General features: G+C 40.5%; 61 protein-coding genes, 1 tRNA gene and 1 other RNA gene (1 of these 63 running past the window's edge). 58 read left to right on the top strand and 5 right to left on the bottom strand.

Annotated features, from left to right (window positions below; genetic code table 11):
• On the bottom strand, positions 1-244 hold the start of the coding sequence (locus tag ACW0TQ_RS19895; RefSeq protein ID WP_042528603.1) for a glycoside hydrolase family 18 protein. The gene continues 1,049 nt to the left of window position 1, outside the view; 244 of the gene's 1,293 nt are visible here — the first part of the coding sequence; its start codon is at positions 242-244; its stop codon lies off the left edge, out of view.
• A 60-nt stretch (positions 245-304) separates the two neighbouring features.
• A complete protein-coding gene (locus tag ACW0TQ_RS19890) occupies positions 305-832 on the bottom strand; it encodes a cysteine hydrolase family protein (protein ID WP_042535603.1) in 528 nt (175 codons plus the stop codon).
• Between the two features lie 91 nt (positions 833-923).
• On the opposite strand from ACW0TQ_RS19890, the gene tadA reads away from it, so the two are divergent.
• From tadA to ACW0TQ_RS19875, 3 genes are all read left to right on the top strand, one after another.
• Positions 924-1,427 carry a tRNA adenosine(34) deaminase TadA gene (gene tadA, locus ACW0TQ_RS19885; protein WP_042528602.1) on the top strand — a complete coding sequence of 168 codons (504 nt, stop codon included), beginning with the start codon at positions 924-926 and terminating at the stop codon, positions 1,425-1,427.
• A gap of 64 nt (positions 1,428-1,491) precedes the next feature.
• Positions 1,492-1,757: signal recognition particle sRNA large type (gene ffs, locus ACW0TQ_RS19880), an RNA gene on the top strand.
• A 137-nt stretch (positions 1,758-1,894) separates the two neighbouring features.
• Positions 1,895-2,920, top strand: coding sequence for an NADH:flavin oxidoreductase/NADH oxidase (locus ACW0TQ_RS19875; RefSeq protein WP_042528601.1), 1,026 nt, complete (start codon positions 1,895-1,897; stop codon positions 2,918-2,920).
• Between the two features lie 243 nt (positions 2,921-3,163).
• Here the strand turns inward: ACW0TQ_RS19875 and ACW0TQ_RS19870 are convergent, their stop codons facing one another.
• Complete coding sequence (locus ACW0TQ_RS19870; protein WP_226894862.1) at positions 3,164-3,253, bottom strand: putative holin-like toxin; 90 nt, start codon at positions 3,251-3,253, stop codon at positions 3,164-3,166.
• A 257-nt stretch (positions 3,254-3,510) separates the two neighbouring features.
• Between ACW0TQ_RS19870 and dnaX the strand changes: the two genes are divergently transcribed.
• The 18 genes from dnaX (at position 3,511) to rsmI (ending at position 16,801) form a co-directional block, all read left to right on the top strand.
• Entirely contained in the window at positions 3,511-5,220 is a 1,710-nt protein-coding gene (gene dnaX / locus ACW0TQ_RS19865; RefSeq protein WP_042528600.1) for a DNA polymerase III subunit gamma/tau, read from the top strand.
• Between the two features lie 27 nt (positions 5,221-5,247).
• A complete protein-coding gene (locus ACW0TQ_RS19860) occupies positions 5,248-5,562 on the top strand; it encodes a YbaB/EbfC family nucleoid-associated protein (RefSeq protein ID WP_042528599.1) in 315 nt (104 codons plus the stop codon).
• A gap of 107 nt (positions 5,563-5,669) precedes the next feature.
• Positions 5,670-6,266, top strand: a complete 597-nt coding sequence (gene recR / locus ACW0TQ_RS19855) for a recombination mediator RecR (protein WP_042528598.1) — start codon at positions 5,670-5,672, stop codon at positions 6,264-6,266.
• Positions 6,267-6,347: 81 nt separating this feature from the next.
• Entirely contained in the window at positions 6,348-6,560 is a 213-nt protein-coding gene (locus tag ACW0TQ_RS19850) for a YaaL family protein (RefSeq protein WP_042528597.1), read from the top strand.
• 127 nt (positions 6,561-6,687) lie between these two features.
• On the top strand, positions 6,688-6,990 hold the full coding sequence (locus ACW0TQ_RS19845) for a DUF1648 domain-containing protein (protein ID WP_341172351.1): 303 nt from the start codon (positions 6,688-6,690) through the stop codon (positions 6,988-6,990).
• A 307-nt stretch (positions 6,991-7,297) separates the two neighbouring features.
• Positions 7,298-8,470: an IS200/IS605 family element RNA-guided endonuclease TnpB gene (gene tnpB, locus ACW0TQ_RS19840; protein ID WP_455725944.1), complete on the top strand. Its 1,173-nt coding sequence runs from the start codon at positions 7,298-7,300 to the stop codon at positions 8,468-8,470.
• A 228-nt stretch (positions 8,471-8,698) separates the two neighbouring features.
• The gene (locus ACW0TQ_RS19835) at positions 8,699-8,962 is read left to right on the top strand and encodes a pro-sigmaK processing inhibitor BofA family protein (RefSeq protein WP_042528593.1); all 264 of its coding nucleotides are present in this window, start codon (positions 8,699-8,701) and stop codon (positions 8,960-8,962) included.
• A 101-nt stretch (positions 8,963-9,063) separates the two neighbouring features.
• Entirely contained in the window at positions 9,064-9,261 is a 198-nt protein-coding gene (locus tag ACW0TQ_RS19830; RefSeq protein WP_042528592.1) for a sigma factor G inhibitor Gin, read from the top strand.
• Between the two features lie 225 nt (positions 9,262-9,486).
• Positions 9,487-10,908, top strand: a complete 1,422-nt coding sequence (locus ACW0TQ_RS19825) for an aminotransferase class I/II-fold pyridoxal phosphate-dependent enzyme (protein ID WP_042528591.1) — start codon at positions 9,487-9,489, stop codon at positions 10,906-10,908.
• Complete coding sequence (tmk, locus tag ACW0TQ_RS19820) at positions 10,908-11,540, top strand: dTMP kinase (protein WP_256705458.1); 633 nt, start codon at positions 10,908-10,910, stop codon at positions 11,538-11,540. Before ACW0TQ_RS19825 ends, tmk begins: the two co-directional genes overlap by 1 nt.
• Before the next feature lie 25 nt (positions 11,541-11,565).
• Positions 11,566-11,895 (top strand): cyclic-di-AMP receptor, encoded by a 330-nt coding sequence (locus ACW0TQ_RS19815; RefSeq protein WP_040977662.1) that lies wholly within the window; start codon positions 11,566-11,568, stop codon positions 11,893-11,895.
• 59 nt (positions 11,896-11,954) lie between these two features.
• Entirely contained in the window at positions 11,955-12,386 is a 432-nt protein-coding gene (locus ACW0TQ_RS19810) for a YaaR family protein (RefSeq protein WP_193063797.1), read from the top strand.
• A gap of 83 nt (positions 12,387-12,469) precedes the next feature.
• A complete protein-coding gene (holB, locus tag ACW0TQ_RS19805) occupies positions 12,470-13,459 on the top strand; it encodes a DNA polymerase III subunit delta' (RefSeq protein ID WP_042528588.1) in 990 nt (329 codons plus the stop codon).
• Between the two features lie 4 nt (positions 13,460-13,463).
• A complete protein-coding gene (locus tag ACW0TQ_RS19800; protein WP_042528587.1) occupies positions 13,464-14,288 on the top strand; it encodes a PSP1 domain-containing protein in 825 nt (274 codons plus the stop codon).
• A gap of 16 nt (positions 14,289-14,304) precedes the next feature.
• Positions 14,305-14,667: a DNA replication initiation control protein YabA gene (yabA, locus tag ACW0TQ_RS19795; RefSeq protein WP_042528586.1), complete on the top strand. Its 363-nt coding sequence runs from the start codon at positions 14,305-14,307 to the stop codon at positions 14,665-14,667.
• A 247-nt stretch (positions 14,668-14,914) separates the two neighbouring features.
• Entirely contained in the window at positions 14,915-15,655 is a 741-nt protein-coding gene (locus ACW0TQ_RS19790) for a tRNA1(Val) (adenine(37)-N6)-methyltransferase (RefSeq protein ID WP_193063799.1), read from the top strand.
• Entirely contained in the window at positions 15,648-15,923 is a 276-nt protein-coding gene (locus ACW0TQ_RS19785) for a GIY-YIG nuclease family protein (RefSeq protein ID WP_042528584.1), read from the top strand. The genes ACW0TQ_RS19790 and ACW0TQ_RS19785 overlap by 8 nt, the downstream gene beginning before the upstream one ends.
• On the top strand, positions 15,920-16,801 hold the full coding sequence (rsmI, locus tag ACW0TQ_RS19780) for a 16S rRNA (cytidine(1402)-2'-O)-methyltransferase (RefSeq protein WP_042528583.1): 882 nt from the start codon (positions 15,920-15,922) through the stop codon (positions 16,799-16,801). Before ACW0TQ_RS19785 ends, rsmI begins: the two co-directional genes overlap by 4 nt.
• An 86-nt stretch (positions 16,802-16,887) precedes the next feature.
• Here the strand turns inward: rsmI and abrB are convergent, their stop codons facing one another.
• A complete protein-coding gene (abrB, locus tag ACW0TQ_RS19775) occupies positions 16,888-17,163 on the bottom strand; it encodes a transition state genes transcriptional regulator AbrB (protein ID WP_040977653.1) in 276 nt (91 codons plus the stop codon).
• Positions 17,164-17,705: 542 nt separating this feature from the next.
• On the opposite strand from abrB, the gene metG reads away from it, so the two are divergent.
• The 24 genes from metG to ACW0TQ_RS19655 all read left to right on the top strand — a co-directional run bounded on the left by metG (position 17,706) and on the right by ACW0TQ_RS19655 (position 41,424).
• The gene (gene metG / locus ACW0TQ_RS19770) at positions 17,706-19,715 is read left to right on the top strand and encodes a methionine--tRNA ligase (RefSeq protein WP_212929463.1); all 2,010 of its coding nucleotides are present in this window, start codon (positions 17,706-17,708) and stop codon (positions 19,713-19,715) included.
• Positions 19,716-19,798: 83 nt separating this feature from the next.
• On the top strand, positions 19,799-20,566 hold the full coding sequence (locus ACW0TQ_RS19765) for a TatD family hydrolase (protein WP_332093956.1): 768 nt from the start codon (positions 19,799-19,801) through the stop codon (positions 20,564-20,566).
• A gap of 36 nt (positions 20,567-20,602) precedes the next feature.
• On the top strand, positions 20,603-21,169 hold the full coding sequence (rnmV, locus tag ACW0TQ_RS19760) for a ribonuclease M5 (protein ID WP_193063803.1): 567 nt from the start codon (positions 20,603-20,605) through the stop codon (positions 21,167-21,169).
• Positions 21,162-22,046: a 16S rRNA (adenine(1518)-N(6)/adenine(1519)-N(6))-dimethyltransferase RsmA gene (gene rsmA, locus ACW0TQ_RS19755; RefSeq protein WP_212929461.1), complete on the top strand. Its 885-nt coding sequence runs from the start codon at positions 21,162-21,164 to the stop codon at positions 22,044-22,046. The genes rnmV and rsmA overlap by 8 nt, the downstream gene beginning before the upstream one ends.
• Before the next feature lie 595 nt (positions 22,047-22,641).
• Positions 22,642-23,514 carry a sporulation peptidase YabG gene (yabG, locus tag ACW0TQ_RS19750; protein ID WP_193065203.1) on the top strand — a complete coding sequence of 291 codons (873 nt, stop codon included), beginning with the start codon at positions 22,642-22,644 and terminating at the stop codon, positions 23,512-23,514.
• Positions 23,515-23,827: 313 nt separating this feature from the next.
• Positions 23,828-24,091: a biofilm formation stimulator Veg gene (gene veg, locus ACW0TQ_RS19745; RefSeq protein WP_212929459.1), complete on the top strand. Its 264-nt coding sequence runs from the start codon at positions 23,828-23,830 to the stop codon at positions 24,089-24,091.
• Between the two features lie 153 nt (positions 24,092-24,244).
• Positions 24,245-24,421, top strand: a complete 177-nt coding sequence (locus ACW0TQ_RS19740) for a small, acid-soluble spore protein, alpha/beta type (protein ID WP_040977646.1) — start codon at positions 24,245-24,247, stop codon at positions 24,419-24,421.
• Positions 24,422-24,638: 217 nt separating this feature from the next.
• A complete protein-coding gene (gene ispE, locus ACW0TQ_RS19735; RefSeq protein WP_455725943.1) occupies positions 24,639-25,490 on the top strand; it encodes a 4-(cytidine 5'-diphospho)-2-C-methyl-D-erythritol kinase in 852 nt (283 codons plus the stop codon).
• 65 nt (positions 25,491-25,555) lie between these two features.
• Positions 25,556-26,371, top strand: a complete 816-nt coding sequence (gene purR, locus ACW0TQ_RS19730; RefSeq protein WP_193065205.1) for a pur operon repressor — start codon at positions 25,556-25,558, stop codon at positions 26,369-26,371.
• 301 nt (positions 26,372-26,672) lie between these two features.
• A complete protein-coding gene (gene spoVG, locus ACW0TQ_RS19725) occupies positions 26,673-26,972 on the top strand; it encodes a septation regulator SpoVG (RefSeq protein WP_042528574.1) in 300 nt (99 codons plus the stop codon).
• Between the two features lie 442 nt (positions 26,973-27,414).
• Positions 27,415-28,782, top strand: a complete 1,368-nt coding sequence (gene glmU / locus ACW0TQ_RS19720; RefSeq protein ID WP_042528573.1) for a bifunctional UDP-N-acetylglucosamine diphosphorylase/glucosamine-1-phosphate N-acetyltransferase GlmU — start codon at positions 27,415-27,417, stop codon at positions 28,780-28,782.
• Positions 28,783-28,812: 30 nt separating this feature from the next.
• A complete protein-coding gene (locus tag ACW0TQ_RS19715; protein ID WP_042528572.1) occupies positions 28,813-29,766 on the top strand; it encodes a ribose-phosphate diphosphokinase in 954 nt (317 codons plus the stop codon).
• A 131-nt stretch (positions 29,767-29,897) separates the two neighbouring features.
• Complete coding sequence (locus ACW0TQ_RS19710; protein ID WP_042528571.1) at positions 29,898-30,536, top strand: 50S ribosomal protein L25/general stress protein Ctc; 639 nt, start codon at positions 29,898-29,900, stop codon at positions 30,534-30,536.
• Positions 30,537-30,657: 121 nt separating this feature from the next.
• Positions 30,658-31,221 (top strand): aminoacyl-tRNA hydrolase, encoded by a 564-nt coding sequence (gene pth / locus ACW0TQ_RS19705; RefSeq protein WP_042528570.1) that lies wholly within the window; start codon positions 30,658-30,660, stop codon positions 31,219-31,221.
• A 175-nt stretch (positions 31,222-31,396) separates the two neighbouring features.
• Positions 31,397-31,627: an anti-sigma-F factor Fin gene (locus tag ACW0TQ_RS19700; RefSeq protein WP_042535602.1), complete on the top strand. Its 231-nt coding sequence runs from the start codon at positions 31,397-31,399 to the stop codon at positions 31,625-31,627.
• Between the two features lie 149 nt (positions 31,628-31,776).
• Complete coding sequence (mfd, locus tag ACW0TQ_RS19695; protein WP_455725942.1) at positions 31,777-35,295, top strand: transcription-repair coupling factor; 3,519 nt, start codon at positions 31,777-31,779, stop codon at positions 35,293-35,295.
• Between the two features lie 240 nt (positions 35,296-35,535).
• On the top strand, positions 35,536-36,069 hold the full coding sequence (gene spoVT, locus ACW0TQ_RS19690) for a stage V sporulation protein T (protein WP_042528568.1): 534 nt from the start codon (positions 35,536-35,538) through the stop codon (positions 36,067-36,069).
• A 159-nt stretch (positions 36,070-36,228) separates the two neighbouring features.
• Positions 36,229-37,842 carry a putative polysaccharide biosynthesis protein gene (locus ACW0TQ_RS19685; protein ID WP_256705460.1) on the top strand — a complete coding sequence of 538 codons (1,614 nt, stop codon included), beginning with the start codon at positions 36,229-36,231 and terminating at the stop codon, positions 37,840-37,842.
• A complete protein-coding gene (yabN, locus tag ACW0TQ_RS19680; protein WP_256705461.1) occupies positions 37,839-39,311 on the top strand; it encodes a bifunctional methyltransferase/pyrophosphohydrolase YabN in 1,473 nt (490 codons plus the stop codon). The genes ACW0TQ_RS19685 and yabN overlap by 4 nt, the downstream gene beginning before the upstream one ends.
• Positions 39,308-39,568, top strand: coding sequence for an RNA-binding S4 domain-containing protein (locus tag ACW0TQ_RS19675; RefSeq protein ID WP_042528566.1), 261 nt, complete (start codon positions 39,308-39,310; stop codon positions 39,566-39,568). The genes yabN and ACW0TQ_RS19675 overlap by 4 nt, the downstream gene beginning before the upstream one ends.
• Before the next feature lie 61 nt (positions 39,569-39,629).
• On the top strand, positions 39,630-39,932 hold the full coding sequence (yabP, locus tag ACW0TQ_RS19670) for a sporulation protein YabP (RefSeq protein ID WP_455725941.1): 303 nt from the start codon (positions 39,630-39,632) through the stop codon (positions 39,930-39,932).
• Positions 39,929-40,519: a spore cortex biosynthesis protein YabQ gene (gene yabQ / locus ACW0TQ_RS19665; RefSeq protein WP_042528564.1), complete on the top strand. Its 591-nt coding sequence runs from the start codon at positions 39,929-39,931 to the stop codon at positions 40,517-40,519. The genes yabP and yabQ overlap by 4 nt, the downstream gene beginning before the upstream one ends.
• A gap of 55 nt (positions 40,520-40,574) precedes the next feature.
• Complete coding sequence (locus ACW0TQ_RS19660; protein ID WP_042528563.1) at positions 40,575-40,955, top strand: FtsB family cell division protein; 381 nt, start codon at positions 40,575-40,577, stop codon at positions 40,953-40,955.
• 70 nt (positions 40,956-41,025) lie between these two features.
• On the top strand, positions 41,026-41,424 hold the full coding sequence (locus tag ACW0TQ_RS19655) for a S1 domain-containing RNA-binding protein (protein ID WP_042528562.1): 399 nt from the start codon (positions 41,026-41,028) through the stop codon (positions 41,422-41,424).
• A 189-nt stretch (positions 41,425-41,613) separates the two neighbouring features.
• Here the strand turns inward: ACW0TQ_RS19655 and ACW0TQ_RS19650 are convergent.
• Positions 41,614-41,687, bottom strand: a tRNA-Met gene (locus ACW0TQ_RS19650).
• A 454-nt stretch (positions 41,688-42,141) separates the two neighbouring features.
• Between ACW0TQ_RS19650 and spoIIE the strand changes: the two genes are divergently transcribed.
• The 13 genes from spoIIE to lysS all read left to right on the top strand — a co-directional run bounded on the left by spoIIE (position 42,142) and on the right by lysS (position 57,244).
• Entirely contained in the window at positions 42,142-44,604 is a 2,463-nt protein-coding gene (gene spoIIE, locus ACW0TQ_RS19645) for a stage II sporulation protein E (RefSeq protein ID WP_042528561.1), read from the top strand.
• A gap of 110 nt (positions 44,605-44,714) precedes the next feature.
• Positions 44,715-45,452: a VWA domain-containing protein gene (locus ACW0TQ_RS19640; RefSeq protein WP_042528560.1), complete on the top strand. Its 738-nt coding sequence runs from the start codon at positions 44,715-44,717 to the stop codon at positions 45,450-45,452.
• Positions 45,415-46,356 (top strand): protein kinase domain-containing protein, encoded by a 942-nt coding sequence (locus ACW0TQ_RS19635; RefSeq protein WP_368901969.1) that lies wholly within the window; start codon positions 45,415-45,417, stop codon positions 46,354-46,356. The genes ACW0TQ_RS19640 and ACW0TQ_RS19635 overlap by 38 nt, the downstream gene beginning before the upstream one ends.
• A 159-nt stretch (positions 46,357-46,515) precedes the next feature.
• Positions 46,516-47,898 carry a tRNA lysidine(34) synthetase TilS gene (tilS, locus tag ACW0TQ_RS19630; protein WP_193065215.1) on the top strand — a complete coding sequence of 461 codons (1,383 nt, stop codon included), beginning with the start codon at positions 46,516-46,518 and terminating at the stop codon, positions 47,896-47,898.
• A 21-nt stretch (positions 47,899-47,919) separates the two neighbouring features.
• The gene (gene hpt, locus ACW0TQ_RS19625; protein ID WP_084612793.1) at positions 47,920-48,474 is read left to right on the top strand and encodes a hypoxanthine phosphoribosyltransferase; all 555 of its coding nucleotides are present in this window, start codon (positions 47,920-47,922) and stop codon (positions 48,472-48,474) included.
• A gap of 308 nt (positions 48,475-48,782) precedes the next feature.
• Complete coding sequence (ftsH, locus tag ACW0TQ_RS19620; RefSeq protein WP_193065216.1) at positions 48,783-50,837, top strand: ATP-dependent zinc metalloprotease FtsH; 2,055 nt, start codon at positions 48,783-48,785, stop codon at positions 50,835-50,837.
• A gap of 147 nt (positions 50,838-50,984) precedes the next feature.
• Positions 50,985-51,755 (top strand): type III pantothenate kinase, encoded by a 771-nt coding sequence (locus ACW0TQ_RS19615; RefSeq protein WP_042528555.1) that lies wholly within the window; start codon positions 50,985-50,987, stop codon positions 51,753-51,755.
• 17 nt (positions 51,756-51,772) lie between these two features.
• The gene (gene hslO / locus ACW0TQ_RS19610) at positions 51,773-52,645 is read left to right on the top strand and encodes an Hsp33 family molecular chaperone HslO (protein ID WP_042535596.1); all 873 of its coding nucleotides are present in this window, start codon (positions 51,773-51,775) and stop codon (positions 52,643-52,645) included.
• A 190-nt stretch (positions 52,646-52,835) separates the two neighbouring features.
• A complete protein-coding gene (gene cysK / locus ACW0TQ_RS19605) occupies positions 52,836-53,765 on the top strand; it encodes a cysteine synthase A (RefSeq protein WP_042528554.1) in 930 nt (309 codons plus the stop codon).
• Between the two features lie 147 nt (positions 53,766-53,912).
• Positions 53,913-54,734 (top strand): dihydropteroate synthase, encoded by an 822-nt coding sequence (gene folP, locus ACW0TQ_RS19600; RefSeq protein ID WP_042528553.1) that lies wholly within the window; start codon positions 53,913-53,915, stop codon positions 54,732-54,734.
• A 48-nt stretch (positions 54,735-54,782) separates the two neighbouring features.
• Complete coding sequence (folB, locus tag ACW0TQ_RS19595; RefSeq protein WP_193065218.1) at positions 54,783-55,148, top strand: dihydroneopterin aldolase; 366 nt, start codon at positions 54,783-54,785, stop codon at positions 55,146-55,148.
• Positions 55,145-55,645 (top strand): 2-amino-4-hydroxy-6-hydroxymethyldihydropteridine diphosphokinase, encoded by a 501-nt coding sequence (folK, locus tag ACW0TQ_RS19590; RefSeq protein ID WP_193065219.1) that lies wholly within the window; start codon positions 55,145-55,147, stop codon positions 55,643-55,645. Before folB ends, folK begins: the two co-directional genes overlap by 4 nt.
• 117 nt (positions 55,646-55,762) lie before the next feature.
• Entirely contained in the window at positions 55,763-57,244 is a 1,482-nt protein-coding gene (gene lysS / locus ACW0TQ_RS19585; RefSeq protein ID WP_193065220.1) for a lysine--tRNA ligase, read from the top strand.
• The last annotated feature ends 427 nt before the right edge of the window (positions 57,245-57,671 follow it).

Here is a 57,671-nt window from a genome sequence, read left to right as displayed (position 1 = left end):
TTAATCCGTTAATCGTTGCTAATTCCTCCACAGGGATGTTAAATTGAGCCGCCACGGAAGAAAGTGTATCACCAGACTGCACAAAATAAAACTCTCCGACAATGGGAATGACAAGTGCTTGCCCGATAACTAATTGGTCAGGTGCATTTAGTTCATTCGCATTGACAATATCTTGAACGGAGGAACCGTATGTATCTGCAATTTGCTCCAGCGTATTTCCTTGTTCAACGACGTATATTTGCAAACTAATAACCCCCTTCAGAGTGCTTCTTACTCACTATATGAAGGGGGAGAAAGTAATATGTTAAATTGCTGTAATATCTGCATCCATGACCGATTCCATTAGATAAAGCGCATAGTTATTATTATCCACTCCCTCGGAGGCGAGGCAGTTTTTAGGAATGGAAAGGCTGAATTTATACATATAGGCATCCTTTGCCGTAAACAGAATACAAATATCGCCGGCGATCCCTGCCAAAATAAGATGTGTTCGTTTTAAATCTGTTAAAAGAGCGTGTAAGGGTGCTTGAAAAAAGGCGGAGTGTTGTGGTTTAATTAGGAAATAATCGTCATCATCCGGTTTGATTTTTTCAATGATGTTCTCACTCTTTTCATTTTTACAATATTTGATAATCTCCCGGAAATCTGCTTGCCATAAGCCATAATGATCGTTAACGTAGATAATAGGTATCGACTTTTCTTTGGCGAAGTGACGCAAATTAATTAAATTTGGGAGAATCTCTTCTGTGTTTGCAAGAAGGTTGTCACCGCCGTCAAATTTAAAATCATTGATTAAGTCGATAAAAACGAGTGCTGTGTTCTCTGGTGTTATATTCATGAGCTTCTCCTTTTTTAAAGAAATCAGTTAATATAGTATTCCCGCTAAACAATTATTAAAACGAGAATAAAGTGATGTGATAAAAATGACAGAAGAAATATCTGTAAGCCAAGATGAAAAGTATATGGCAGCTGCTCTGCAGGAGGCACGCAGAGCTTGGATGTTAAACGAAGTTCCCATTGGTGCAGTGGTCGTGAAGGAAGGAGAAATTATCGGCAGAGGCTTTAATTTGCGTGAATCCATGCAGACTACTTTAACTCATGCAGAGCTTCTTGCTATTCAGGATGCCAATCAAAAAGTCGGCAGCTGGAGATTAGAGGATTGCACCTTATATGTTACATTAGAGCCATGCCCTATGTGCGCCGGAGCAATTGTTCAATCAAGAGTGAAGCGTGTAGTCTATGGAGCAAGTGACCCAAAAGCAGGCTGTGCGGGAACCTTAATGAATTTATTGGAAGAACCGCGGTTTAACCATCAGGTCGAGGTGAAATCTGGTGTGCTTGAACCACAATGCAGTACGGTTTTAAAGAATTTTTTTAAAGAGCTGCGTCAGAAGAAGAATGAAAAGGATGCTGAGGCGGGAGAATAGACCGGCACTGGAAAAGATACTTTTTTCATTGCATTTTTAGGACGAGGAAGCTATAATAATAAATACGTGCTAAGCGGGGAGGTAGCGGTGCCCTGTACTCGCAATCCGCTATAGCGAGGCCGAATTCCTGCTCGAGGTGGGATGACTGTGTGGTCAGACGTAAGGAATTGGTGTTGACGTCCGGGTCCTGCGCAACAGGAACCCATGAACCCTGTCAGGTCCGGAAGGAAGCAGCAGTAAGTGGTCATTCTTGTGTGCCGCAGGGAAACCTGGGCTGAGCCATGAACTTACGTAGCGCATATGGTCACTCCATCGAAAGCAGGTGCACGTTACATATGAAAGAAAAGGACTGTGAATGCAGTTCTTTTTTTTATGCAAAAATATAGCGGGATAAACAGATTATTTGCACTGAATCATAAGAAAGCATATGCTATGAATTACTTAAAATTTACAAGCGAGGTGTAAAAATGGCTCAATTAACACAACCTTTTACATTAAAAAATTTAACCTTGAAAAATAAAGTTGTCATGGCTCCAATGTGCCAGTATTCAGTAGATGCTAAGGACGGGATTCCAAACGATTGGCATTTTGTTCATTATACCTCCCGTGCAGTGGGCGGCGCCGGATTAATCTTAGTGGAAATGACAGATGTCGATCCGGATGGGCGGATTACAGATAATGACCTTGGTCTCTGGTCAGACGAGCAAATTCCAGCTTATAAAAAAATAGTTGATGCCGTTCATAAGCAGGGCGCTAAAATTGGTATTCAGATTGCGCATGCCGGCAGAAAGGCTGAGGATGCGAACCCGCCAGTTGCTCCATCGGCAATTCCTGTTACTGAGGATGATAAAATGCCTCGTGCTTTAACGACAGATGAAGTCCGGGAAACGATTCAACAGTTCCAGGATGCAGCAAAACGAGCAGTCGAAGCTGGTTTTGATACGATTGAATTGCATGGAGCACACGGTTATTTGATTCATCAATTTCATTCTCCGTTAATTAATCAGAGAGAGGATGAATATCAGGAGCTGTCCTTCTTTGGGGTACAAATTATCCGTGCTGTGAAAGATGTGATTCCTGCAGATATGCCGCTTCTGATGCGCATTTCAGCTGTAGAATACATGGATGGCGGCTATGATATAGACCACGCATTAGAAATTGCCAAAAAATATAAAGCGGCTGGTGTTGATATGTTCCATATTTCCAGCGGCGGAGAAGCACCTCCAGGAAAGCAAAAACCAGCCACCAATCCAGGCTATCAGCTTCCATTTGCACGCAGGTTTAAAGAAGAGCTGGATATGCCGGTGATTGCTGTCGGCCTTTTAGAAGACCCTGCGTTGGCAGAGTCTGTTATTGGCAATGGCGATGCGGACCTGGTTGCGATTGGCCGCGGTATGCTGAAAGATCCTTATTGGGCCATTCGGGCAAGCGAACAGTTGGGAGATACGATGGAACCGGCAAGACAATATAAGCGTGCTTATCCGAAGAAGTAGTGATGAATGCAGACGAATAGAAGGATGATTCCCCGTACGAGTTTCTTTTTACAGGTAAAATTGTACTAGAAACCAGGGATATGATATAATTTCTATAGCAAAGCATACGATATAAAAAAGGGCAGCATGCAACCACATGCTGCCCGGAAAATACACACAGTGATTTCTCTCCATCAGAGAGGGAAGGCTGTTTTAAGTGACAATGAAGCCACCCTGTTTGCCGGCAAGCGAAGGGTGGTTTTTTTACTTTTGGTCTTTATCATGAAATGAAAGAATGGCTATAATAAGCAAGCCAAAGCTGATCATTAAAGATAAGGCATCAAAAGTAGCCATAGGCATCACCTCCTTTCATATAGGAGATGGTACCTTCCACCGTTTAACTTCTTACTGTGAGTATCTTAGTGTATTATACCATAATAGGAACATTAGTTCTATAAATTTAGACGAACCTTTTTATTCAACATAAAAAAATTAAATTCTAAGCTAATTTTTGCAAACATAAATTACTTCCAGATAATCATTTCTAAGGTTTTCATCCAAGCCTTTAATCGGGTATAATAAGAAGGAGACAAATAAGGGGAATCGAAATCATGAGTTATCAAGCTTTATACCGCGTCTGGCGACCAAGAACATTTGAAGATGTCGTAGGACAGCAGCATATCACGAGAACATTACAAAATGCTATTACCCAGGATAAATTCTCACATGCTTATTTATTCTCTGGCCCAAGAGGGACAGGGAAAACGAGTGCTGCAAAGATTTTTGCACAAACGATTAATTGTGAGCATGCGCCTGTCAAAGAACCATGTAATGAATGTGCGGCATGTAAAGGGATTCAAGATGGCTCTATTTCGGATGTCATTGAAATTGATGCGGCATCAAATACTAGCGTCGATGATATTCGTGATATTCGTGATAAAGTAAAGTATGCACCGAGTGCTGTTCCTTATAAAGTGTATATTATTGATGAAGTGCATATGATATCTGTCAATGCATTTAATGCGCTTTTGAAAACGCTGGAAGAGCCGCCAAAACATGTTGTATTTATTCTGGCAACTACCGAACCGCATAAAATACCATTAACGATTATATCCCGTTGCCAGCGCTTTGATTTCAAACCGATCTCTAATCAGGCAATTGTGGAAAGAATGCAAAAAATCATGCAGGCAGAAACTATTTCTGTTACAGAGGAAGCCTTAGAGTCTGTGGCATTAGCAGCAGAAGGCGGAATGCGTGATGCACTGAGTATCCTGGACCAGGCAATTTCCTATAGTGAGGAGCAGGTAGAGTTAGAAGATGTGCTTGCTGTAACTGGCGGAGTATCTCAGGAGGTGCTCACCAATATCGTCCGTGCAATGATTCAGCAGGATGTGCAGACGGTGCTTCAAGGATTGGACCAGATGATTCAGACCGGAAAAGATCCGGGAAAGTTTGTACAGGATTTAATCTACTTTATGCGTGATTTACTTTTATATAAAAGCTCGTCAGGTTTAGCTGATTTATTAGAACGGGCAGTAGCCAATGAAGCTTTTGAAGCATTATCGGAGCAAGTGGAGAACAGCTGGATTCAGCATGCAATTATTGAACTGAATCAATGCCAGCAGGAAATGAAATGGTCCAACAGTCCGAAAATCTTTATTGAAGTTGCACTGTTGTCCATTACAGATCAATTTGGAAAGACGCAAGGATCCGGACAGCTTCAGCCGGAAGCTGTGGAGCAATCAGCTGTTGTCGGGCAGCTTCAGCAGAAACTGCAGGCGATGGAGCGTGATATTGCAAAATTAAAAGAAGCCCCGCCCCAGCAGCAAGATGCTGGCGGTACCGCCCCTGCACAGGAAAGACGCCGTCCCAGCTCGAGAAATTCACGAAACACTTATAAGATTCCATTTGATCGAATTCGTGATACACTAGGAAAGGCAGAGAAAAAAGAACTGAAAGATGTTCATGCACATTGGGCAAACTTCTTAAATCAGTTGAAAACAACAAATGCCCCGGCTCATGCGACGATTCAGGACAGCAAGCCTGCTGCGGCATCAGCTGATACCCTGATTGTTGCGTTTAAATATGAAATTCATTGTTCTTTATTCCTGGATCATCGGGAAATGGTAGAATCGATATTAGGGAATTTGGATAAACACCGCACGATTATTCCTATTCCGGAGAAAGAGTGGAATGACCTGCGCAGTGAGTATATTCAAAAGCAGGAAAAGCCGGATGAACCCAAGAAACCAGAAGGAGACCCGCTCGTAGATGAAGCGCGAAAGCTTTTTGGTGATGATCTTTTAGAAATTCATGATTAACATATACATTTAAAGGAGGTATTTTCCATGAAGGGAAATATGAATAACATGATGAAGCAAATGCAGAAAATGCAGAAGAAAATGATGAAGGCACAGGATGAATTACATGAAATGTCCTTTGAAGCTTCAGCTGGCGGCGGCATGGTAACTGTCCGGGCGAATGGCAAAAAAGAAATTACAGATGTAGAAATCAAAGAAGAGGTTGTTGACCCGGATGATATTGAAATGCTGCAGGATCTTATTTTAGCAGCGACTAATGACGTGTTAACACAAATCGATGACAAAACAAATGATACCATGGGACAATTTACAAAAGGAATGAATATGCCAGGAATGTTCTAATTCCTTTCTAATTAAAGATAAGACGTCTGGCTTCACTGCCAAGGCGTCTTATTTTCGCAAAAGATAGAGTTTTTAATTGACTTTTTTTGATAAGGGGGTAAGAAAGTATGTATTATCCAGAGCCGATAACCAAGCTGATGGATAGCTTCTCCAAATTACCGGGAATTGGTCCAAAGACAGCAGCACGTCTGGCCTTCTTTGTTTTAAATATGAAGGATGACGATGTGATGAATTTTGCTAATGCATTAGTGAATGCGAAACGGGAGCTTACCCATTGTTCTGTTTGCGGACATATTACAGACCAAGACCCGTGTGCTATTTGTCAGGATACCAGCCGGGATGGATCGATTATTTGTGTTGTCCAAGATCCGAAAGACGTGATTGCGATGGAAAAAATGAAAGAATTTCGCGGCAAATATCATGTTCTCCATGGAGCCATTTCACCGATGGACGGAATTGGTCCAGAGGATATTAATGTGCCGGATTTGATTAATCGATTGAAAGACGAAGAAGTAGAAGAGCTTATTTTAGCAACCAATCCGAATATTGAAGGGGAAGCCACGGCAATGTATATTTCCCGGTTGGTAAAGCCTTCTGGTATTCGTACCACACGTATTGCACATGGATTGCCTGTCGGCGGTGATTTGGAATATGCGGATGAGGTTACATTATCAAAAGCATTAGAGGGACGAAGAGATGTCTAAATTGTATCGCTGATCATTCATGAGGAGAATAAAGCTTCCATGGGATGAAATTTCATTTTATAACGAGGTTTGGTGGGAAATATGGCAAAGAAATTAAAGAAAAAAGATATGGACCAGGAGCTTCTGAATGCTTTATATCAAGTAGAGGGCGAGTGGAGGCAGCTTCAGGATTTTGTGCGAAAAAGTATTGACCCGTCACGTAATGGGATGAAAGAGGAGCTATTAGCGAGATCCAAATATTTGATGCTGTTGAAAGAAGCTCGTATTCGCAAGGTTAAAGCGACACGATTTTAAAATTAAAGAATATATTTTTCCAAAAGAATCAAGTATGTTTCAAGCTGCCTGATTCTTTTTTATTTTTCTAAGAAAAAAAGAGGGGACACTTATTAGGGAAACCAATCCGCCGAATCTAAACTTAAAAATGACTGCAATTGAAAAGCTGTTGAATGTTCTGGGAATACTGAGTTTCTCTGGTGTTATTGTGTATATTATTTTTACATGGGATGCTATTCCAAATCAGATTCCCGGACAATATAATGAAGCAGGGGAAGTAACAAGATGGGGAGGAAGGGAAGAACTGTTCATCCTCTTAGGCATCGGGTTACTTTTATGGTTTGGGATGACTGTTATGGAACGATTTCCACATGTATATAATTATCGGAATCTAACAGAAGCAAATGTGAAAGGGCAATATATCAATTCCAGAATGCTGGTGAACGTTTAAAAAAATGAGATAGCTATTCTCTTCCCTTTTATTATATGGAATGATATTCGTGTTGCGAGAGGGCTTCCATCTTATATAAATACGTGGTCTTTGGTATTCATTATTCTTCTATTTGCAGGGACGATTGCTTTCTTTATCAAAAAAATGAGAGAAAACTCCCTCTTCAAGCGCGTAGAGGTGAGGGGGAGATGAATCTCCTATGCACAAAAGATTACTTTAGGGCGTCTCGACTATCCAACACCGAGTCGAACAAACGTTCCAAAATCATCCTTCTTCTGATATAATAGACAAGAGGAGGTAAGAAGCTATGAAAGTAAAAAAAGCATTTCGTTTTCGTATCTATCCGAACAAAAAACAAATCACCTTCATCCATAAGACAATCGGCTGCTTCCGCTTTGTCTACAACTATTTTACAGGAAAACAAAAAGAAAAAGACCACTATTGGCATACGGTGAATGAAATGATACAAAACGGACAGCTTCTTCAAAATAATTGGAAGGGCGAATTTTTCAATAAAAATAAGGCAATCAAAGCGGTTCCAGAATTGAAGAAAAACTATCCCTTCCTCAAAGAAGTCGATAGCATTGCCCTTCAAAAAGCAGTGGAAAATGTGAATGATTCCTATACGCGCTATTATAAGAAGCAGAATAAGGCACCTCGTTTTAAATCAAAAAAGAATCCTGTTCAATCGTATACCACGAAACATGTCAATAGAAACATTGCTGTATTGGATAAACATATCAAACTGCCTAAGCTCGGATTGGTTCGTTTTGCCAAAAGTCGGGAAGTGGAAGGACGTATTATCAATGCAACGATCCGGCGCAATCCTTCAGGCAAGTACTTTGTTTCGATTGTGGTTGAAACGGAAGTTAAGCACTATGAAAAAACAGGTTCTTCTGTAGGCATCGATGTTGGAATAACCGATTTTGCAACCCTTTCCGATGGGACGGTGTATGAAAATCCAAGGTTTTTCCGGGCATTAGAAAAGAAGCTGGCAAAAGCGCAGGTGATTCTTTCAAGGCGACAGGTGGGCTCGGCGAATTGGCAGAAACAAAAAAGAAAAGTAGCCCGGCTTCACGAGAAAATTACTAATAAAAGAAAAGACATGTTAGATAAAATCTCCACCGAGATAGTCAAAAACCACGATATCATCGGAATAGAAGATTTATCTGTGAAAAACATGTTAAAAAATCAAAATCTTGCGAAAGCGATTAGCGAAGTATCCTGGTCAACGTTCCGAACAATGCTGGAATATAAAGCGGCCTGGTATGGAAAGCAGATTGTTAAGGTCGCTAAAAACTATCCATCCAGTCAGCTGTGTTCCAATTGTGGACACCAAAACCAAGACGTTAAAAAACTTGCTTTGCGTGCATGGACGTGTGATATCTGTCAATGCCATCACCAAAGAGATAAGAACGCAAGCAGGAATCTTCGTAAAGAAGCATTGCGATTAACCGCAGGGACTGCGGGGCTAGCCTAATCCATAACTGACCGATAGGTTGGTGTTCTTAGGAATCCCCCACTTCAATCAACCTTGAAGGTTGATAAGCGGGGGTAGTTCAATGTCCGTTCTTCTCGTCTAAAGAAGGAAGCTGCTAATGAATCTTAGAAAGTTGTCAATTATCCTGCTGCTTTTAAAACCTGTTCTAATCGCTTCCGGTAAATCATAGAAATAAGTTAAAGTGATGGAAGGAAAGTGGGGAGAGGAATGAATTCAACACTATTTATTGGAACGATTGTCGGATTAATTATTATTTTATTTATTGTAGGTGCGCCGGTAAAACCAATGAAACATATTGGGAAAGCAACGATGAAGCTGGGGATAGGTGTATTGCTGCTTTTTTTCTTGAATGTATTTGGAGGGGCTGTTGGCCTGCATATTCCAATTAATCTATTTACAGTCCTGGTATCTGGATTTCTTGGTATATTCGGTGTCGGTTCCCTTGCAGCGATTCATTTATTTATTCTTTGAGACGCTGTTTTATTTTTTAGATTGAGTAAAAATCTAAAAAATAATATCTATGTATAGCATCCGTTAGATTAGGAGATACTAGTTTTAACGGAGGTGGAGAAATGAAGCAGCAAAAAGTTCAAGAGTATGAGTATTGCGGAATTTGTGAGGAACCAAAGGAAAACGGTATTCATTTGTATTCCATGTTTTTATGTTCGGAATGTGAGCATAATATGATTCATACGGAGCCGCGGGAAGAAAAATATCAATACTATCTCTCAAAGTTAAAAAATATCAATCAATCAACATTACATTCTTAATATAATCCCCTTTTACAAGTCTTTGCATGCAAAGGCTTTTTTGTTAGGATAAAATAGAAGAAAAATACTTGTTAACATTAAAAAAGTGGAATAATAGTCATTTTTGTATCCATGTTTTTCATCCCTTTCACTTGCTTGGTATAATAAGAAGTACACCATAATAAACAAATCAATTTTAATGAATTGGTTTGTTTATTTACATATATAAAGAAATGAGGCAGACAAATGGAGCAGCAGCGTATGCCATTAGCAGAGCATTTACAAGCATTTGCAAAAAGGAATCCAATCTCTTTCCACGTACCGGGCCATAAGCACGGACAAGTTTTTCCATCTGCATATTATAACGATTTTCAACACATGCTCCGCTGGGATGTGACTGAAATTACAGGAATGGATGATTTGCATGCGCCTGCAGGAATTATTGCAGATGCGGAAAGCTTAGCAGCAGCTTTTTTTCAGACCCAGCATACATTTTTTCTGGTTGGGGGATCGACAGCTGGCAATCTGGCGATGATTCTCGCGGCGTGTAAGCAGGAAGATAAGATTCTTATTCAGCGTAATTGTCATAAGTCGGTGATGAATGGCGTAGAGTTAGCAGGAGCACAGCCTGTTTTTTTAGCTCCGGAATGGGAGGGGCAGGTCAGCCGATTTACAAGTCCAAGCTATGAAACCATAGCATCCGCCATAGAGCAGCATCCTGATGCCAAAGCAATCGTTCTTACCTACCCGGATTATTTTGGTCAAACCTATCAATTGAAAGCAATGATTGATAAGGCGCACCAATACAATATCCCTGTACTAGTAGACGAAGCGCATGGTGTTCATTTTGCTTTAGGAGACCCTTTTCCAGCTTCAGCGATAGAGCTGGGGGCAGATGCTGTGGTGCATTCTGCGCATAAAATGGCTCCCGCAATGACGATGGCTTCGTATTTACATCTGGGGACTTCCCGTATCAATCCGTCTCAAATTGCGCATTATTTACAAATTTTCCAATCGAGCAGTCCATCTTATATACTTATGGCTTCTTTAGATATAGCAAGGCATTTTTTAGCACACTTTTCAAAAGAAGATCGAATCAAAACGATAAAAAGTGTGGAACAGGTAAAGCAGTTGTTTTCCGCTTTTTCATTTTGGGAATTCATGCCTTCCGACGATTCATTAAAGCTAACGTTCCACGTGAAACATTCTTTTTCGACAAAGTCCGTTGTAAACTTACTCGAAAAAGCAGGAATTTTTCCGGAGCTTGCGACGGATGAGCAAATTTTATTTGTCCACGGGCTTGCTCCGATGGAAGAAATAGATACACTGGAAAAAAGGTTGAAAACCATAGGGCATCCATTAAAAAAATCAGTAAATCGTGCTACAATAGAGAGGACAAATCTTTTTCCCGAAAAGGTCCAAGAATTAGATTTGTCTTATCAAGAAATGAATAATTATCCAACGTATCTGGTCTCGATGAGGGAAAGCATAGGAGAGATAGCTGCTGAGGCAGTGATTCCCTATCCGCCTGGTATTCCGCTTCTCTTAAAAGGAGAACGAATCCAAGAGATGCATATCGCACATTTGGAAAAATTAGTGGAGCAGGGTGTTCGAATACAGCATAGGGACGAAGGAATACGCATATATAGGAACAAAGGGGAAAGATGATGACAACTGGTTTGTTTATAACATTTGAAGGTGGCGAAGGAGCTGGCAAAACCACTATCCTAAATCAGGTTTATGAAGAGCTGACAGCTCGGGGGATAGAGGTTATCAAGACAAGAGAGCCAGGCGGTATCCGTATCTCCGAGAAGATTCGAGAAATTATCCATGACCCTCTCCATCTGGAAATGGAAGAAAGAACAGAAGCGTTATTATATGCAGCAGCAAGAAGACAGCATCTTGTAGAAAAGGTTTTTCCTGCATTAGAACAAGGGAAAATTGTATTATGCGATCGTTTTGTAGACAGCAGTCTGGTTTATCAAGGCTATGCAAGAGGCATTGGTGTAGATGAGGTATATGCGATTAATCAATTTGTGATTGAGGATTGTATGCCGGATACAACGTTCTACTTTGATATTTCTCCAAAAAAAGGACTGGAGCGTATATCAGCAAATGCAGACAGAGAGAAAAATCGCTTGGATTTAGAAACCCTTGAATTTCATGAGAAAGTCTATGAAGGATATCAGCTGATCCGTTCTCGTTTTCCGGAGCGATTTCAAACTGTGGATGCTGATCGTTCGCTTGAAGCGGTCTATCAAGATGTATTAGAAAGAATTACAGCTTTATTTAATAAATAAATATGCCAAAAGGGGCTGGTCAATCATGAAATTAATTATAACGGTCATTCAAGATAAAGATTCCAATCGTTTAGTAAACGCATTAGGTGAAAATAAATTCCAGACAACAAAATTAGCGACAACAGGCGGATTTTTAAAGGAAGGCAATACCACGTTAATGATTGGCTGTGAGGATGAGTATGTGAATGATGCGCTTGAAATTATTCGTGATAATTGCTCGCATCGTGAACAGATGGTGGCGCCAATTTCTCCGATGGGAGGAAATGCCGATTCGTATATTCCAAAGCCAGTGAAGGTAGAAGTTGGCGGTGCTACGGTATTCATCTTGCCTATCGAGTCCTTTTATCAATTCTAAACAGGAATTCTGTTTTAAAAACAAGCTATGTAATATGATTAAACCGAAGGGGGAGAACAATGAAGATTTCCAGTGATATCGTAACACCGAGAGATGGCAATTTAAAGCGTCCGGCGCAGACAAATAATGCCTCTTTTCAAAACCTTGTTCAATCCCAATCGGAACAGCTGAAGACCCAGGAATTTACTCAAATGGTGAAGCAGATTACGGAGCAGGGAGATAAACTGAGCCGATATCGTTCCTTTCGTGAACTAGTCAAGTTTAAACGAATGGTAAAGGGCTTTTTGGAAAAAGCGACCTCGGAAGGGTATCTTTTAGAAAAAAAGCAAAGCTTCAGCATGCAAGGAAGCAGGCAATTGTCTACAGTGAAGATAATTGATGAAAAGATTGCCCAGTTAGCAGAAGATTTAATGGATGAAGAAAAGAAAACCATTGATATTCTCGGATTAATCGGGGAAATCAAGGGGTTATTAGTTAATATTTATACTTGAGCAAAGCTTTTATATCGAAAGGACTTTAGCAGCCTTTCATAAAAATAAATAGAAACAGCTCCTGTTTAAAGGTGGAAGTAATGATGAAGACATGGGAAGAGATAGAACAAATACAGCCTGTAGCAACCCGGACGATAATGAATAGTATCAAGAAGAATCGTATTTCCCATGCTTATTTATTCCAAGGAGATCGAGGGACTGGCAAAAAAGAAATGGCGCTTCTGTTGGCAAAGTATTTATTTTGTATGAATCGCCAAGGAGAGAATCCATGTAATCACTGTATCAATTGCCAGCGGATTGATTCTGGAAACCATCCGGATATGCACTGGATTGAGCCGGATGGCGCCTCTATTAAAATAGAACAGGTGCGTAATCTGCAGAAGGAATTTACGTATTCGGGAATGGAGTCCAACCAGAAGGTGTATATCATTAAGGATGCAGATACATTAACCGTAAATGCTGCCAATCGATTGTTGAAATTTTTAGAAGAGCCAAGTGTGGAAACAACGGCTATGATGCTTACAGAGAATGGTCACTCCATGCTGTCAACTATTCGATCACGCTGTCAGATTATTGATTTGCAGCCGCTTCCGCCGGGGATTTTGCAGGAAAGATTACAGCAAGAGGGTGTGAATGAGACCGATGCTAAACTTTTAAGTGCATTGACAAACAGTCTGACAGAAGCCCTCGAACTTGCCCAAGATGATTGGTTTGCAGACGCGCGAAAAATAGTGATACAATGGGTAGAAATGTATACTGCACAGCCTGAGGATATCTACACATACATTCATCAAAATTGGATACCTCATTTTAAAGATAGAGAAGGTCAAGAACGAGGTCTGGACTTATTAATACTAGGATTTAAAGATATTTTACATCAGCATATATATACAGACGCCAATACGATACTGCTATCCAATGATTCATCTAAGTTAGAAAAAATAGTCATCACGTTTTCCCAAGCTCAATTATTGACTATTTTAAATCAGATTTTAATGGCGAAAAGAAAATTAAAGGCAAATGTTCAGCCAACATTGGTGATTGAACAACTAGCGCTTCAAATACAGAGGTGAAAAAATGTTAGAAGTTATTGGCGTACGTTTTAAGAAAGCCGGTAAAATCTACTATTTCGATCCAGATTCTTACCCGGTCACTCCAGATAGCTATGTCATCGTGGAGACAGTGAGAGGGATAGAATTTGGAAAAGTAGTCATTACGGAAAAGCAAGTCGATGAAGAAGATGTAGTTTTACCATTAAAGAAAGTAATCCGAATCGCAAACGAGAAGGATAAGCGAACGGTTATAGAGAATCAGGATCAGGCGAAAAAAGCCTTTGACATATGTACAGATAAAATTACGCAGCATAAGCTGGATATGAATCTGGTTGATGTAGAATATACATTTGACCGCAATAAAATCATATTCTATTTTACAGCGGACGGAAGAGTGGACTTCAGAAATCTTGTAAAAGATCTTGCGTCGATGTTCAAGACACGTATTGAATTAAGGCAAATTGGAGTCAGAGATGAAGCGAAAATGCTGGGCGGAATTGGTCCATGCGGCCGTATGCTCTGCTGTTCCACTTTCTTAGGAGACTTTGAGCCGGTGTCTATTAAAATGGCAAAGGATCAAAATCTTTCTTTAAACCCGGCAAAAATATCCGGTTTATGCGGAAGGCTAATGTGCTGTTTGAAATATGAGAATGATGAATATGAAACAGCAAAAAGAGAGCTCCCGGATATTGGTGAAACGATGCCGACACCGCACGGAAAAGGAAAGGTTGTCGGGTTAAATATATTAGAAAAAATGGTTCAAATTGAGCTTTTAGATAAAGAACGTGTTGTGGAGTATACATTAGATGAATTAATCGAAGAAGGAATTGTAGCACAAGTCACAGAATAGAGGCAGGTGATCAATCTTGGGAAACAGAGAGATATTCGATCAAGTTTCCGATATGGAGAAGCAAATTGGTGAATTATATGAGCAGTTAGGTGATTTAAAAGGTAAACTTAGTGATTTGCTTGAAGAAAATCACCGGTTGGCCCATGAAAATCATCATTTGCGTAATCACCTAGACAGTTTTACAGAAGAATCTGTGGAAAAACAGCAGGAAAAAAGCGATTCTAAACAACAAAAAGGAATATTTCCGGGGGAAGGCTATGATAATTTAGCACGTCTTTATGAAGAAGGTTTCCATATTTGCAGTTTAGAGTTTGGCAGTCCGAGACGAAACGAAGATTGTATTTTTTGCTTGGACTTCTTTGATAAAACGAAACTTTAACCATGGGGAGTGGTGTTCTTCTCTCCATGATTATTAGCTTGAGTTAATCAGGAGATGAAGTGACCGTTTTTTCCCCAGGGATATTTAAATATTTCTTCTATAACCTAAAGGGGAAAATGACGGACACTCATGCTGTGATAAAATGAAATAGAGTACGGTAAGTATCGTATTGGATGGCTGTCTTCCTATGAAGGCAGCTATTTTTCTGATAAGCTGTCCAATGAGAACATAAGGATGTGGTGAACCAATGGTGGAGCTATATGATGATGAACGATTAGATTATTTATTAGCAGATGAAACGATGAAAATTATCCAAAGCCCGACAGCGTTTGCTTTTTCATTGGATGCGGTGTTGTTAGCTCATTTTAGTTCTATCCCTAAAAAACGAGGAAAAATTCTTGATTTGTGTACAGGAAATGGGGTCATTCCGTTATTGCTGTCTAAAAAGACAAATGCGGAAATTATTGGGGTGGAGATTCAAAAACGTATTTTTCAGATGGCGGAGAGAAATGTCGCTTTAAATGATTTGCAACCTCGATTACGAATGATTCATGGGGATTTAAAGGAAATGCAGTCGACCCTGGATCAAAGTGCTTTTGATATGGTTACCTGTAATCCGCCCTATTTTAAAACACCCTCTGCAACAGAGCATAATCATAATGCGTACCTTACGATTGCCAGGCATGAAGTGTATTGTACATTAGAGGATGTCGTCAAAGCTTGTAAAAGATATGTCCGGCCCGGGGGAAAAGTTGCCATGGTGCATCGTCCCGGACGCCTGGTAGATATTATAGAGCAATTTAGAAAGTACCGTATCGAGCCCAAACGTGTGCAATTTGTTTATCCGAAACAAGGAAAGGAAGCAAATATGCTCTTGATAGAAGGGATTCGTGACGGGAAAGCAGATGTGAAAATCCTGCCGCCATTCTATATTTATGAACAGGATGGTTCCTATACGAAGCAGGCAGAGGAAGTTATCTATGGCTGACGGAGAGCATTTGGTTTATATGTTACATTGTCAGGACGGAACGCTGTATACGGGATATACAAATGATTTAGCGCATCGGATTCGTATGCATGAAGAGGGAAAAGGGGCAAAATATACTAGAGGAAGAGGGCCTTTTGAAATCATCTATACATGCGCATTTGAAAATAAGTCAGATGCCTTGCGCGAGGAATATCGAATAAAAAAATTAACCCGCCAGGAAAAGCTGGAAATGATTCAAGCTTATGAGAAAGGAATGTGCCATGAATGAATATCCAAAATAGTTATCAGCCGGAGGAGCATGCTGCATTATACGTTGTCCCGACACCTATTGGAAATTTGGAGGATATGACTTTTCGGGCGATTCGGGTATTAAAGGAATGCAAGTTGATTGCTGCGGAGGATACGAGGAATACAAAAAAGCTGCTTCATTATTTTGAGATTCACACCCCTCTCATCAGCTATCATGAGCATAATCATCAGGAAAGAGAAAAACAGCTTTTAGATACGATTCGTCAGGGAGAATCGGTTGCTGTTGTAAGCGACGCGGGGATGCCTGCGATTTCTGATCCTGGTTCAGAGCTGGTCCAAGCAGCTATTCAAGAAGGGCTGGATGTCATCGTGTTACCAGGAGCCAATGCGGCACTCGTAGCACTGGTCGGGTCTGGCCTAACAGCACAGCCTTTTACATTTTACGGTTTTCTTCCCAGAAAGAAAAAAGATAAAAAAGAAACACTGGAGAAATTAAAAAATTTTAATACAACTTTAATTTTTTATGAATCTCCTTACCGCATCAAAGATACCCTGCAGGAAATGGAAGGTATCCTAAATGACAGGAAAGCGGCCATAGGAAGAGAAATCTCTAAGAAATTTGAAGAATTTGTTAGAGGTACCATACAAGAACTTTTTTCATGGAGTAAGAAAAATGACATGCGAGGCGAGTTTGTTATTGTGGTAGAAGGTCCAACGGAAGCAGAATCAGCTTCATTTGAGCAGGAATCAAGCTGGTGGGAAGCGTTATCTGTGAAAGAACATGTAGAAGCGTTGATGGATAAAGAGCATCTATCCAGTAAAGAAGCCATTAAGCAGGCAGCCATCGAACGGAAAGTGCCGAAAAGGGAAGTTTATCAGAGCTACCATATTGATTAGCTTTGTTCCAGTTCGCTAGATAATAAAGGCAAAAAAAGGATGACCTACGTACATAGAGGAGGTCGTCCTTTTTTTGCCTTTTAAATTTATTTAAAACGGTTTTGAATTTCTTCCAGTAAAATTTTTGCACCCTCTGGGCTAAGGATGAGGTTGCCGTCAGCCAGGGTCTGATTATCATCTGTCAGCTCTCCAGTGATTTGACAGGTCATATTTGGGCGGTATTTTTTCAAGACAATACGATCATTGTCTACATATATTTCCATTGTATCTTTCTCTTTAATATCAAGGGTGCGGCGTAATTCAATAGGAATGACTACGCGACCAAGCTCATCAACCTTACGTACGATACCAGTAGATTTCATTCTTCATTCCTCCAATGTTAGATTTAATAAAATTTTCTGAATAAATAAGTATTACAATTTCAAATAATGAGATAAATTGCAAAAAATGTCGTTACTAGTCGGTACTGATAACATTAGAATAGCAACAATATTTGGTATTGTCAATACAATTTTACTGTAAAAGGAAAAGTTTTATTCCTTTTTCATAAATATTCAGGTTTTTATCCGTTTTTATTTATTTAAGAGGAAGAAAGTATCTCTTTTTTTGTAAAATTAATTTCTAAGAAGTTGGATAAAGAATGAGTGAATAGGTACACAATTTGGCAAATTACGTTATAATAGCTACAATAGATGTTGATATTTTATATGCGTCATGTGATACCATAAAAAATAGGGCGAAAGCTGAAATTCTAAAAGTTGATTTTGAATCTTTTTCGGATGAGATGGCAATGCTTGTTTCATAGCATGTATCTTTTTATAGATAAATGGGAAATCTTTCTGCCACTTGTACATCTCAGGACAAGATTTTTTAAATAGGAACAAATCTAGGAGGAATAAAACGGATGGGAAGCAAAAATACTTTTTACATTACAACGCCAATATATTATCCGAGCGGAAAATTACATATTGGCAGTGCATACACAACGATAGCTTGCGATACGATGGCGCGATATAAGCGCTTATTAGGGTTTGATGTGTTTTATTTAACAGGCAGTGATGAGCATGGACAAAAAATTGAGCAGAAGGCTGCTGAACAAAATATCTCTCCGCAAGAATATGTAGATGGCATGGCTGCTGGAATGCAGGATTTATGGAAGAAACTTGAAATCAGCAATGATAAATTTATTCGCACAACCGATGAACAGCATCAGAAGGTTGTAGCTGATATTTTTGAGCGTTTCTTAAAACAAGGAGATATCTACCTGGATGAATATGAGGGCTGGTATTCTGTGCCGGATGAAACGTTTTATACGGAAACACAGCTGGAAGATGTTGAAAGGGACGAGGATGGTAATGTTATCAGCGGGAAGTCACCGGACAGTGGTCACCCTGTTGAGCTGATTAAAGAGGAGTCCTATTTCTTCCGGATGAGTAAATATGCAGATCGCTTATTAAAATATTACGAGGAGCATCCAGATTTTATTCAGCCGGAGTCGCGTAAAAATGAAATGATTAATAACTTCATTAAACCAGGTTTAGAGGATTTAGCTGTATCCCGTACTACCTTCAGCTGGGGAGTCAAGGTACCAAGTAATCCAAAGCATGTGATTTATGTATGGATCGATGCATTGGCAAACTATATCACAGCATTAGGCTTTGGTACAAATGATGATGAAAACTTCCAAAAATATTGGCCGGCAGACGTGCATATGGTAGGGAAAGAAATTGTTCGTTTCCATACCATTTATTGGCCGATTATGCTGATGGCTTTAGACTTGCCGCTTCCGAAGAAAGTATTTGGCCACGGCTGGTTGTTGATGAAAGACGGAAAAATGTCGAAATCAAAAGGAAATGTGGTTTATCCGGAAATGCTTGTAGAGCGTTATGGTCTCGATGCTTTACGTTACTACTTAATGAGAGAAGTTGCTTTTGGCAGTGATGGCGTCTTTGCACCGGAAGATTTTGTTTCCAGAGTAAACTATGATTTAGCAAATGATTTAGGGAACTTATTGAACCGTACTGTAGCGATGATTAATAAATATTTTGACGGAAAAGTCCCTACAGTAAACGGCGTTATTAATAAAGAAGATGCTGATCTGCAGGAGCTGGCAGCATCTGTTATCCAGGATTATCAAGAATCGATGGAGCAGATGGAATTCAGTAATGCATTGAAAAAAGTATGGACGTTAATTTCCCGTGCGAATAAATATATTGATGAAACACAGCCGTGGATTCTTGCGAAGGATGAGGAAAAGCGTCCTGAATTGGCCAGTGTTATGGCACATCTGGCAGAAACATTACGTGTTGTTGCAACGCTGCTTCAGCCTTGTCTGACGCATGCACCGAAAAAAATCATCGAGCAGCTTGGTTTAGACGAAGCCAGCGGATTAGCCTGGGAGAATGTTACGTTTGGAAACTTCCCGGAAGGCACTACCGTTGTGAAAAAAGGGCAGCCTATCTTCCCTCGTTTAGATGTGGAAGAAGAAGTAGAATATATCCGTTCCCAAATGGGAGGAACTGCTGCAGTTGAAGAAGAAGAAACTTGGGACCCGAATGAAACAGAGCTTGTTTCTACCAAAGAAAAACAAATCAAATATGATGTATTTGATAAAGTAGAGCTGAAAGTTGCGGAAGTGAAAGACTGCAGTAAGGTCGAAGGTGCAGATAAACTATTGAAATTCCGCCTGGACGCTGGTGATGAAGCTGACAGACAAATTTTGTCGGGAATCGCCGAATATTACCCGGAACCGGAAAAATTGATTGGGAAAAAGGTTGTTATCGTAGCGAACCTTAAACCGCGTAAAATGCGTGGAGAAATCAGTCAGGGAATGATTCTTTCTGCCGAGAAGGACGGGAAATTAGAAATCGTTCCAGCACCGGAAAGCGCACCAAACGGATCGCCGATTTCTTAATTAATAATAGATGGAAGGGAGCTGTCATCGTGTTCATGTCAGCTCCTTCCTTTTCGATAGAAGAACAAAAAAGGATGATTAGAATGTTATTTGACACACATGTTCATTTAAACGCAAGGCAGTTTGCTGAAGATAGAGAAGAGACAATTCAGCGCGCAAAGGATGCAGGTGTGGAATATATGGTCGTGGTTGGTTTTGATCATGAAACAATTCCCCTGGCTATTGAAATCGCGGAAGCACATGAGAATATATATGCGGCAGTCGGCTGGCATCCTGTTGATGCAATTGATATGACAGAGAAAGAATTGGAATGGATTGAAGAATTAACAGAACATCCTAAAGTGGTCGCGATTGGCGAGATGGGCTTGGATTATCATTGGGATAAATCGCCGAAAGATATACAGAAGAAGGTCTTTCGTCAGCAAATCGCACTTGCTAAAAAAGTAAAAATGCCAATTATTATTCATAACCGGGAAGCGACAGAAGATATTATTGCTATCCTGCAGGAAGAAAACGCTGCAGAGGTTGGCGGCATCATGCATTGTTACAATGATTCTGTCCAATATGTCCAGACATGTCTGGATATGAATTTTTATATTTCCTTAGGCGGTCCGGTAACCTTCAAGAATGCTCCGTTGCCGAAGGAAGTAGCAAAGCAGGTCCCTTTAGACCGTCTGCTGATTGAAACAGATGCCCCATTTCTAGCACCGCATCCATACCGTGGAAAAAGAAATGAGCCGGCATATGTAGTACGTGTAGCGGAAGATATTGCGGCATTACGTGACATGAATACAGCGGAAATTGGAAATATTACAACTGAAAATGCGAAACGATTTTTTAAAATTGATTAAATCTGTCGTATTATGGAATAAAGTGGAGGAAATCGATTGAAGATAAAAGAAATGATTGTAGTAGAAGGACGGGACGACACAACACGAATCAGACTTGCTGTGGATGCAGATACGATTGAAACAAATGGTTCTGCAGTGAACAAAGCAACGCTCGATAAAATTCGTCATGCAAAAGAAAAGCGCGGAGTGATTGTGTTTACAGATCCGGATTATCCGGGCGAGCGGATCAGGCACTTAATTAATCAGGCAATCCCCGGCTGCAAGCACGCTTTTTTACGAAGAGATCAGGCAAAGGCAAAGCATTCCATGAATAAAAGCTTAGGTATTGAACATGCCTCTGTGGAGGATATTCAAAAAGCACTTGCGGATGTTTATGAACTAGCGGATTTTTCGGATAGCGATATTAACAAAGCAGACCTGATTGATTATGGATTAATTGGAGGTAAGAAGGCGGCCGGACGGAGAAAACGTCTGGGAGAGCTTTTGCATATTGGACATACCAATGGAAAGCAGCTGTTAAAACGCCTTACCCAATTCCAAATTCCCAAGAAACAATTGGAGGAAGCGATGGAAGTTATAGAGCAGGAGGAGCAGGATGTCTAAAAAATTTATTGCAACACCGACGAGAACAAAAGAACTGCTGAACAAATATGGTTTTGCATTTAAAAAGAGCTTAGGACAAAATTTCCTGATTGATGTGAATGTATTGGAAAATATTATCCATCAAGCGGGGATAACAAAGGAAACAGGAGCTATTGAAATTGGACCTGGAATGGGTGCTTTAACGGAGCAATTAGCTATTCATGCAGACAAGGTTGTTGCATTTGAGATTGACCAGCGCCTGCTCCCGATTTTAGAAGAGACGTTAGCCGATTACGATAATGTAGAAATTATTCATCATGATATTTTAAAGGCGAATGTAGAAGAAGTGATTCAGACACATTTCGAGGAAGGTCAGGATATTCATGTCGTTGCTAATCTTCCTTACTATATTACGACACCAATTTTGATGAAGCTTGTACGTGATCAGCTTCCGGTTACCAGCCTGACTGTGATGATCCAAAAAGAAGTAGCGGATAGAATGGCTGCTGTCCCAAATACCAAAAGCTATGGCTCGCTTAGCATTGCCGTACAATACTATACGGAAGCCAGTGTCGTTTTAAATGTGCCGAAGCAGGTGTTTATGCCGCAGCCTAATGTCGATTCCAGTGTGTTAAAGCTTGTGATGCGCAAAGAACCGCCTGTTCAAGTAGATAATGTAGATTTCTTTTTTGAATTGATTCAAGCAAGCTTTGCTCAAAGAAGAAAAACCCTCCGTAATAACTTAAACCGGTTTTTGCAGGATAAATTTGCAAAACAGCAAATAGAAACCTTCCTTGAAAACGCAGCAATAGATGGAGGAAGACGCGGTGAAACTTTAACCATGGAGGAATTTGCATCCTTGGCAAATGTAATCCATAAAGAGCTTCCAAAAAGCTGATCAGAAGATATAATCTTTTGATCAGTTTTTTTTAAGAATAAGAAAGGATAAAAAATGCTGAATATAGCCGCTCCAACGGGTTTCATGGGGTGAGTAACCGCAACCCCAGAAATACACTCCGCTTTCCGTGGGCCCCGAGCTCATCTCCTTTAAAGAAGACTTGCTGATTGGCAAGCCGTCAGGCGCAGACAGAAGCATAGTCGCACTTTATGCCCCGCGGGTAGAAAAAAAGAAGAACCCTTTTTTCCTGCGGGGTCTTCCCCCTGGAACTGCGATTACTCGCCCCATCAAAACCGTCGCTAGAATTTGCGTTATTTCCTTGTAAAAAAGCAAATAAAACATAATTCCACTTAGATGGGAGCGGATGTTGTCGACTCCTGCGGGAAAAGCAACAGGTAGACCTGAGCAGGAAGCGGTTTTCTTACCGTGCGGCTGAACGTTGCCCGCGGAAAGCGACTTCCCGTAGCGGACATCTCTTTGGCAAGAACACCGAAGTTTTAAAGCTCAAGCGGTGTTCTTGTTTTTTCTTATGATTGGAACAGAGCTGTGCTTTTATTCATACAATGAGAAAGAGTAAAAGGTGAGAGGTGCAGCGATGGATATACAGAAGGGTGCGTTAGTTACAAGGAAATCATATGATCATGATTTATTATTCCGTGTGGCAGAAATAAAAAAGGGAGTTGCTATCCTTCACGGGGAAGAATTGAGGTTAAAGGCAGATGCAGCTTTATCTGATTTAACACTAGTAAACCAAAGGGAGCATAAAAAAAGAAAAGCAGTAGACAGAGAAAAACAAGAATCCTCCTATCGGTTATTTCGTCAGGACTATCAAATGATGAAAGAAAAAAGAAATTATGAGGCAACAGAAGGCTATACGGATGCTGCAAATTATTTTCAGTTACCGGCAAAAGTCCTTCATATTGATGGAGATCCGTCCTATTTAAGAAAGTGTATCCAATTATATCAGCGTATTGGGCTGCAAGTGCATGGTGTTCACTTAACGGAGACAGAGATGCCTTTTCAAATAAAAGATCTGCTTGAGAAAATCCAGCCGGATATTATGGTTATTACGGGTCACGATGCTTATTCACATAATAAGGGGATGAAGCATGATTTAAGTGCCTACCGACATTCTAAATATTTTGTAGAGGCTGTGCGGGAAGCGAGGAGCGTTTATCCGAATCTGGATCAGCTCGTTATTTTTGCAGGAGCATGCCAATCGCATTTTGAGTCATTGATTCGTGCGGGATCCAATTTTGCCAGCTCGCCATCCAGAGTCAATATTCATGCCCTGGATCCAGTCTATATTGTCGCGAAGGTAGCGTACACGTCATTTATGGAAAGTGTATCGGTGTGGGAAGCACTCCGTAATACGTTAACGGGAGAAAAAGGGTTAGGAGGAATACAGACAAGGGGTTTATTACGAACAGGCATGCCTTACTTAGCGAATGAGGACGAAGGTGAATGATAATATCAAAAGCTGCTTAGAAAAGACAGTTATAGGAATATGAGGTATGCTTTTGTTCCTCCTTCTTTCCAATGAATTGGAACCTGTAATTAGACCATTCAGATTAGTTATTTTTTTGTAATTTTTATAAAATCAGCCTATTATGCATTTTTTTGTGACAATTTATGTATAAAAATAGCATCATGACAAATAATATCAGAAATAGACAAAATAAATAGTTGACAACCTAAAACATATGCTGATATAATTATTTGTTTTGCTTGACATTTCATCGGCATATATGCTAAAATAAATGTATGTGAGGTGGAGTGTAGTGGGCAAAACGTTGATCGAAATCAAGCAAGGTCTAGATGGTCAGGTAGGTAAACGGTTAAAGCTCAGAGCGAATGGCGGAAGACGGAAAACCGTTGAAAGATGCGGTGTTCTAGCGGAGACATATCCCTCTGTTTTCATTGTTGAGCTTGACCAGGACGAGAATGCATTCGAACGGGTTTCATACAGCTATACAGACATATTGACAGAAACGGTGGAGCTGAATTTTGTGGAAGGAAGTTCAGCGGTATTTTTTAAACAGTAGACAAGCATATTGTCTGCTGTTTTTTATATTGGGTAAAAAGAACAGAAAATGGTTTTCTTGGTTAATTCTTTTGTGATTGAATGGAGGAAAAGTACATAAGCTATAATTGCCTGTCGATAAAATAAAACTTCATTCGTAAAGGGGAGCTTTTATATGGGTAGACGAGGGATTATGTCCACACAGATGAAAGAAGAAATAGCGAAAGAATTAGGATTTTACGATACGGTACAGCAGGAAGGCTGGGGAGGAATAAAAGCTCGCGACGCCGGTAATATGGTGAAACGGGCGATAGAAATGGCAGAAGAAAGTATGAAAAAGAGCGAGTCCTGACCGGGCTTGCTTCTTTTGTTTTAACGCAATTCTGTTCCTGGCTTCAGGAGACTGAAAAGCTTAATCAAGATCTTTTTTCGGCTGCCCTTGAAACCCTTTCTTAAACTAAATTAGCCTACGTGTTTTGATTATGATACAATAAAACATATTTTTATGGACGTAGCTATAGTTTCAAATAGGTGAACGAATTTCCAACGCTTTGAGGATGTGATTGAAGATGCTTGTCATGGAGAAGGCGCCTGCTAAGATAAATTTATCATTAGATGTACTAAATAAGCGGGAGGATGGCTATCATGATGTTGAAATGGTCATGACAACAATAGACTTAGCAGATCGTTTAGAATTACGGGAATTACCTGCAGATAAAATTCAATTATCTTTGGAAAGCCGTTATGTTCCCAGCGATGAACGGAATTTAGCATATCAAGCAGCAATTTTATTTAAAAAAACATACAATATCAAAAAAGGTGTTCACATCCAAATTGATAAATCGATTCCTGTTTCTGCTGGATTGGCGGGCGGAAGTGCTGATGCTGCAGCAGTTTTACGGGGATTGAACCGATTATGGGGACTGAATATCCCGTTAGCTGAATTAGCTGATTTAGGATCGCAATTAGGGGCGGATATTGCTTTTTGCGTTCACAGTAAAACAGCGATAGCAAAAGGTTACGGCGAGTGCATTGAACTGTTGCCTGCACCGCCTACTTGCTGGGTTGTTCTTGCCAGACCGGATATTGGTGTATCCTCCTATACTGTATTTGATCAAATTAAAATTTCGGAGTTACAGCACCCAAATACTAAGCAGGTACTGGCAGCTTTGGAGGAAAGAGACTTTTCAAAGCTGTGCAATCATCTGGGAAATGCATTGGAGCCAATTACTTTTTCCATGCATCCGGAAGTTGCACGGCTGAAGGAAGCGATGCAGCTGGCAGGAGCAGAAGGTGTGATGATGAGCGGGAGCGGGCCGACCGTGTTTGGCTTAATGAAGCATCACCGGAAGGCACTGCGGATTTATAACAGTATGCGGGGCTTTTGCAAGGACGTTCAATTAATCCGAATGTTAGGATAGGCATTGCTAAAATGCATATGAAAATGCTATATTATATTAAGAACATTCGGATTTGAGGTGTGAGTTTGAAAAGAAGTAATCGATTGGTTGTGTTAACAGAGTACTTTTTAGAAAACCCGAGGAAACATATTCAATTGCCTTACTTTGTCGAGCTTTGTGATACAACGAAGTCATCGATAAGTGAGGATTTAGATATTATACATGAAGTTTTTCAAATAAAAGGATTGGGGTATCTGGAGAGAACGACCGGAGCTGGCGGCGGTGTGAAATATATTGCTACCAGCTCGGCAGAATCAAGCAGAGAGTTTATTTCCACGCTTCAGAAAAAGTTAGAAGATCCTGCCCGTATTCTTCCAGGAGGGTATCTGTATATGAGCGATATCCTTGGTGACCCTTCCATGGTCCGGGAAATTGGCCGTGTCTTTGCTTCCTGCTTTGCCCATTTAGAGATTGATGCAATTGTCACTGTTGCAACAAAGGGGATTCCTTTGGCGTATGCAACAGCATCCTTTTTAAATGTGCCGGTTGTTATTGCGCGCAGAGACCCCAAAGTAACAGAAGGATCCTCTGTAAGTATCAATTATGTTTCTGGATCGTCCCGGAAAATTCAAACGATGGTGCTGCCAAAGCGCAGTCTGCCTGATGGCTCAAACGTATGTATCATCGATGATTTTATGAAAGCAGGGGGAACGATTACAGGGATAAAAAGCCTCTTGGAGGAATTCTCTGCAACGGTACAGGCTGTTGGAGTACTGGCAGAAGCAGATGATGAGGAAGATGAAAGAGTGATTACCGATTATACGTCCCTCTTGAAAATATCTCCTGTCGACATACAGAATCATCATGTGTCTGTACTGCCGGGGAATTATCAAATGGAATAAACCGTATCCAAGCATACGATACAGATCTTAATCTATTTACAGATTAAGGTCTTTTTTTATACATTTGATTGATTAAAAAGATGAAATTTCATTGTTTTTAGACAATCATTTTACTTGGAAGAAAAAGGTGGATAATAATGACTAAGAAAGTCGAAAACAAATCAATTCTTAGGTATAGGGGAGAATAAATTTAAAATATTTTATTTTATTGGTATTTATAAGAAGGATTTTTGTAATTTATGTTGAAATAGTATAAGTATAAAGGATGATTTTTGAATTAGGAAAAAGGTGGTGAAACATCATGGAAGTAACTGACGTAAGATTGCGCCGCGTAAAAACAGATGGAAGAATGCAGGCCATTGCCTCAATCACATTAGACAACGAGTTTGTTGTCCATGATATCCGTGTCATCGACGGGAATAGTGGATTATTTGTTGCAATGCCGTCAAAGCGGACGCCAGACGGAGAGTTTAGGGATATTGCTCATCCGATTAATTCTGGAACACGCTCAAAAATTCAAGAAGCTGTTTTAGGGGAGTATCAACGTGAACGTGAGAATGAAGAGGGACTAGGCTATAAAGAAGAAGCCGGTGTTTCCTGAACATACGCTGGAGGGCGATTGGGCGAGAAGGTAGAAATCTGAATGAAGATTTGCCTTCTTTTTTTTGTTCTTTTTTATTGGAGCAGCACCATATGGCCGAAAAATCAAATTAAATGTGATCAAGGCAACTGGCTGATGTAGTATATTTCCGCAGCAATCGTTTGTAGAAAAAATATATTTGCTGCGTCCTCAAAGGCTTTTTAATAATAACAAATCTGGTATTTTATGGGATTAATTTGAGCTGCCGGCTGCCGTTTTGTCTGTAATAAACCAATGAATGCAGCAATGAAAGTTTTTTTCGTATTTTAGTTAAGCGATGTCACGAAAAAAATAAAAATATGATAACATAAGATATAGAAATAAAACCTTTTATTTTATTGAAATAAAGGTTTTTTTACGATATATTTTTAAATGGATATTTAGAGATGATGGAGGTTTCCTAATGACGAATCGATTTGCTGTTATTTTAGCAGCTGGGCAAGGAACAAGGATGAAATCAAAGTTATATAAAGTGCTTCATCCTGTAGTTGGCAAACCAATGGTACAGCATGTTGCGGATCAATTACAACAAACTGGGTTAGATAAATTAGTTACCATTGTCGGATTTGGAGCAGAGCAAGTAAGAGAGCAGCTTGGAGCGTCCAGTGACTTTGTCGTACAGGAAGAACAACTCGGCACAGGACATGCTGTGATGCAGGCGGAACAACTGTTACAGAATAAAGAAGGTGTAACCATTGTAGCTTGCGGGGATACCCCTTTGATTCGTGCAGAAACATTCCAAAAATTGTTTGAACATCATGAGCAGACGGGTTCTAAAGCAAGTATATTGACGGCACTTGCAGATAACCCTGCCGGATATGGCCGGGTGGTTCGAAATGATGCAGGGGAAGTTGAGAAAATTGTCGAACATAAAGATGCTTCGGAAGAGGAATTAACGATAAATGAGATTAATACAGGAACCTATTGTTTTGACAATAAAGCATTATTTGAAGCTTTAAAATCGGTGTCTAATGACAATGCACAAGGAGAGTATTATTTACCTGATGTCATTAAAATTTTAGGTGACCAGGGAGAGCGTATCAGCGCTTATGTAGCAGCTGAATTTAATGAAACGATAGGGATTAATGATCGTGTTGCATTAAGTGAAGCGGAAAAAATTATGAAACGGCGTATTAATGAGACGCACATGCGTAATGGTGTGACCATCGTGGATCCTGATAATACATATATCGGTCCGGATGTGAAAATTGCTGCAGATGTGTATCTTCATCCAGGAACGGTCTTAAAAGGGGATACCTCCATTGCGGCTGGTTCAGAGATTGGTCCGCATACAGAAATAAAAGATTGTGAAGTTGGGGAAGCTACAACGATCCGATTCAGTGTCGCTGCAGACAGCCGCATTGGGAATCGAGTGAATATTGGTCCCTACGCACATATCCGTCCAGCCTCAAATGTTGGAAACGACACAAAAATTGGCAATTTTGTAGAGCTGAAGAAAACGACTCTGGGCAACAACAGCAAGGTTTCTCATCTTAGTTATGTAGGGGATGCTAATGTGGGAGAGCGTGTAAATGTCGGTTGTGGTACAATAACAGTAAATTATGATGGAAAAAATAAATTCCTGACAACAATAGAAGATGATTCGTTTATTGGATGTAACTCCAATTTAATAGCGCCGGTTACAGTTGGTAAAGGTGCATATGTGGCAGCCGGATCGACAATTACAAATGATGTGCCGGACGAGGCATTATCCATTGCAAGATCGAAGCAATCAAATAAAGAAGGATATGCAAAGAAGTTTAAAAAATAGACTACAAACAAAGTCATGGAGGTTAGAGGAATGTCATCCAACTATAAGGACGCTTCGTTGAAAGTATTTTCGTTAAATTCGAATCCAGCATTAGCAGAAAGTATTGCAGCTCAAATCGGAACGAAATTAGGAAAATGTACCGTAACGCAATTTAGTGACGGTGAAATTCAAATTAATATAGATGAGAGTGTGCGTGGTTCTGACGTATATGTTATCCAGTCTACATCAGCACCGGTAAACCAGAATATTATGGAGCTGCTGATTATGATCGACGCATTGAAGCGCGCTTCTGCCAAATCAATCAATATTGTTATGCCTTACTACGGTTATGCTCGGCAGGACCGTAAAGCCAGAGCCCGTGAGCCGATTACGGCAAAATTAATGGCAGATATAATTGAAAAAGCAGGAGCAAATCGAATGATTACACTTGATCTGCATGCACCACAAATTCAAGGCTTCTTTGATATTCCAATTGACCACTTACAGGGTGTCCCTATTTTAGCTACTTATTTCGAACAGAAGAATCTGGAAGATGTGATTGTTGTTTCTCCTGATCATGGCGGTGTAGTGCGTGCCAGAAAAATGGCAGACCGCTTAAAAGCCCCAATTGGTATTATTGATAAACGACGTCCAAAGCCCAATGTTGCTGAAGTGATGAATATTATTGGTAACATTGAAGGGAAGACAGCTATTTTAATTGATGATTTAATTGATACAGCTGGTACAATTACCTTAGCTGCGAACGCATTAATTGAAAGTGGCGCAAAAGAAGTATATGCTTGTTGTACCCACCCGGTACTTTCTGGACCAGCTATCGAGCGCATTGACAATTCAAAAATCAAAGAGCTCGTTGTCACAGATACGATTCCTTTGCCGGAAGAAAAATGTATTGATAAAATTACCGAATTATCGGTTGCTTCTCTGCTGGGCGAAGCGATTATCCGTGTTCACGAAATGCAATCTGTAAGTATTCTTTTTGATTAAAGGTTTAACTTGTTCCATTTTAGGGTATGTATTATATTGACCGTTTATTTTATTGAGAAAAAGAAATAATGCAACATATGCAGTAACAATGTTTCATATTATTTTTTTAATCAACTTGGAGGGTGATACGAATGGCAGTAAAATTAAACGCAAAAAAAAGAGAAGATCTTGCAAAATCAGTAACAAGCGAAATTAGAAAAAGCGGTAGAATTCCAGCGGTCGTCTATGGAAAGGACAAAGACGCGAAGACAATTTCTGTAGATAGCGTTGATTTAGTGAAAACCGTTCGGGATGAAGGACGAAATGCAATCATTTCACTTCAAGTCGAAGGCGGCGACACGGTAGATGTGATGCTGCATGATTATCAAATAGATCCGATAAAAGATGATTTGCTTCACGCCGATTTCTATATCGTAAATATGTCTGAAGAAATGGACGTTGATGTTTCTGTTCGCCTTGATGGTGAATCAAAAGGTGAAAAAGAAGGCGGCGTACTACAGCAGCCGTTTTATGAAATTCAAGTCCGTGCAAAACCAAAAGATATTCCTGAGGAAATCGTGGTAGATGTCTCTGACCTGGATGTGAACGAAAGCTTATCTATTTCTGATTTGAAAGTAACTGGAAACTATGAGTTTTTAGATGATCCAGATACGACAATCGCTTCCGTTGTTCCTCCAACTACAGAAGAAGATTTAGAAACAGACACAGAAGCAGATGAAAATGCAGAACCGGAAGTCATTAAAGAAAAATCTGACTCAGAGGAAGAGTAATTTTTAAGTTAACAATATAGAAGTAATACCTCCCTTCTTTACGCATACAATACTGGTATGCGTAAAGAAGGGTTATTGCGTTTAACAGAAATTGTGGACAGGGAAAAGTGAGGGTATGGTGATGAAGTTAATTGTTGGGCTAGGAAACCCTGGAAGGAAATATAAGAAGACGCGTCATAATATTGGCTTCCGTACGATTGATGCGCTGTTAGATCGTCATGGATGGAAGCTGAATAACTCGAAATTTCACGGGGATTATGCCATTGAACATTTCAATGGAGAAAAGATTGTATTATTACAGCCGCAAACCTATATGAATTTGTCAGGCGAGTCCATTCGGCCGCTGATGGATTATTATGATATAGAGACAGAAGACGTGATCGTTATTTATGATGATCTTGATTTGCCGACAGGGAAAATCAGGTTACGGCAAAAGGGCGGCCATGGCGGTCATAATGGAGTTCGTTCCACAATTGAACATTTAGGAACAAAAGAATTTAAACGAATACGTTTAGGGGTAGGAAGACCGGTAAATGCAACTCCTGTCGTAGATTATGTATTAGGGAAGTTTCCCAAAGATGAAAAAGAAGCGGTTGAACAAAGTGTTCAAGATGCAGCTGATGCTATTGAAGCGTGGATAGAAGGCAAACCTTTTGTAGAAGTGATGAATGATTTTAATCAATAAAGCATACCTTTGGTTTGAAGGGGAAGTTCCATTCATCCACCTTTTTGAGTGGGAAATGGAAGCAGGGTATATTCTTATTCCTCTCGGTTAAAACTAAATGAAAAGTGCAGATATCCTTTCTGAGCAAGGAATAGGCTGCGCTCTAAATTTTTGTATTTTAATCGAGGTGAATGAGATGGTTATCTACTATGGTTGTCGACATTGCGGAAAAGAGCTGGGTGTGCTGCAGCATACAGAAATGGATATAACCTTACGATTCCTTGAACTTCTGGAGGAAAAGGATTTAGCAGAAATGATAGTCTCTGAAAAAGATGGCTATTTCCGCTTAGAAGTCATTTGTGAATACTGTCAGCAGGCTCTTGATATGCATCCTGATTATCATGAATTGGACCATTTTTTACAATAGCCTGAATGGATTCCGGTCTGATGATTATTTTCTGGATAGACCTATGACCGTATATACCATTTTCTTAAAAATAAAATATATTTTATCGACTATTTTCACGCACAATGCGCGTTTTTAAAATACTTTAACAATTTAGAGGGGAAATACGAATGAAAGCAATTCATAATTATTTAAAATCACAGGAAGATATTCAGTCGATTATGGATGGATTGCTGGCAGGCATGAAGGAGCAGATGGTTGCCGGCTTAAGCGGCTCTGCTAGAAGCCTGCTCTTATCCACCATACATCAATCCATGAATCGTCCTTTATTAATTGTTACCCATCAGCTCGCTCAGGCACAGCAGCTGTATGATGATTTAGCAGAGCTGGCAAATGAGGAGGGGGTATATCTTTATCCTGTCAACGAGTTAATAGCCTCCGAAATGGCTGTAGCGAGCCCTGAATTGCGCGCTCAGCGGATTGAAGCATTAACTGCTTGGACACAGAAAGATAAAGGGATACTAATCGCTCCTGTTGCAGCATTAAAAAGAATGCTGCCGCCAAAAGCATATTGGAATAAATATCAGCTTCTATTTCAAACAGGAAAAGACATTGAGGTAGAGGCCTATCTGCGTTCCTTGGTGGAAATGGGCTATGAAGGCGCCTCAATGGTTACCGCCCCTGGTGAATTCAGCCAGCGGGGAGGAATTATTGATATTTATCCAATTACGGAGGAGCATCCAATCCGGATTGAGCTATTTGATGAAGAGGTAGATTCTATCCGCTATTTTGATGCGGAGTCACAGCGTTCTTTAGACAAAGTAGAAGAGGTAATAATCCACCCTGCTACAGAATTATTGATAGATAAACAAGAAATGGTGAAAGTAGCAGAACGGCTAGAGGATGCCCTTTCAGATACATTGAAAAAAGTCAAAAAACCTTCTGATCAAGAAGAGCTTGTGGAGGTTATTGAACAAGATATTGAACAATTTAAACAATTAAACCGTTTCCAGGGGATGTATAAATACATTGGCTATTTATATGACGAGCCAGCTAGTTTGTTAGACTATTTGCCGCGGAATGGGGTTGTCTTTTTTGATGAAATGAGCCGTATTCAGGAAACGGCGACCAATTTAGATCATGAAGAGCTGGAATGGTATACGGGGCTGCTGGAAGGAAATAAAATGGTCCAGGGCAGTCAATTTTCTTTTGGATGGAATACATTGATAGACGGTATTTCCCATTCTCGTGTATATATGTCTGTGTTTATGCGGCATATTCCAAATACGAACCCGCAAAATATTATTAATCTATCGACACGAACGATGCAGGAATTTCATGGGCAGATGCCTTTATTTAAAAATGAATTAAAGCGCTGGGAAAAGGGAGATTACTCGGTTGTTATTCTGACACCAAATGAACAGCGCGCAGAAAAAGTACATTCTATTTTAGAAGATTATGATATTGAAACACAGGTGGAAAAAGAATTAAAACTGCCGATACAAAAGCCGACCGTTATCGTGGGGCAGTTGCATTCGGGAATTGAATTCCCGATGCATAAGCTGGCGATTATCACCGAAAATGAATTGTTCAAGCAGCGCACGAAACGTTCTAGAAAACAGCCAAAGATTACGAATGCAGAGCGCATTAAGAATTATCAAGAGCTCAAGGTCGGCGATTATGTAGTTCATGCAAATCATGGTGTCGGGAAATATCTCGGGATTGAAACGTTAGAAGTTAACAAACTGCATAAGGATTATATGCTGATCCGTTACTCTGGAGACGATAAGCTGTTCGTGCCAATTGATCAAATTGATTTAGTTCAGAAATTTGTCGGTTCTGAAGGAAAGGAACCGAAGCTATATAAATTAGGCGGTACGGAATGGACAAAGGTAAAACGCAAAGTTCAGCGATCTGTGGAAGACATTGCTGATGATTTAATCAAGTTATATTCGGAGCGTGAATCCCGGCAAGGCTACGCTTTCTCACCAGATTCTGAATTACAGCGTGAATTTGAAGCGTCCTTTGCCTACCAGGAGACAGAGGATCAACTGCGGTGTATCACAGAAATCAAAGAGGATATGGAAAAAGTAAAACCAATGGACCGCTTGCTCTGTGGGGACGTTGGTTACGGGAAAACAGAGGTTGCTATCCGTGCTGCTTTCAAAGCAGTGGCAGATGGAAAGCAGGTTGCTATTCTGGTGCCGACAACGATTCTGGCACAGCAGCATTATGAGACAATTCGCGAAAGATTCCAGGATTACCCGGTAAACATTGGTTTATTAAGCCGTTTCCGCACGCGTAAGCAATCCAATGAAACGGTAAAAGGGCTGGAAGATGGAAATATGGATATTGTTGTAGGGACACATCGTCTGTTATCAAAGGATGTAAAATACAAGGATTTAGGCTTGCTTGTTGTCGATGAGGAACAGCGGTTTGGTGTGAAGCACAAGGAAAAAATCAAACAGCTGAAGACCAATGTCGATGTTTTAACGCTGACAGCAACGCCTATTCCAAGAACACTGCATATGTCCATGCTGGGAGTAAGGGATCTATCTGTTATTGAAACCCCCCCTGAAAACAGATTTCCGATTCAAACCTATGTGATGGAATATAATCCATCCTTTATTCGGGAAGCTGTTGATCGGGAAATGTCCAGAGGGGGGCAGGTTTTCTTCCTGCATAACAGAGTAGAAAATATTGAGAAAACAGCCCGCGATATTGGCATGCTTGTACCAAATGCCAAGGTAGCCATTGCGCATGGACAAATGAATGAATCCGAATTGGAGAATGTTATTTTCGGTTTCATAGAAGGGGAATTTGATATTTTAGTCAGTACGACCATTATTGAAACAGGGGTGGACATCCCGAATGTGAATACCTTGATTGTCAATCATGCCGATCGTATGGGGCTGAGCCAGCTTTACCAATTAAGAGGCCGTGTCGGGCGTTCTAATCGTGTAGCTTATGCTTATTTCACGTATCAGCGTGATAAGGTATTAACAGAGGTGGCTGAGAAACGATTGCAGGCCATTAAAGAATTTACAGAGCTCGGCTCTGGATTTAAGATTGCGATGCGCGATTTGTCTATTCGCGGTGCTGGAAATTTACTCGGCGCACAGCAGCACGGATTTATTGATTCAGTTGGGTTTGATATGTATTCTCAAATGCTGAAGGATGCAATCGATGCCCGCAAAGAAGGAAAAGAAGTAGAAGATATTAAGCCGTTTGAACCGGAGATTTCATTAAAAATCGATGCATATATTCCGGATGAATACTTGAATGATGAGAAACAGAAAATTGAAATGTATAAGCAATTCCAAAACGTGGATAGCCCGGAAGCAGTCCAGGATTTAAGAGACGAATTAATTGACCGCTTCGGAGATTATCCTGCAGAAGTCGAAAATTTATTCACGGTAAGCATTATGAGAATGCATGCGAAGAAACAGCGTGTGCAATCCATTACAGAAGCGCCGCAAAAAATCACGATGCTGCTCGATGAAGAAAGAAGTCAGGAAATTGATGGCTCTAAATTATTTGAAGCGGCGAATCAATTTGATCGTCAAGTCAGTCTGGGCACCGAAAATCAAAACTTAAAAGCAGGTATTAAATGGAGCAAAGACAAGGCTTATAAACGGCACGATACCGTTATTGAATTCATTAAAAAATTAAGCTATGTGAATCGTTAAAGATATGATAAACCAGTGAAAAGCTGCTTTCTTACGAAAAGAGAGCAGCTTTTTTTATGCGAAGAACACGGCTGGAGCGGAGGGTTTTCCTATACATTCCAAATAAAATAACAAAAATTTCAATTGGAATGTATAGTTATCTCTGGTTGTTTAATACTATAACAACAACCGGTGATGAATCATGGAAGGAAGTCCTTCCATCCAGGTCAGAATCGTCATTTAGAAAGGGAGGATACTTAGATGAAAGCAACAGGAATCGTACGACGTATCGATGATTTAGGAAGAGTAGTGGTGCCAAAAGAAATTCGGAGAACCTTGCGTATTCGTGAAGGAGACCCCCTCGAAATTTTCGTTGACCGGGAAGGAGAGGTTATTTTAAAGAAATATTCCCCAATCAGTGAACTGGGTCATTTTGCGAAAGAATATGCGGAGGCATTGTTTCAATCCTTGCAAGCACCGGTTATTATCACTGACCGGGATGAAATTATTGCTGTAGCAGGAGAATCTAAAAAAGAGTACTTGAATAAATCGCTGAGCGGTAAGATTACTGACATTATTGAAGGACGATCGCCTGTTTATGAAGGGGATAAGTCCCAGATGGAAATTGTAGATGGAAATGAACAGGAGCTGCACTCTTATTCGATTCATCCGATTATTGCCAATGGCGACCCCATCGGCTGTGTAATGATTTTTTCGAAAGAAGATAAACTGAGCAAGGTAGAACAGAAGGCGGCAGAGACGGCATCTGTTTTCCTGGCGAAACAAATGGAATAGACCATACTTTTACTATTATTTTTTCTAGAAGAAGCTTTCTCTAGGTTACCTCCAATCTAGAAGACAGGCTTCTTTTTTTCTTGATTTTTCTTAGCAACGTGCTTCTCTCCCTGATATGATATACTGAGAGAAATTCATTTGGAAAAGGAAAAATTTATCATGTCAGATAATGAAACAAGCCGGCTGGTTAAAGGTGCGGTGGTACTGAGTATCGCTGGTTTGATAAGTAAAGTGCTTAGTGCTGTTTATCGTATTGTATTGCAAAACTTAACAGGGGATATCGGCTTTTATATGTATCAGCAGCTCTATCCATTATTGGGAATTGCTACGATGCTTGCATTGTACGGGTTCCCTTCTGCTATTTCCTCGCTAACAGCAACGGAGCTGGAAAAAGGAAGAGCGCTGTCCTGGAGAGGATTCTATCGGCCAATCCTTTTTATTCTTGGGAGCTTTCATCTCTTGCTTATTGCAATCGTGTATTTTACAGCTCCATTATTAGCCCGATTAGCTGGGGATGAGCGTTTTGTTGGTTTATATCAAGTTACAGCCGCCGTGTTCCTGATTGTTCCTGTACTGGCTTTATTCCGGGGGATACAGCAGGGAAAGTATGAGATGGCTCCTACTGCATTTTCGCAAATCGGAGAACAATTTATTCGTGTAGGGACCATTATTGCCGGAGCGCTGCTGGTCAGCCAAGGTATTTTTCAAATTGATGCCATTGGAACGACGGCCGTGCTTGCATCCTTGCTGGGAGGAGTCAGTGCGCTTGTTGTGCTGGTGTGCTTTTATTATAAAAATCGAAAGCATTCCCCTGCAGACGTTAAAGCATTTTCTTTGGAGGAAGCTGTCCCATGGAAAAAATATGTGAAAACCTTGCTTTTATTTGGGGTAGCTGCGGCGATGAATCATATGACACTTTTATTCATGCAGTTAGCAGATGCTTTTACATTTGTGCCGAGATTGATGGCAAGCGGAGCAGCAGAGATAGCTGCTAAAGAAATGAAAGGCGTGTTTGACCGGGGGCAGCCGCTGATTCAGGTGGCGACCATCATTGGTTCGTCCATTGCTTTAGCGATTATACCGGCGATTAATTATCAGAAATTAAAAAAACAACGGGAGCAAGTAATGAATTATATTCAAACAGCCATGCATGTTGGTATTTTTATCGCCATAGGTGCTGTTTTAGGGCTATTTATTATTTTCCCGGAGGTCAACCAGCTGCTTTATAAAAATATGCAGGGTACGAGCGAATTAAGATTATTGATTATAGCTATCGGCATGTCTACCATTTCGATTATCGGCGCATCGATTTTGCAAAGCTTGGGGATGATTGTGCGAACAGCTGTATTTATCGGTATTTCCTTTGTAGTGAAGGTAGGCAGCAACCTGATTCTTATTCCGCATTTTGAGGTATATGGCGCGAGTATAGCAACGATTTTAAGTCTCAGTGTGTTATTATTGCTTGTAGGAATCGAGTTATATCGAAAATTGCCAAGCGTGTCATTATATCGTTCAATGTCATGGAAAAGCTTGGCTGCAGCGAGCTTATCGATGGTTATATACCTTTTGGTGATGCAGAGAATGTTTTCTGCACTTGTGATAGATATAAGGCTGCTGCTGCTGATATATGTTCTTTTTATTTCGGTATCAGGCGCAGGTTTATTCCTCTTTGTATTGCTAAAAACAGGCGGATTAACCGAAGCACAAATTCGTATTTTACCAAAATCAGCGTACCTGTTACGTATTTATCATAAAGGGAGGAAAAAACCTTGAAGCAAATAGAGGTTATTGGATTGGGCGCAGGAGATATAGAGCAGCTCCCGCTCGGTATATATAGAAAATTAACGCAAGCACAGCAAACGATTTATGCAAGAACTAATGATCATCCCGTTATCAAAGTGCTGGAAGCAGAGAGAGTCTCTTTTACTTCTTTTGATACGCTTTATGAAGAAGAAGAGCAGTTTGATACGGTATATGCCCGTATTACAGCACAGCTTGTAGAAGCTGCTAAAACAAGTGAGGACACCGTTATCTACGCTGTTCCCGGCCATCCTATGCTGGCAGAGAAAACCGTTCAGCTTCTATTGGAGCAGAACGAGGTCGAGGTATTGATTGCAGGCGGGCAAAGCTATTTAGATGACTTATTTACTGCCATGCAAATTGATCCTATTGAAGGATTTCAATTTGTAGACGGAACAGATTTCAGACGTGATCAGCTTCATTTCGGTAATCATTTATTTGTTTGTCAGGTATATGACATGTTCATTGCCTCCGAGGTCAAGCTGACTTTATTGGAGGATTTGCCGCCTGCTTATGAGGTTTATATTGTGGAAGCGGCTGGCAGCAGGGCGGAAAAAATTGAAAAAGTTCGTTTAGAAGAATTGGATCACCGGATGGAAATCAGCAATTTGACTACGCTATATATCCCTCCGGTTCCAAAAGGATATCTGCACCATACCTTCCCGTTCTTACGTGAAGTGATGGCGATTTTGCGCGGACCTGATGGCTGCCCGTGGGATAAGAAGCAGACGCATGAATCCTTGCGTCATCATACGATTGAAGAGGTCTATGAGCTGATTGAAGCGATTGATGAAGAAGATGATGACCATATTGTCGAGGAGCTTGGTGATTTGTTGATGCATATTTTATTGCATAGTCAAATTGGCGAGGACAATGGTTATTTTACGATAGATGATGTAATTCAGTCGATTTCGGATAAAATGATTTACCGCCATCCGCATGTTTTTGGGGGAGCAACAGCAGATACTGAGGAAACAGTGTTAGAGAACTGGGAAGAGCTCAAAAAACAGGAAAAAGGAAAAGAGAGGGAATCCGTGCTGGACGGTATTCCCGTACATCTTCCTGCTTTAGCTAAAGCATATAAGCTTGTGTCCAAAGCAGGGAAAGTCGGCTTTGAATGGAGTCATGTAGACGAAGTATGGGAGAAATTGAAGGAAGAGATCGATGAAGTTATCGAAGCTGTTCAGGATAAAGATTTGACGGATGTGGAAGAGGAGCTGGGAGATGTATTATTTGTCTTAGCGAATATTTCCAGATACTATAAAGTCAATCCTGAGGTTGCGCTGGAGCGTGCCAACCGGAAATTTATCAGCCGATTTCAATATATAGAAAACAAGCTTGAAGAAAAGAGGCAGAGTCCTGAAACAGCTTCTCTGCAGGAAATGGATGCTTATTGGGAAGAAGCGAAGAAAAATCAAGCGGTGAGAGGAGAAGAAAGATGAGATTAGATAAATTTTTAAAAATATCCCGAATCATTAAACGCCGTACATTAGCTAAAGAAGTAGCAGACCAAGGAAGAATCACTGTAAATGGAAACGCAGCGAAGGCTTCTTCCGTCCTTTCTGAAGGGGATGAGCTTGTTATTCGATTTGGCCAGAAATTGGTTACGGTAAAAGTAAATTCACTGCGGGAAAATGTCCGTAAAGATGAAGCAGATACCCTTTACACCATTGTGAAAGAAGAAAAAATAGAGCAGTAAAAATATAGTTCTATACTTGTCCCTCCCATCATAAATTATTAACGATAGGGAGGGTTTTTATATGAATTATTATGAGAATAAAGATGTAAGAAATCATGTTGAACTAGAGCATACCGTAAAAATAGACAAACGAAAAAACCTTGAAATTACGGGCGTCAAAGAAGTGGACAGCTTTGATAATGAAGCATTCCTTTTAGAAACGGTGATGGGATACTTGATTATCCGCGGGCAGAATCTGCTATTGAAGAATTTAGATGTGACAGAAGGTATTGTCACCATTAAAGGAAAAATATACGAGCTTTCCTATGTAGATGATCAGCAGCAGGAGAAAGCTAAAGGGTTCTTTAGCAAGATATTCCGATGACGTTATCTACGCAATTTTTAACACTTATCACGATGATTATAAGTGGGTTTTATCTAGGTGTTGTCCAGGAAACCTTCCGGCGCTTCACGATTTATTGGAAGGGACGATTATTTTTAACTTATTTTTTAGAAATATTATTTTGGATGACCCAGGCCGGCATTTTATTTTATATATTATATCGTGTCAACCAAGGAGAGCTCAGGATTTATATTGTGTTAGCGTGTCTCTTTGGTTTTTCTATTTACCAGGCCTTGGCGAAGCAGCTGTATAAAAAATTATTAGAGCATATGATTCGTGTTTTTAAAGCAATTTATCGGGGTATAGAAAAAATAATAAATTTCTTGCTTATTTCTCCTTTGCAGTGGATATTCTTGACGTTCTATCGTATGATAAAGGCAATTCTGATGGGAGTTTTCAAAATAATAACATGGCTGTGTCTATTTTTATTTACTCCTTTCCGGTGGATAGGGAAAGGGCTTTTTCGCCTTTGTCCACAATCTATTCAAAATTTCTTTCTGCAAATAGCAGGATTTTATAGTAAAATGAAGAATATAGTTTATAAATACGTGTTTAAAAAATATGATTAAGTGGATTTTTTAAGCATCCCAAAATGGATTCAGTCTTATCGAAGGAGGTAAAGCTGTGGAGGAAAGAAAGAAGAAAGTAACAAAGCTTCAATCTAAATCCGTGCACCAGTACGATGCGTACATAGAGCGGCAGAATAGAAAAAAACAGCGTCTTACCAGACGGTTGGTACTGTATGCATTAGTTGTAGCGGTTATCGTAGGAAGTATGTCCATCTATCATTTTAATCAGCGGGCAACAAAGGCAGACAAAATGGAAGAATACGAACAGTTAGAACAGCAGCTTGCAGATTTAGAGCAGCAAGAATCAGATTTAAATCATGAAATCGAACTCCTGCAGGATGAAGAATATGTTCTTGAGATTGCCAGAACTAATTATTTCTTCTCAAATGAAGGAGAACTTATATTTAAATTACCGGATGAAGACCCGTCATATTGACACTTTTTATTTTGATTAATATACTATATATTGAAGAACATTTAATCTTTTAAGGAGGAGCATTTCTTTTATGTCAATTGAAGTAGGCAGCAAGCTGCAAGGAAAGGTAACCGGAATCACTAATTTTGGAGCTTTTGTGGAGTTAGAAGAGGGTAAAACAGGTCTCGTTCATATTAGTGAGGTTGCTGACAACTATGTTAAAGATATTAATGAGCATTTAACAGTTGGAGACGAAGTAACAGTTAAAGTCATTAATGTCGAAAAGGATGGCAAAATCGGCCTGTCCATCAGAAAGGCGAAAGATCGCCCGCAACAAGCACGTCCAAAAAGTCAAAAGAGTCAAAAAGAACGCACAGAGAACTTCGAGTCCAAAATGAATCGTTTCCTGAAGGATTCCGAGGATCGTTTAGCCTCTTTGAAGAAGCACACAGAATCCAAGCGCGGAGGACGGGGTGCCAGAAGAGGATAGTAGTTGCTGTCTATTAATAATGCTCTATGGATAAATAAAAAAGCAGGGACGCTGGTTCCTGCTTTTTTTTAACATGTAGCGAGGATTTCTCCTCCTGTCAACATATGGAATGATGAAATCAATTTATTTCGTTTACACAAAAAAACTCATCTCTTTATTTAAAGAAATGAGTTTTTTTATTATTTAGGATAGCGGCGGAGGGGATCGAACCCACGACCTCACGGGTATGAACCGTACGCTCTCGCCAGCTGAGCTACGCCGCCAAGTGAAATCAACAAGAAAAATCATACAACAGACAGCATAAACTGTCAATAGTTTCTCTATAATTTTTTGAAGCTTATTTTAAAATTCTTCCGGATATGATTCCTGCGAACTAAAAAATCCGCGTTTACTTCCTTAATTTCGAAAAGTTCGGTTATCTTGTCGAGGTTATAAAAAAGAACCGCATTTCCCCTCACTTTTTCTACAAATGATGTAGCGATGTTTAAAAAAATGCGGAGGTTTAAAATGAAGTAAAATCCCGTATATGATTTGCAAAGCAACGTACCCTCTGCTTTTTTAATGAAACTGGATGAATATCCTAAGGTACACCCTTTTTGTAAAACGATGGTAACTTCCCAAGATTACGTCGAACGATTTTTATAAACTGCCATGTTTTTTTGACAAAAAAAGAAAGCAACCTATGTTTTACTAGTTGGAAAGATGGGAGTGGATAAAATGATAGGTTCAATTCCAAGGGTGGAATCGGGAAGCATTACAATCGAGAAAGCAAGTAAAAAGAGAAAATGGAGAGAACAGATTACTGCGAAGGTCAACCATATATTGATTGCACAGGGCTGGTTATTCTATATTACAGGCTTTTTATTAGGACGAGCTGTCATCCTGCAGACAGTATCTCCATTTGCTGTGGCCTTCATTGCGAGCATGTGGCTTGTCCATCGGGAAAAATCCTTCCGGTCGATGATAGCTGTTATATTAGGGGCGCTGACTTACTCGATGCAGCATGTAGCTTATATTTTTATTGCTTTTATTTTATTTATCTTTATCTCGGCAGCAACAAAATCTTTAAAGCATCAACAGTGGATGCTGCCCATTACTGTCTTTTTTGCAACCAGTCTGCCGAGAATGTTTTTATATTCTCTCCAGGGCACCATATCATCCTTTGAATGGATGATGCTGGCCGTTGAAGGAGTCCTTGGGGCAATCCTTGTACTTATATTTATGCAAAGTATTCCGTTATTATCACCAAAACGATATAAACCCACCTTAAAAAGTGAAGAAATTGTCTGCTTGATTATTCTGATTGCCTCGGTATTAACAGGGTTTATCGGCTGGGAGGTGTACGGCGCATCCTTAGAGCATGTTTTTTCAAGGTATTTTGTTTTGGTGTTTGCCTTTATTGGAGGTGCTGCTATTGGTTCTACGGTGGGCGTGGTGGCAGGAATGATCTTGTCATTAGCCAATGTGGTTAACCTCTATCAAATGAGTCTGCTTGCATTTTCAGGTGTGCTTGGAGGACTGCTGAAGGAAGGAAGGAAACCGGGAACAGCGGTGGGGCTTTTGATTGGGACAGGACTCATCGGTGTTTATGGGGAGAGTGTTGCTTTATTGCCGTCGTTAACGGAATCACTTATGGCTGTGCTGCTATTTTTGATGACACCGGCATCCTGGCTGGAGCAAATTGCCCGTTATATTCCGGGAACAGAAGCATATACAAATGAACAGGAGCAGTACTCGCAAAAGGTCCGAAATGTTACTGCCAAACGCGTGGAACAATTTTCCGATGTCTTTCAGGCGTTATCCAAAAGCTTTGCCGTGACAGACAGGACATTAAGTGATGAAAAAAGGGACGAGAAGCGAGATACCGATTACTTTTTAAGCCAGGTAACGGAAAAAACATGTCAGGACTGCTTTTTAAAGAATAAATGCTGGCAGAAGGAATTTGATAAAACCTATTCGCTGATGGAGACGATGAAGCAGAATATTACCGCCGGGCAGGAGCCCCACCGAAATGTCGTGAAGGAATTTGAGAATCATTGTGTGCGATCGCGCCAGGTCAAGGAGGCAATGCAGTCAGAAATGAGCTTCTATGAGGCGAACCAACAGCTGAGACAGCAGGTGACAGAAAGTAAGCGCTTAGTTTCTGACCAGCTTCAGGGCGTTTCTGATGTAATGAATGATTTTGCTAAAGAAATATTAAAGGAACGGCAGCATCATGAACTGCAGGAATCGCAAATTATTCAAGCTTTGAAACAGATGGGAATCGAATTAGTCCGTTTAGATATTTATCACTTAGAGAAGGGAAATGTAGATATTGAACTAACGACAAGTTTCTACGAATATCATGGGGAAGGGGAAAAATTAATTGCTCCGGTTCTTTCGGAGCTGCTCGATGAGATGATTGTGGTAAGGAATGAGGACATTTCTTCTTTCCCTTATGGATACAGCCACTTCGTCTTTGGATCAGCAAGGGATTTTGAGGTGGAGACAGGGGCGGCCAATGCAGCAAAAGGAGGGGGGCTTGTATCTGGTGACAGCTTTACGACCATTGAGCTGGGCGCAGGGAAATTTGCAATGGCTATCAGCGATGGGATGGGGAATGGAAAGCGTGCAAAGGAAGAAAGTACAGAGACATTACGTTTACTGCAGCAAATTTTGCAGACTGGGATACGGGAAAAGGTAGCAATCAAAACAATTAATTCGATTCTTGCTTTGCGTACTACGGATGAGATGTTTGCAACGCTTGATTTAGCAGTGGTGGATCTGCATAATGCATCTGCTGAATTTTTAAAAATTGGTTCGACTCCAAGCTTTGTCCGCAGAGGGAATTCCATGATAAAAATTGAGGCCAGCAATTTGCCGATGGGGATTATTCAGGAATTTGATGTAGATATTGTCAGTGAGCAGCTAAAGCCGAATGATTTATTAATCATGATGAGTGACGGCATTTTTGACGGCCCGAAAGACGTGGAAAACATTGATATTTGGATTAAACGGAAAATCAAAGAGATGGATACGGAGGATCCGCAGGAAATTGCTGATTTATTATTAGAAGAGGTGATTCGAACCAGATCGGGGGATATTCATGATGACATGACCGTATTGGTTGCTAAAGTAAAGAAAAATACACCGAAATGGGCTAATGTTCCAGTCCGGCAAGAGAAGCTGCTCTCGATGTAGAGCACGCTCAGCTGTATGCTTCTTTCTCTCAAGCCAATCTGCCAAATATACGTATACAGAAGGCATTATTTGGTGATGATGGTAATGGAAGATGAGGAGGTATACATGAAATGAACGCAGGAACATTAAAACAAATTTTGCTATTAACCGATGGCTGCTCCAATAAAGGCGAAAGCCCTGCAACGGTAGCCGGTTTAGCAAACCAACAGGGAATCACAGTGAATGTCATTGGTATATTAGACGATGATCAGACGGAACAGCCAGAGGGTCTTCAGGAAGTGGAGGATATCGCTGTATCTGGCGGCGGAGTCAGTCAAATTGTCTATAGTGAACGTTTATCTCAAACGGTGCAAATGGTAACCAGACAGGCAATGACACAAACATTGCAGGGATTTGTCAATAAAGAATTGCGCAGCATTTTAGGAAAAGATCAGTCGATGGAAGAGCTGGATCCGGAAAAACGCGGTGAAATCATGGAAGTGGTAGAGGACTTAGGAGAAACCAGCGATTTAGAGGTGGTGGTGCTAGTCGACAGCAGTGCGAGCATGCGTGATAAATTAGAAACAGTCAAGGAGGCGTTGTTTGACTTATCTATGAGCTTGAATGCACGAGTTGGAAAAAACCGCTTTTGTATTTACCGGTTTCCTGGCAGGCGGAACGATATTGAGCTTGTGCTTGATTGGTCGCCGAGGCTGGATGGGATTTCCAAGGTTTTTCCGAAATTAACAAGCGGAGGAATCACCCCGACCGGGCCGGCATTACGAGCAGCAATGTACCAATTTAGCAAAAAGCAGCTACGGAGGAATTCGGATGAAGAACCATTCGACATGGAAGAAACCGGCTATTAGGTTACATTCTCAGCAAAAGATAACAGGGAAGTGGCATCAAAAATCCTATACCGTTGTGAGAAAAATTGGCGAAGGTGCAATTGGAGCTGTGTATCTCTGCATGCATCATGGACGGCCGGTTGCTTTGAAAATAAGCGAACAGGATACGGCTGTAACGGTAGAAGTCAATGTGCTCAAAGCATTGAAAAAGGTTCAAGGATATCGCCTTGGACCTTCTTTGTTGGATGTCGATGATTGGAGAGCACCAGGCGGCAGGGTGTATTCCTTTTATGTGATGGAGTATATGGAGGGGCAGACATTAGGTGCGTTTATTCAGGCGAGAGGCAAGAAGTGGCTGGGCGTATTGATGGTTCAGCTGTTAGAGGATTTAGACCAGCTTCATCAGGCAGGCTGGACCTTTGGCGATTTAAAAACAGATAATATTCTTGTGGAATCGAATCCGCCAAGAATCAGACTGGTTGATGTAGGCGGCACAACAAGGATGGGGCGTTCTATTAAAGAATATACAGAGTTTTTTGATCGCGGCTATTGGGGGCTTGGAACGCGCAAGGCAGAGCCAAGCTATGATTTATTTGCGGTTGCGATGGTGTTTCTCCATATCTATTATCCGAGACGCTTTGACCGGATAGCGGGGGAATCCTCTGAAAAGCTGCTTGAGAAAAAGTTGTATCGGGCCAACGACCTGCAGCTCCTGCATCCATTTTTAAAGAAGGCACTAAAAGGAAAGTATTCTACCGCAACAGAAATGAAAAAAGATGTAATGGGCAAGATAAAACAGGTACAGCACAAGCGCAGCCAATATCGAAAAAAAAAGCAGCAAAAAAAAGTATATCCTGTGAAAGAATCCTTTAGTATTTCTCTGGCAGCCTCTGTTTTTTGGATTATTTCTTTGTTATTGCCTTAAACTGAAAAAAGATCGTCTGAAAATATGCTTTTTTGCATCCTCTCTTTTGAACCGTTCCTCAAAAAGGAGTATGATAGAAGTATAGTTAAAATACGGTTTTTTTCTAATTTTATCCTAACCGTATAGGGAGCCAGAACCGATGGATGGAGGAGGAATGAGATGGAGCAGGAAGTGTGTGCATTTATCAGAAGGCACCGCCTAATTCAAAAGCATGCAACGGTTCTTGTCGGCGTTTCAGGAGGACCGGATTCGATTGCGCTATTACATTTCTTGAACAACATTTCATCCAAATGGGAATTAAGCCTTATAGCAGTGACCATAGATCATCAGCTGCGTAACGGAGATTCTGCCGACGATTGTCAATTTGTGAAAGATACTTGTCAGGAATGGGGAATACCCTGCGTGGAAAGAATGGTGGACGTCAGACAATATCAAAAGGAAAAGGGTGTCAGTGAAGAGGTTGCTGCACGTGAATTACGCTATGGTGTTTACTTGGATCTGATGCATGAGAAAAAAGCTGATCTGCTTGCTCTTGGACATCACGCCGATGATCAAATTGAAACGATGGTTATGCGAATGGTAAGAATGGCGACCTCAAATGCTTTAAAAGGGATTCCCGTGCGGCGTGATTTTGCCGGCGGTGAAATTATCCGTCCTTTATTAGGGGTGACAAAGAATAACATCCTGGCTTATTTGGAAAAGTATCAATTGAGCTATCAGGTCGATAAAACGAACGCGGATGATACGTATACGAGAAATTATTACCGGAAAAACGTCGTCCCGCTGCTGAAGGAGAAAAATCCGCGTATCGCAGACACCATTCAGACGCTCAGCGAAACGTTAGTCCAGGACGAACAATACTTGCAGGAGCAGGCGAAGGAAATGGTAGAAAAAGTGGCGGAATTTCGGGAAGATACAAGGGAAATTTGTTTTGCAGCAGAAGCGTTTTCAGAGCTTCCTCAGGCTTTACAAAGACGGGCCTTTCATCTAATATTAAACTATCTATATGGAACCTTGCCTAAAGACCTATCTTATATCCACGAAGTAAACTTTTTTGACCTGTTGAGACGCCGAAATGGAAGTACAAGTATTGATTTTCCGTTAAGGCTCCGTGTGACAAATATATATGGGAAGATTTATCTGCAATTTGGTCAACAATCATCCGTAAAGTCAGCTCAACCCTCTTTATTGCCAGTTCCAGGTGAAACGGTGCTGTCTGATGGCACAAAGATTGAGGCTGCCATTATCAAAGAAGCCCCGGCAGAGGATGAAGCAACCTTTGTTTTTCCGCTAGATTCGATTTCATTACCACTACATATCCGAGTAAGAAGAGCGGGAGATCGTATGTCTGTAAGGGGATTAAATGGTTCAAAAAAGCTGAAGGATATTTTTATAGATGCGAAGATACCCCAAAATCTGCGGGATAATTGGCCGATAATAGTGGATGATAAAGAGGAGATCCTGTGGGTCGTCGGTCTAAAAAAAGCGGAGACTGCACAAAATGGTAAAGGAATGAATATAAAACTGAAAATTAGCTCATGACGCTGATTAGGAGGAGAAAAAATGGCGCAGGAAACAATTCATAATGAGATTGAAAAAATCTTGGTAAGCGAGGAAGAAATTCAAAAAAAATGCAAGGAGCTCGGTGCAATATTAACAGAAGAATACGAGGGCAAATTTCCCTTGGCTATTGGCGTGTTAAAAGGTGCATTGCCGTTTATGTCAGATATTCTTCGGCATACAGAAATCCATTTAGAAATGGATTTTATGGATGTATCCAGCTATGACGGCGGCACATCCTCCACAGGAGAAGTAAAAATCCTGAAGGACTTGAATACAAAAGTAGAGGGCCGCGATTTAATTATTGTTGAGGACATTATTGACAGCGGACTGACATTGAATTACTTAGTAGACCTGTTTAAATATCGTAAAGCAAATTCCATCAAGATCGTGACACTTCTTGATAAACCGGCTGGAAGAACAGCAGATATTAAAGCAGATTTAATTGGTTTTGAAGTTCCGGATGAATTTGTTGTCGGCTACGGTTTAGATTATGCAGAAAAATATCGAAACCTTTCGTATATCGGTGTTCTTAAGCCAGAAATTTATGGCGGCTGATGGAGAAAATGAAAAGGAAGAAGCCGCGCTTGGGAAGGGACAGGCTGTAAAAGAAAGCCCGCATAAAATAGATTTTTTACTTTGCGGGCAATGCATGTATTTGAAAAATCATCTTGGACGATATCATCCGGGTTTTTGCAATAATTTCTTTCATACATGCGGATGTTCCAAGCGTATGATTATATTTATCGGATTTCTTAAACATTCCAAAAAAATAATTCGTCAAAAATGGTTAAATTATTTGTATAAAGCGATTTTACTATGATACGATTTACTATAGTTTTTCCCCATTTGGGAGGAGGTAAGCAATGAATCAGATATTTCGTAAGGTCTTCGTATGGATGCTCTTATTTATAATCATTATTGGTGTAATCGGAGTATTTAACAATCCAAGTGAAGATCAGGAGCAGTATGATGTACAGCAATTTATGAATGCTTTAAATAATGGTGAGATTAAAGAACTGACCTTTCAGCCGTCACATGGTATCATCCGTTTGACGGGTACATTAATGGACGATGAGACAGAATTTGTTGCTCAGGTACCGGATAATGAAGCACTTGTTTCACAAATTACAAATAGTGCAAGCGAGCAAAGTGAATTAACGGTGGAAGAGGAAGAGCAGCCTAGTCCTTGGCTCACATTCTTAACTGGAATCATTCCATTCTTATTGATTGGTCTATTCTTACTGTTCATTCTTAGCCAGGCGCAAGGCGGCGGTGGCGGCGGCCGTGTGATGAACTTCGGTAAGAGTAAGGCAAAAATGTACTCTGAAGATAAGAAAAAAGTCCGCTTTAAAGATGTCGCTGGTGCCGATGAAGAGAAACAAGAGCTTGTCGAGGTTGTGGAATTCTTAAAAGACCCGCGCAAATTCTCACAAGTAGGCGCACGTATTCCAAAAGGTGTACTTCTTGTCGGACCTCCAGGTACTGGTAAAACTTTATTAGCAAAAGCAGTTGCTGGTGAAGCGGGAACACCATTTTTCTCTATCAGTGGTTCTGATTTCGTAGAGATGTTCGTTGGTGTCGGTGCGTCCCGTGTCCGTGACTTATTTGAAAATGCGAAGAAAAATTCGCCATGTATCATCTTTATTGATGAGATTGATGCAGTCGGCCGTCAGCGTGGAGCGGGTCTTGGCGGTGGACATGATGAACGTGAGCAAACATTAAACCAGCTATTGGTGGAAATGGATGGATTTGGAGCGAATGAAGGTATTATCATGATCGCTGCAACAAACCGTGCTGATATTCTTGACCCGGCCCTATTGCGTCCAGGACGTTTTGACAGGCAGATTATGGTAGATCGTCCAGATGTCAAAGGCCGTGAAGCGGTTCTTGGTGTTCACGCTCAAAATAAACCGTTGGAAGATACAGTAGATTTAAAAACGATTGCTATGCGTACACCAGGCTTTTCAGGTGCGGATTTAGAGAACTTACTCAATGAAGCAGCATTAATTGCAGCAAGAGCTGACCGTAAGAAAATCAGTCAGCTGGATATCGATGAAGCCATTGACCGTGTGATTGCGGGACCTGCGAAGAAAAGCAGAGTTATTTCTGAAAAAGAAAGAAATATCGTTGCTTATCATGAGAGTGGTCATACCGTTATCGGGATGGTTCTTGATGATGCAGATGTGGTTCACAAAGTTACCATCGTTCCTCGTGGCCAAGCCGGCGGTTATGCGGTGATGCTTCCAAGGGAAGACCGTTACTTCATGACAAAACCAGAGCTGTTTGATAAAATCACCGGTTTACTGGGCGGACGTGTTGCAGAAGAAATCATTTTTGGCGAAGTGAGTACAGGTGCTTCGAATGACTTCCAGCGTGCAACAGGTATTGCGCATAAGATGATAACCGAATTCGGTATGAGTGATAAGATTGGTCCGCTTCAATTCAGCAGCGGCGGTGGCGGGAATGTATTCCTTGGCCGAGACATTCAAAATGAACAGACCTATTCGGATGCGATTGCACAGGATATCGATAAGGAAATGCAAAATTTCATTAATTACTGTTATGACCGTGCAAAACGTATTCTTACAGAGCATAGAGAGCAATTAGAATTGCTTGCAAAAACATTATTAGAAGTAGAAACACTCGATGCGAAACAAATCAAGTCTCTTTTTGAAAATGGAACGCTTCCTGAACCGGAAGAGGATTCAGATGATGTGAAGGTAAGCATCCATTCGAAGGAAGAAAAAGAGGATGAGGATAAAAAAGGTCTTTCTTTTGAAGAAGCAAAAGAAAGAGCGGAAAAGAAATCCGACTCTTATATTAACGACCCGATTATGGGCGGTGGTTCTGAAGAAAAAGAAACAGATCACACGGATGATAATAAGGAAGATGACTCCGATTCTGATCGTAAAAACTAAAGGATTGGAAAAGATATAGAAAGGAAGCAGCCAAAGGAATAGAAAGGCTGCTTCTTTTTGTTCATTGGACGGATGCTTTTTTGGTTTTTCCTGAAAAGAAGTATGTTATATTAAATTTTAGAGAAACAAAGGAAGGTATGGTGACAGATGTTATTTGTTCTTGATGTAGGGAATACCAATACAGTTCTGGGTGTTTTTGATAATGATAAATTAATTCATCACTGGCGGATAAAAACCGACCGGTATAAAACAGAAGATGAATTTGGCATGCTTGTCCATTCTTTATTTGAATATAAAGGGGTTCATTTTAAGGAAATCACCGGGGTGATTATTTCTTCCGTTGTACCGCCTATTATGTTTGCGTTAGAAAAAATGAGCCGCGATTATTTTGATATAGAACCTGTGGTTATCGGGAAAACTTCTTATGATAAGCTAATTAAGATGAATTATCCAAATCCGTCTGAAGTTGGGGCGGACCGGATTGTTAATGCTATAGCAGGTATTGAAAAATACGGAGCACCGCTAATCATCATTGATTTTGGGACAGCGACAACTTACTGCTATGTGGATGAAGAAGCAAGGTACGCTGGCGGGATTATTACCCCGGGTGTAAATATTTCGATGGAGGCGCTGAACACAAGAGCTTCGAAGCTGCCGAAAATTGAGATTCAGAAACCGCAGCGTGTGATTGGTTCTTCTACTGTTGAGGCAATGACATCTGGTGTATTTTACGGGTACATTGGTCAAATTGATGGGCTGGTCAAACGAATACAACAAGAAAAAGGGACAAACTCAACGGTTATCGCAACGGGTGGTTTGTCTAAACTTATTGCACATGAATCAGAAACCATAGATGCTGTCGAGCCCTATCTCACGTTGAATGGGCTGTATCTTATTTATAAAAAGTATTATCAATAAACGGAGGAATGATGATGGTGAAGGATTATTTAATTAAAGCGACAACCTATGATGGCATGATCCGAGCATATGCTATTACGTCGACAGAAACAGTGGAGGAAGCTCGCCGGAGACAGGATACATGGGCAACAGCTTCTGCAGCACTTGGACGTACCATAACGGTAACAGCAATGATGGGAGCAATGTTAAAAGGGGACGACTCCGTTACCGTAAAAGTAATGGGAAATGGACCAACTGGTGCTATTGTTGCTGATGGAGATGGTAAAGGTCACGTCCGCGGCTATGTTACAAACCCGCATGTCGATTTTGATTTAAATGATAAAGGAAAGCTGGATGTGGCTAGAGCAGTCGGGACAGAGGGGAATCTGAGCGTTATCAAGGATTTAGGGATGAAAGACTATTTCACCGGAGAAACACCGATTGTTTCTGGAGAAATAAGTGAAGATTTCACGTATTATTTTGCAACCTCTGAACAGGTTCCATCCGCAGTAGGCGCAGGGGTTCTGGTTAACCCGGACTTGAGTATTTTAGCGGCAGGCGGTTTTATCGTACAAGTAATGCCAGGAGCGGATGAAGCGGTGATTGAACGGCTGGAAGACCGTATTCAGTCTTTCCCTGCTATTTCTACGCTGATCCGGGAAGGAAAAACACCAGAAGAAATTCTATATACCTTGTTTGACGAAGAAAATGTAAATATATTGGAGAAAATGCCAATTGAATTTCAATGCAAATGTTCGAAAGAGAGACTTGCTAATGCTATCATTGGGTTAGGTAATGAAGAAATCCAGCTAATGATCGATGAAGATCACGGAGCAGAAGCAACCTGCCATTTTTGTAATGAACACTACCATTTTACAGAAGAAGAGCTAGAAGAACTTAAGCAATCATAGGTGGTACATTGATAAAAATGGAAACATGACGAGCTGCTTTGGATGCAGCTAAAATCGGACGACAAATTCGTATATTGCTTTTAGATTAGAAAAATAGGCGTTTTTTTCGCATTTAGGATTGACATTTTCTTAAGAAAGCAATACATTATATATAAATCATATAAAAATACTTGGTATTAGGAGGAGTTATATGACAGTCGTTAATAATATTGCAGGTTTAATTGGAGGAACACCGATTGTAAAGCTTCATAATGTAGCGGATGAGAATAGTGCAGATGTATATGTTAAATTAGAATTTATGAATCCGGGAAGCTCGGTGAAAGACCGCATTGCAGCTGCGATGGTAGAAGCTGCAGAGAATGCAGGTGAATTAAAACCAGGTGACACCATCATTGAACCAACCAGCGGAAATACCGGGATTGGTTTGGCAATGGTTGCTACTGCTAAAGGATATCAGGCGATTCTGGTTATGCCGGATACAATGAGTCAAGAACGTCGTAATTTATTGAAGGCGTATGGAGCGAAGTTAGTTTTAACTCCAGGAGCTGAAGGAATGAAGGGTGCCATTGCCAAAGCGAAGGAATTACAAGAGGAAAATGGCTATTTCATGCCACAGCAATTTAATAATCCAGCTAACCCTGAAATTCATGCAAAAACAACTGGTAAAGAAATTGTAGAGCAGATGTCAGATGGATTAGATGCTTTTATTTCCGGTATTGGTACCGGTGGAACGATTACTGGTGCTGGAAAAGTGCTGAGAGAGCATTTTGACGGCATTAAAATTTATGCTGTTGAGCCAAAGGATTCCCCGGTGCTTTCAGGTGGAAATCCTGGACCTCATAAAATTCAGGGAATTGGCGCAGGCTTCAAACCAGAAGTGCTTGATACATCAATTTATGATGAGGTACTTCCGGTCGGAAATGAAGAATCCTTTGAAACAGCGCGTAAAGTTGCTACTACAAATGGAATTCTGGGAGGAATTTCTTCTGGAGCAGCGGTTGCTGCAGCACTAAAAGTAGCGAAAGACTTAGGAAAAGGAAAGAAGGTTCTTGCCGTCCTTCCTGATAACGGAGAGCGTTACCTATCTACAGCGCTGTATCAATTTGAAGACGAAAAATAAATCTCGGAATGTAAAAGGAATCAGCCGTATTGAAGCTGGTTCCTTTTTTACGTTAATCTTTCTTAACCAGCGCTTTCCACTTTTGTTCTTTACCTTCTTAGGGTAGGATGTAGAATAGATATATTTTTAACAGAGAAGGGGCGGATAATGCAAGTGATGCAGGCAAAAGAGTTTCAATTAGATTTAAATAAACGGACGCATATTATGGGGATATTAAATGTGACGCCGGATTCCTTCTCGGACGGGGGACGATATACAGATATTGAAAAGGCGGCTGCCGCGGCGAAGAAAATGGAGAAAGAAGGGGCGGATATCATTGATATCGGCGGAGAATCCACCAGGCCGGGCCATACTCCTGTCAGTGCGGAAGAAGAAGCAGAGCGTATTATCCCGGTTATTGAAGCGTTAAAAAATGATTTGCAGATACCTATATCCGTGGATACATTTAAAGCATCTGTAGCAGAGCAAGCAGTAAAAGCCGGCGCTTCTATGATAAATGATATTTGGGGAGCAAAAAAAGAACCGGAAATTGCTGCGGTTGCTGCCCGTTATCAGGTGCCCATTATTCTTATGCATAATCGAACGGATATGGACTATGGGGACTTTATTTCGGATGTGAAAGCAGACTTACAAGCAAGTGTTTCTATTGCTAAACAAGCCGGTGTAGAGGATAAACAGATTATTCTTGACCCAGGTATCGGCTTTGCAAAAACAATGGAGCAGAATCAATATATGATTAAAGAACTGCAAGAGCTGAATATATTTGGTTATCCGCTGCTTTTGGCAGCATCCCGTAAAAGATTTATTGGTGATATTTTAGATGTTCCTGCAAATCAAAGAGATATCGGGACGGCAGCAACGACAGTAATTGGAATTGCTAAAGGCGCCCGTATTGTTCGTGTACATGATGTAAAGGCGAACCTGGAAGCGGCAAAAGTAGCAGATGCGATTTATTATACGAATCTATAAGGGATAGGAATAGAGGAGAGAGCATGTTTAAAGAAAGGATGGACAAGGATGGACAAAATTATTCTAAAACGAATGCAGTTTTATGGATATCACGGGCTGTTACCTGAAGAAAATACGTTGGGGCAGCGTTTTTATGTGGATGCTGACCTGTACCTGTCTTTAAAGAAGGCGGGACAGTCTGATGCAATGGAGGACTCCGTTCACTATGGGGAAGCATATGAAAAAATAAAGCATGTCGTAGAGGGGGAAAGGTTTCATTTGATTGAAGCGGTGGCAGAAGCAATTGCAGATGAGCTCTTTACTTCTTTTGAACAATTGGAGGCATGTTCCATCCGTCTAACAAAGCCGGATCCACCGATTCCGGGCTACTATGAATCGGTAGCTGTAGAAATTTATAGGGAGAGAACGAAATGAATCAAGCATTTATTGCTCTCGGAACAAATATTGAACCGAGAGAAGAACATCTGACGCAAGCATTAGACTTATTAGAGACAAATGAATATATCTCTATCCAAAAAAAATCTTCTATATATGAAACTGCGCCGGTTGGATACCAGGACCAGGCAGATTTTTTAAATATGGTATTAGCGCTTCAAACAAATTTATCATCCATGGATCTGCTTGAGGCTTGTCAGCAGATTGAAAAAGAACTCGGCAGAAAACGTGATATCCGATTCGGTCCGCGGACGATTGACCTTGACATTTTGACATTTAATTATGAAAATAGTACAGTAGAAAGATTGATTATACCGCATCCCCGCATGCATGAGCGGGCTTTTGTATTAATTCCATTAGCAGAAATCGCTCCGGGTTTTGTTGTACCTGTACAAAAGAAGACTGTAGAAGCCTATTTAGAAGAACTTCCAGAGAAGGATAAGGCGGACGTCAGACTGTGGAAGACAGAAATATAAAACGAAGCTTCATTCCGTGGGAGTTTCACGGGTGATTCTCCGTGATGATAAAGCAATAACTGTTTTAATGACAAGGTTAGAAGATATCATAATTAATTAAGAAGTGGAGTGGTAGAAGTGTCAGAAGAATTGAATGAACATATGCAGGTAAGACGTGACAAACTCACAGAATACATGGAAAAAGGATTGAATCCATTCGGTGAAAAATTTGAACGTACGCATTTAACAAACGATCTAGTTGAAAAATATGATCAATATTCTAAAGAAGAGCTGGAGGAAATTCCAGATGAAGTAACGATTGCAGGACGTTTAATGACAAAGCGCGGAAAAGGGAAAGCGGGATTCGCGCATCTTCAGGATTTAAGCGGACAAATTCAATTATATGTTCGTAAAGATGCAATTGGCGAAGAGGCATATGATGTATTTAAATCAGTGGACTTAGGTGATATTGTCGGTGTGACAGGGGTTATGTTTAAAACAAATGTTGGAGAATTATCTGTTAAAGCGAAAGAATTTCATCTATTAACCAAATCACTGCGCCCGCTGCCAGAAAAATATCATGGCTTAAAAGATATTGAACAGCGCTATCGTCAGCGTTATCTTGATTTAATCACTAATCCGGACAGCAGAGATACGTTCGTAGCCCGCAGTAAGATTATTCAATCCATGCGTGAATATTTAAATGCTCAAGGTTATTTAGAAGTAGAAACACCGATGATGCACAGTATTCCGGGCGGAGCATCTGCGCGTCCATTTATTACGCATCATAATGCGCTGGATGCTGAATTATATATGCGTATTGCAATCGAACTACATTTAAAACGCCTTATTGTCGGCGGGTTAGAAAAAGTATATGAGATAGGCCGTGTATTCCGAAACGAAGGGGTTTCCACAAGACATAACCCTGAATTTACAATGATTGAACTATATGAAGCATATGCGGATTATCATGATATTATGGATCTTACGGAAAACTTAATTGCACATATTGCAAAAGAAGTATATGGAAAAACGACGATTCAATATGGCGATGAGGAAGTAAACCTTGAGCCTAAATGGACAAGACTGCATATGGTAGATGCGATTAAAAAAGAGACAGGTGTAGACTTCTGGCAGCACTTATCGAATGATGAAGCACGTGCTTTAGCAAAGGAATATAACGTAGAAATTACAGATGCGATGACTTTCGGACATATTGTAAATGAATTCTTTGAGCAAAAGGTAGAGGAAACACTCATTCAACCTACATTTATTTTTGGACATCCTGTAGAAATTTCTCCTCTCGCTAAAAAGAACAAAGAGGATGAGCGTTTTACAGATCGTTTCGAGTTATTTATTGTAGGAAGAGAGCATGCTAATGCCTTTAGTGAGCTGAATGACCCGATTGACCAGCGCCAACGTTTTGAAGCGCAAGTGAAAGAAAGAGACCAAGGAAATGATGAAGCACATTATATGGATGAAGACTTTTTAGAAGCATTAGAATATGGTATGCCACCAACTGGCGGTTTAGGAATTGGAGTAGATCGTTTGGTGATGCTGTTAACAAATTCGCCTTCTATTCGGGACGTACTGTTATTCCCGCAAATGAAAAATCGTTAATTAACCATTATATTATTGTTGAAAGCACCGCTGGAAGGTTACTCTTCTGTCGGTGCTTTTGTATGTATACGTAAGGGAGTGAAAGAGAGGAAAACCTTTGAGAATAGTGATTTATTAAGGGGTTTTAAAACTGCTTCAATAAAATGAATTATAGAAATATTTAACTTGTACTATTTTATTTTAAAAAAGACTTGCTTTCGGTTTGGAATCATGATAAATTAATTATCGTTGCATAACGCAATGCGCATCACACAAACGATTCAACAGATTAACAACAAAATAAATTTTAAAAAGTTGTTGACAACGAATTGCAGATGTGATAAATTAATAAAGTCGCCAATTTGAAACAGCGACAAACAAATTGCTCTTTGAAAACTGAACAAAACAACCAGTACGAAAGAAGAAAGACAACCTCGTTTTTCTTAAA

This window comes from Oceanobacillus sp. M60 (assembly GCF_053839645.1).
This window is presented reverse-complemented; position numbering and strand designations above follow the sequence as displayed.

Excerpts from the sequence above, each read along its gene's own strand:
- ACW0TQ_RS19700 (WP_042535602.1), top strand. The coding sequence starts at position 31,397 with ATGGTTATCTACTATGGTTGTCGACATTGCGGAAAAGAGCTGGGTGTG.
- ACW0TQ_RS19635 (WP_368901969.1), top strand. The coding sequence starts at position 45,415 with ATGAAGAACCATTCGACATGGAAGAAACCGGCTATTAGGTTACATTCT.
- tmk (WP_256705458.1), top strand. The coding sequence starts at position 10,908 with ATGACAACTGGTTTGTTTATAACATTTGAAGGTGGCGAAGGAGCTGGC.
- dnaX (WP_042528600.1), top strand. The coding sequence starts at position 3,511 with ATGAGTTATCAAGCTTTATACCGCGTCTGGCGACCAAGAACATTTGAA.
- glmU (WP_042528573.1), top strand. The coding sequence starts at position 27,415 with ATGACGAATCGATTTGCTGTTATTTTAGCAGCTGGGCAAGGAACAAGG.
- ACW0TQ_RS19850 (WP_042528597.1), top strand. The coding sequence starts at position 6,348 with ATGGCAAAGAAATTAAAGAAAAAAGATATGGACCAGGAGCTTCTGAAT.
- recR (WP_042528598.1), top strand. The coding sequence starts at position 5,670 with ATGTATTATCCAGAGCCGATAACCAAGCTGATGGATAGCTTCTCCAAA.
- hpt (WP_084612793.1), top strand. The coding sequence starts at position 47,920 with ATGGCGCAGGAAACAATTCATAATGAGATTGAAAAAATCTTGGTAAGC.
- rsmA (WP_212929461.1), top strand. The coding sequence starts at position 21,162 with ATGTCTAAAAAATTTATTGCAACACCGACGAGAACAAAAGAACTGCTG.
- ACW0TQ_RS19870 (WP_226894862.1), bottom strand. The coding sequence starts at position 3,253 with ATGGCTACTTTTGATGCCTTATCTTTAATGATCAGCTTTGGCTTGCTT.
- yabQ (WP_042528564.1), top strand. The coding sequence starts at position 39,929 with ATGACGTTATCTACGCAATTTTTAACACTTATCACGATGATTATAAGT.
- yabP (WP_455725941.1), top strand. The coding sequence starts at position 39,630 with ATGAATTATTATGAGAATAAAGATGTAAGAAATCATGTTGAACTAGAG.
- ACW0TQ_RS19675 (WP_042528566.1), top strand. The coding sequence starts at position 39,308 with ATGAGATTAGATAAATTTTTAAAAATATCCCGAATCATTAAACGCCGT.
- ACW0TQ_RS19845 (WP_341172351.1), top strand. The coding sequence starts at position 6,688 with ATGACTGCAATTGAAAAGCTGTTGAATGTTCTGGGAATACTGAGTTTC.
- ACW0TQ_RS19615 (WP_042528555.1), top strand. The coding sequence starts at position 50,985 with ATGTTATTTGTTCTTGATGTAGGGAATACCAATACAGTTCTGGGTGTT.
- ispE (WP_455725943.1), top strand. The coding sequence starts at position 24,639 with ATGCTTGTCATGGAGAAGGCGCCTGCTAAGATAAATTTATCATTAGAT.
- spoIIE (WP_042528561.1), top strand. The coding sequence starts at position 42,142 with ATGATAGGTTCAATTCCAAGGGTGGAATCGGGAAGCATTACAATCGAG.
- spoVG (WP_042528574.1), top strand. The coding sequence starts at position 26,673 with ATGGAAGTAACTGACGTAAGATTGCGCCGCGTAAAAACAGATGGAAGA.
- ACW0TQ_RS19765 (WP_332093956.1), top strand. The coding sequence starts at position 19,799 with ATGTTATTTGACACACATGTTCATTTAAACGCAAGGCAGTTTGCTGAA.
- ftsH (WP_193065216.1), top strand. The coding sequence starts at position 48,783 with ATGAATCAGATATTTCGTAAGGTCTTCGTATGGATGCTCTTATTTATA.
- ACW0TQ_RS19875 (WP_042528601.1), top strand. The coding sequence starts at position 1,895 with ATGGCTCAATTAACACAACCTTTTACATTAAAAAATTTAACCTTGAAA.
- abrB (WP_040977653.1), bottom strand. The coding sequence starts at position 17,163 with ATGAAATCTACTGGTATCGTACGTAAGGTTGATGAGCTTGGTCGCGTA.
- folB (WP_193065218.1), top strand. The coding sequence starts at position 54,783 with ATGGACAAAATTATTCTAAAACGAATGCAGTTTTATGGATATCACGGG.
- ACW0TQ_RS19785 (WP_042528584.1), top strand. The coding sequence starts at position 15,648 with ATGGCTGACGGAGAGCATTTGGTTTATATGTTACATTGTCAGGACGGA.
- yabG (WP_193065203.1), top strand. The coding sequence starts at position 22,642 with ATGGATATACAGAAGGGTGCGTTAGTTACAAGGAAATCATATGATCAT.
- metG (WP_212929463.1), top strand. The coding sequence starts at position 17,706 with ATGGGAAGCAAAAATACTTTTTACATTACAACGCCAATATATTATCCG.
- tnpB (WP_455725944.1), top strand. The coding sequence starts at position 7,298 with ATGAAAGTAAAAAAAGCATTTCGTTTTCGTATCTATCCGAACAAAAAA.
- ACW0TQ_RS19685 (WP_256705460.1), top strand. The coding sequence starts at position 36,229 with ATGTCAGATAATGAAACAAGCCGGCTGGTTAAAGGTGCGGTGGTACTG.
- ACW0TQ_RS19710 (WP_042528571.1), top strand. The coding sequence starts at position 29,898 with ATGGCAGTAAAATTAAACGCAAAAAAAAGAGAAGATCTTGCAAAATCA.
- ACW0TQ_RS19830 (WP_042528592.1), top strand. The coding sequence starts at position 9,064 with ATGAAGCAGCAAAAAGTTCAAGAGTATGAGTATTGCGGAATTTGTGAG.
- ACW0TQ_RS19815 (WP_040977662.1), top strand. The coding sequence starts at position 11,566 with ATGAAATTAATTATAACGGTCATTCAAGATAAAGATTCCAATCGTTTA.
- ACW0TQ_RS19825 (WP_042528591.1), top strand. The coding sequence starts at position 9,487 with ATGGAGCAGCAGCGTATGCCATTAGCAGAGCATTTACAAGCATTTGCA.
- pth (WP_042528570.1), top strand. The coding sequence starts at position 30,658 with ATGAAGTTAATTGTTGGGCTAGGAAACCCTGGAAGGAAATATAAGAAG.
- ACW0TQ_RS19640 (WP_042528560.1), top strand. The coding sequence starts at position 44,715 with ATGAACGCAGGAACATTAAAACAAATTTTGCTATTAACCGATGGCTGC.
- folP (WP_042528553.1), top strand. The coding sequence starts at position 53,913 with ATGCAAGTGATGCAGGCAAAAGAGTTTCAATTAGATTTAAATAAACGG.
- ACW0TQ_RS19740 (WP_040977646.1), top strand. The coding sequence starts at position 24,245 with ATGGGTAGACGAGGGATTATGTCCACACAGATGAAAGAAGAAATAGCG.
- ACW0TQ_RS19810 (WP_193063797.1), top strand. The coding sequence starts at position 11,955 with ATGAAGATTTCCAGTGATATCGTAACACCGAGAGATGGCAATTTAAAG.
- tilS (WP_193065215.1), top strand. The coding sequence starts at position 46,516 with ATGGAGCAGGAAGTGTGTGCATTTATCAGAAGGCACCGCCTAATTCAA.
- spoVT (WP_042528568.1), top strand. The coding sequence starts at position 35,536 with ATGAAAGCAACAGGAATCGTACGACGTATCGATGATTTAGGAAGAGTA.
- ACW0TQ_RS19860 (WP_042528599.1), top strand. The coding sequence starts at position 5,248 with ATGAAGGGAAATATGAATAACATGATGAAGCAAATGCAGAAAATGCAG.
- holB (WP_042528588.1), top strand. The coding sequence starts at position 12,470 with ATGAAGACATGGGAAGAGATAGAACAAATACAGCCTGTAGCAACCCGG.
- ACW0TQ_RS19790 (WP_193063799.1), top strand. The coding sequence starts at position 14,915 with ATGGTGGAGCTATATGATGATGAACGATTAGATTATTTATTAGCAGAT.
- folK (WP_193065219.1), top strand. The coding sequence starts at position 55,145 with ATGAATCAAGCATTTATTGCTCTCGGAACAAATATTGAACCGAGAGAA.
- ACW0TQ_RS19800 (WP_042528587.1), top strand. The coding sequence starts at position 13,464 with ATGTTAGAAGTTATTGGCGTACGTTTTAAGAAAGCCGGTAAAATCTAC.
- mfd (WP_455725942.1), top strand. The coding sequence starts at position 31,777 with ATGAAAGCAATTCATAATTATTTAAAATCACAGGAAGATATTCAGTCG.
- ACW0TQ_RS19715 (WP_042528572.1), top strand. The coding sequence starts at position 28,813 with ATGTCATCCAACTATAAGGACGCTTCGTTGAAAGTATTTTCGTTAAAT.
- cysK (WP_042528554.1), top strand. The coding sequence starts at position 52,836 with ATGACAGTCGTTAATAATATTGCAGGTTTAATTGGAGGAACACCGATT.
- tadA (WP_042528602.1), top strand. The coding sequence starts at position 924 with ATGACAGAAGAAATATCTGTAAGCCAAGATGAAAAGTATATGGCAGCT.
- rsmI (WP_042528583.1), top strand. The coding sequence starts at position 15,920 with ATGAATATCCAAAATAGTTATCAGCCGGAGGAGCATGCTGCATTATAC.
- ACW0TQ_RS19655 (WP_042528562.1), top strand. The coding sequence starts at position 41,026 with ATGTCAATTGAAGTAGGCAGCAAGCTGCAAGGAAAGGTAACCGGAATC.
- ACW0TQ_RS19835 (WP_042528593.1), top strand. The coding sequence starts at position 8,699 with ATGAATTCAACACTATTTATTGGAACGATTGTCGGATTAATTATTATT.